Origin of the sequence: Halorubrum tebenquichense DSM 14210, assembly GCF_000337415.1 — an archaeon.
Classification (GTDB): domain Archaea; phylum Halobacteriota; class Halobacteria; order Halobacteriales; family Haloferacaceae; genus Halorubrum; species Halorubrum tebenquichense.
Genome location: NZ_AOJD01000077.1, coordinates 1 through 57,671 on the forward strand (window position 1 = coordinate 1; position 57,671 = coordinate 57,671).

Here is a 57,671-nt window from a genome sequence, read left to right on the forward strand (position 1 = left end):
CTCGACGAACTTACAACAGCGATCGACAGTGCTCTTGATCAGCTCTCGATTCCAAAAGTGAGTAATTATTTCTAGTAACTACTATAGCAGAACGATGGATACGTCATCAAGCACCTGTTCAACACTCCACGGATCCTCCCCTGTTGCTTCCCGTTCGATGAGATCACGAACAACGCGTTGGCTCGCGCTGTGACAGAGAGAGTCAATTTCGTCATCGCGTTCAGCAACCCGATAGCACATCGTAACATCCTCTGTCACGTACGCATCAAGCGAATCGGCGACCAATTCATGAGCCGCTGCTCCGATATCGTAGAGTGCGACGTCCGAGACGGATTCTTGCTTCGCTGAGAGGGCATACCGCCCCAGATTCGTCGCTAAATCTCCAATTCGCTCAATATCGGTGAGGATCTTGAACGAGGCGGCAATAAATCTGAGATCGCTTGCCACGGGTTGCTGGAGGGCAAAGAGATCGATACACGTTGACTCCAGTTCCAGATAGCGCTGATTGATCTCCTCGTCCCCTTCGATAACGCTCTTTGCGGTCTCAGTATCGGTGTGTTCGAGTGCTGAAAGACTCTGATCGAGTCGCTCCAGCACCAGTTCGCCCAGCTGCTGGACATCCTCTCGGAATTCGTTGAGCGACTCCTGGTAGTTCTCGCGGGGCATCTACCCGAATTTGCCGGTGATGTAGTCCTCGACGCGCTGTTCTTCGGGGTCCTCGAAGATCTTCGCCGTGTTGTCGTACTCGACAAGCTCACCGCCGGTGAGGAACACCGCCGTGCGGTCGGAGATCCGCGCCGCCTGCTGCATGTTGTGGGTGACGATGATCACCGTGTACTCTTCGGCGAGGTCGTCGATGAGGTCCTCGATCTTCGAGGCTGCGACGGGGTCTAACGCCGAGGTCGGCTCGTCCATCAGGATGACTTCTGGGTCGGGCGCGATCGCCCGGGCGATACAGAGCCTCTGTTGTTGCCCGCCGGAGAGGTCGAGCCCCGAGGAGCCGAGCTGGTCTTTTACCTCGTCCCACAGCGCCGCGCGCTTCAGCGACTCCTCGACGCGGGCGTCGATGTCGCCGTCGAACCCCTGTATCTTCAGGCCGTACGCGACGTTCTCGCGGATCGACTTCGGGAACGGGTTCGGCTTCTGGAACACGATTCCGATCTTTCGACGCAGGGCGACAGGGTCGACGTCGTCGTCGTACACGTTTTTCCCGTCGAACTCGATGTCGCCCTCGACCCGGCAGACATCGATCATGTCGTTCATTCGGTTGATACACCGGAGGAACGTCGACTTGCCGCAGCCCGACGGACCGATCAGCGCGGTCACGTCGTGTTCGTTTATCTCCATCGAGACGTCGTTGATCGCCTGTTCCTCGCCGTAGTAGACGTCGAGATTTCGCGCCTCGATGACGGTGTCTCGGGCGTTGAGGGGAGCCTCTCCGCGGCCCTCGTCACCTGTCTCGATTGTCGTCTGAATCTTTGGGGAAGTGTCTGATTCGCTCATTGGTTAGTTCTCGCGTCCGTATTTGTTCCGGATAACGATCGCCGTCGCGTTCATCAGCAGCATCAGTATCAGTAACACCACAGCCGCCGCGGGAACGACCCCGTGCCGGAACTCGGGCTTCGCGTTCGCCGACGCAGCGAAGATCTGGAGTGGGAGTGCCGTCCCGCTGGAGAACAGCCCGCTCGGCGGGCTGTACGTCGTCGTGGCTATCGCGATGATGACGAGTGGGGCGGTCTCACCGATCGCCCGTGCCAACGCGAGGATCGTCCCGGTGAGGGTGCCGGGGATCGCCTCCGGCAAGACGACTTCGCGGAGCGTCTGCCACCGACTCGCCCCCATGCCGTACGACCCCTGCCGAAGGTCGTCGGGGACGGACCGCAGTGCCTCCTGCGTCGAGACGATGACGATAGGGAGGATGAGCAGTCCGAGGGTCCCGGACGCTGTGACGACGATCCCAGTTCCGAACCCAAGCGTCCGCCGGAAGAGCGCGAGTCCGAGCAGCCCGTACACGACCGACGGAACACCGGCCAGGTTCGAGATGTTCACCTCCAAGATCGTCGCGAGTCGCCCGCGAAGCCCGGTGTCCGGCGCGTACTCCTCCAAGTAGATGGCTGCGCCGATCCCGACCGGGAACGCGAGAACTGCCATGAAGCCGACGATGATGATAGATCCGACGATCTGTGGATAGACCCCCGCGTTACTCGCAGTCAGCCCGTCCCACGACTGTAAGAGGAGGTTCGGCGTGAGGAAGGAGTCCGGACTCCGGATCCCGAATTGGTCAACGACCGCGGCACCGAGCAGCGTGCCGCCGAGGAGGACGAACGGTCCCGCGACGCCGACACGTCCCTCCGGGTCCGTCCGGACCGACCGCCAGAGGACGTAGCCGGTGGGAACGATGAACGCCGAATAAAGGACGACCAGAAGCGACGCGTTGGCCCCGGTAACGATCGACGCCACGGCGACGGCGAGGCCACCGGCAGCGACAATCCCTCCGGCGAGAGCACCGGAACGGCGACCGCGACGGGATGCGGTCAACGTCCAGACGAGGAGCGCCGCCGGAACGGTGACGAGGCCGAAGTACAGGATCCACTCCGCGGCGACGCCGATCGGCCCCCGGACAAAGTCGTACAGTAGCGCCGCGACGGCGACACCGACGATGATCGACGCGGGGATGGCCGGCCCGGTGTATGTCCGGTCCTCCGTCGTCCGGTCGTACGCTAAGACGAGTGCCGGCGGAAGCGATGCGAAGAAGGCGTAGGTGAACACGTCGTAGGGACTGAGCGAGTCGACGACGGCATAGGTGACGAGAGCCAGAAGGAGCCCGCCGAACACCGCCGCGAACGCCTTCGCGTTCGTCTCCCGGACTGCCGGTCTCCGACGGGCGTACAGCGTGAACGCGGCCGTCGGCCCAACGAGTGTACCGAGGTAGACGAGGAACCACGCGGGCGACGCGGTTTCGGGCTGGAACGCGTCACTCGAGATCTGTACGAACAACGCGAGCACCGCGAGGATGCCGACGAGCGTCGCCGCGACGAGCGCGACCTCGAAGAGCTGTCCCTTCAGCTGCTGGAGCCGGAGTGCCGTGCTTCGTCCGAGTTGGTCGCTGGTAGTTTCTTCCGTTTCCATGTCAGTATTCCTCCCGGAACCGCCGGCGGACCAGTTCTGCGAGGACGTTCATCGTTAGCGTGATCGCGAACAGTGTCATGCCGAGCGCGAACATCGCCTCGTAGGTGGGACCGGTGCCGAGGGAGTCCGCACCGGCGATCTGGACCATCGCTGCCGTGATGGTCTGGCTCGACTCTGCGAGGTTGCGGAGGACGTTCGGGAAGTACGGCATCTGCGGGCTCATGCCCATCGCCATCGTGACGGCCATCGTCTCGCCGATCGCCCGCGAGATCGCGAGCACGTACGACGCGACAATGCCGGAGGTCGCCGACGGAACGACGATCCGCGTCGAGACATCGAACTTCGTCGATCCGAGCCCGTACCCGCCCTGTCGGAGGCTGTCCGGGACCGCACTCAATGCGTCCTCGCTGATAGAGGAGACCATCGGGATGATCATGATCCCGACGACGACGCTCGCCGACAGCGCGTTGAACGTGCCGAGCGACGGCATGACGAACGTGAACTCCGGGAGAACGGGGACGCCCGGCGGAATAATCTGTGCGGAGAACGGGAGAAAGCGGTCGATCATCGGCGTGACGTACACGAGCGCCATGTAGCCGTAAATGACGGTCGGCACGCCGGCAAGGATCTCCAGAGACGGTTTCAGTATCGACCGCGCCTTGTCGCTCGCGTACTCGCTGAGATATATCGCCGCCGCCAGGCCGATCGGCAGCGCGATCACCGCCGAAAAGACGGTGACGATGAGCGTCCCGCTTATCAGCGGAAGCACGCCGTAGTCTTGGGCGATGACAGGACTCCAACTCGTGCCAGTGAAGTACATGATCGGCGATATCTCCGACCAGAACGAGAGGGCACGTCCCGACAGTGCTAGGATAATTCCGACAGTCACGACGATCGTCAAGACGGCACACGCCGCGATCAGGCGGCCGTAGAGCCGCTCCTTACGGACGACGAATCCGCTTCGTTGGAGCGACCCGACCCCGCTCTCCGGTTCGTTGCTCATATGATTGGTGAAATATAACGTGTGTACACAGCGTTCCCCTTCGGGTTCTACGCGCTGTACTCGTAGTCGCCGGCGATCGCCTCTTCGAGGGCGGCGAGGTTGTCCTCGACCATCTGGTCGTTGGCCGGGACGTAGCCGATATCGTTGGCGATGTAGTCCTCGTCGGACTCGTTGATGTAGTACTCGATGAACTCCTGGAGGTGATTCTTCTCCTGGATCTTGCCCATGTGGCCGTAGGTGAACAGCGGGCGAGCGAGCGGGTAGTTCCCGCTCTTCGCGCCTTCGAGGCTCGGTTCGACCGGGTCACTGCCGCCCTCAATGAGGCTGAGCGCCTTGACGGAGTCCGGGTTGTTCACGTAGTACGCGAAGGGGAGGTACCCGAACGCATACTCGTTGCCCTGAACGCCCTGCGCGATCAGGTCGTCCTCCTCGGTGCCCTCGAAGTCCTCGCGGATCGGCTGGTCCGCTTCCGTCTCTCCGATGACCGTCTCGGTGAAGTAATCGTACGTCCCCGACGTGCTCGCCGGTCCGTAGAGGTCGAACGGCTCGTCGGGCCAGTCCGAGTTGACGTCGCTCCACATTTCCGGCGCGGTGTCCGGCGACCAGATGGTCTTGAGGTCCTCCAGCGAGATCGAGTCGATGAAGTCGGCCTCGTTGTTGACGACCACGGTGAGCGCGTCCTGCGCGAGGAAGAACTCGACCGGTTCGATGCCGTTGTCGCGGCACCGCTGGAGCTCGTCGTCTTGGATCGGTCGACTCGCGTTGTTCATGTCGCTGTCACCGGGGATGAAGACGTTCTCGAACCCGCCACCGCTGCCGTCGCGAGTGAGGTTGAAGCCTACGTCCGGGTTCTGCTCGGCGAACTGACGAGTGACCTCTTGGGCGACCGGGTAGACGGTACTGCTCCCGGAGATTCGGATATCGCCGGAGAGCGTCTCGGAGCCGCCGTCAGAGCCGTCAGAGCCGTCAGAGCCGTCGGAGCCGTCAGAGCCGTCAGAGCCGTCGGAGCCGTCGCCGCCGCTGTCAGACGTACAGCCCGCGACCGCTAGCGCCCCCGCACCGGCGAGCGCCGCGAGCGATTTCCGCCGTGTGATACTGTTCGCGTCCGCGTCATGGCTTGGTGCCATTGACTGAATGCGAGCAGAGTACACTTAAGTCATTTAATATGAGTGATATATGCCCGTCATGAGCCACAGATACGGGTCACGTGTCCCACATAGTGATGATATATCTACGTAGTCGTATAGAGGAACATAGTCCACTCTGGATTACTATTTCGGGAAAATTGACATCCTCCTCCGCCTGAAGGCGGAGGAATCCCGGAGCGTTGGGAGTTTCAGGTTCGCAACCATGGACGCCAGTTTCTTCTTCGGGAACCCGTTTAACCCATCACGAAACGGTGGCTGACTAGCCGTGCCAAGCGACTGTTACTCCTATCCTCAGCGTTGTTGACTCTCATCTGTTGTTTTTGCCAGCAGGGAGCCAACACCGCTTCGACAGACTCGGAGTTACCTTTGAGGCTTACTCAACCAACAGGCACAAGACGAACGCTTCTAGCATTCGCGTTCACCGTGTTGGCGTTTCGGATACTGTCTCATTAGTGGCGGATAGACCGCCTCCGAAGGCCGTTCGGAATCGCTCCGTTCCGACCTAACCTTACACCCTATTACGGAGTGGCATTACTTGAAATTACGGATTGGAAACTCGGGAGGCATCGACTAGTGGTTCGTGTCGAGGAGTGTCGGATTCATCCTGCGGCTAAAGCCGCAGGTATTTTGCTTGATTCTGTGTAAACGGATAGCTACACGGCCACAGATAACGAATGGCTACGATTGGCAAGTACACGATTTTATCTCAGGATGGATTTTTCGGATGGGCTGAGACCGGGTTTTCCGGCTGTGAGATGGAAATTAAACGCATAAAACCTACAGACGGTACACTTTGGCTCTACTTCTTGAACGGATCCTGTGAAGCTAGTGTGGTTCTTGAGTCTGCAATGCAGAACTCACAGGAGTGATCAGTAGCAACTGGATCACGTGTACGAAGTGAGTATATCGAGTTTCGAGTGCCCTCTCGTACTAAGAGTATATGCCACTATGTACTCATCAGAACCATATGTTTGTATCATAGCAGCAATTAACACAGAACTCCTGAATTCTGTATATGAATCTCAAACCATCGCTCCATAGAGGGCCACAGAAATATGAACAATTACACGTTAGTTTGATCAACCAGCTATGGAAACACGCAAGGTACAAATTACGGGCGGATCCACATTCACGGTTTCGCTCCCGAAAGAATGGGCAACAGAAATTGATCTTGAGACGGGCGATACGCTTCATCTCTTTCCACGTGATCGAACACTAATTATTGAACCAGATAGGGGCGATGAATTCTGGGACACGGAAGTCGATATTGATGATTTTTCGAAAACGCAAGTTCGACGAACGATCCAAGCACTGTATACGACCGGATTTAATCGTATCACCCTCTCTGCCTCGACAGATCTGAGCAGTAATCGAAGAGTGATTTCTGTGACAGCTCGAAACCTGATCGGTCTCGAAACATTCGAATCAACGGAGACACAAATCACACTTCAGAGTCTCCTCGACTCGACGACTGTCTCCGTTGAACAATCGGCGATTCAACTTCGGCAAATAGCACTCTCTATGCACGAGGATGCAGTTACTGCACTTCTCGAACAGGACGGTAATCTTGCTGAACACATCGTCGAACAAGATAATCAAGTTGACCGGTTGTATGCCATGATTTCTCGACACTTCCAGCGGTCGCTGGTCAGTCTTCAGGAAACCGAGGAGCTTGAGTTAGACCAGTCTGAGCTCTACGACTACCAGACGACAGCCCGACAGTTGGAACGGGTGGCCGATCACGCCGAAAAAATAGCGAACCTTGTGACACAGTTCGAGAACCCACCATCGACTAATTTTGCCGAAGAGATTGAGATAAAAGCTGAAGCGTCCAGGAGGATCGTTGAACAGGCCACGAGTACGATCATCGGAGAGGCTGATATTGAAACTGCTCACAACGCACTTGACCGTCGAGATGATCTCACCACAGAACTCCAAAACCTCGAACGAAAACTCCATAATCAAGATATTCCTGAAAGTCACCTGATCGCGCTCATGCTCGACAGTCTGACGCGAACTGCCGAATACGGCGGGAATATCGCCGAAACAGCACTCCAGACTGCCGCCCGAGAACGCCGCCTCTGATATCAGATCCGCTAAACGATATAAAACGCCGTCAAACTACAGATCCCGGATGCAATATATAGCGTCCAATAGTGGTTTAACCCCGTATATACATCAATTATAATGGGTTAAATCCCCGTAATTATAGATGGCTATTCAGGGATAGTAGTGACAATCACACTCGAAGAGCAGTCACTTGACGAGACGTTTGACTAGATCTACCAAGTACTTCGTAGGGAGCGAAACCGCACGGAAACCGAGTGTGAAGCGTTTGAGGCGTTCGCGAACAGAATCGCTGAATTACAGCCGTCGAACGCGCCGTCAACAGCGAATCCAGTATCCGATGGATTCAACGCAGTAGGTGGTGCTAGAGCACTCGAATCACGCCCGCTGTCTACACCATCTACTACTGATTATCTCGCTACGATCAGGGACGCCTACGAAGAGACAGTTATGAGCGTCCCATTCTACGAGACGGAATACGACGACACGTACGAGAAAAGTGTGTATGAAGAATTCGGTCAAGAAGTTGCAATAGTACTAACACAAGGATCCCAATTCAATCGCACGGTCAAACAAATTCTCCTCGAAAAAGTCGAGAAAGCTCAAGCAGAACGAGAAGCGTTGATCGACACCTGCGACCACGAACACGAATCGGTCACTCAAGCGGCTTCCGTTCTGGAACCGATTTACAATGAACTCCGATCTTACGATTCCATCCCGTTAGACAAGCAAGAATTCGGCGCGCTAGATGCCTATCGGACCCGACTACAGACGATGAAGGATAAATGTGAACAAGCGGCCGCCGCACGTCAAGCCACAATCAACCACCACCGGACAGAATATAACCTGTCTGTTGAGATTCCAGATATCTGTACGTATTTGTACAAAACGTTCGAAACGGACTATCCCGTCTTATTTCTCTGTAGCGAACTCACTCGGAAAATCAAGAATTATCGCCACCAAGTAGAACACGCAATGAGTACTTGCCCGTGAACTACCCCTGCCTACTCCTTGTGGACGAAGAAACCCAAAATAGCCGTCAATAGACCTCTGTATCGGGTTATTTGTATCTTGCACGTATTCACTCGCGTATGCCACGCGCCCTTCTCATCGGGTGTCCAGTCTGTGGTTCGGTTCGAGCGCTTAAGGGCAAGCGAAGCGGGCATTCGAAAAGTACCCTGTGCGCGACCGCTCGAGAACACCTCCGCGACCACAATCTCACCGAAAGCAAGACCGCAATTCGGAAACACCAACTGATTGCGGAATCAGTTGAACTCCTCGTCACAGCGACCGAGTTCGATCAGCTTCCGATCGAGGAGTGGCAGCCCCGTACCGCCACGGAACTTCCGAATAAGGTCTTGACAGGTGGAGACACATCCGCCACCACGAACGCATCACCGGATAAAGCGTCGGCATCTCTGTCCTTCGGCCGAGAGTAAGTATCAACTGAACCACTTCAAATGATCACCGCCTCAAACAGAACATGACAGACAGAGAGAAACAAGGAACATACACTGTCATCTCCGAACAGACCGATCATGGGTGTACTACCGTTCGTGCCCATCCGCGAAACGCGACGTACCACATCGTCGATTACCCCGATGAGGAGGCCCGCGAGCGAGTCGCCAACCTCTCAGCGGGCTCGGTTGTGACGCTCGAACTGTCGCGTGCCGGTCGCCGAAGCAACGTCTGGCGTGCTGAATCGGTGTCGACCACTCAGACCGACGGCGGTATCTCCCGATAACACCCTAACGGCGTCTCGTGTGCTGCTGTAAGAGACAACTCAAATGGGTCGCATGAGGATTCGATCCCCCAAGACACTCAGCCTGCTTCAACCGTGAAGAGCGAATAGATATCGGTTCTCTATAGGTACTACCTGCTATATACCTAAAAATAGGGCTATTAAGCGGGTTATTTGTACAATTCGGGGTGCCTTCTGATCGTGTCTCGAGCAATGCGTTCCCGGAGTCTGATCTGGTGCGTTGTCGGCTCGGCCAACGGAACACAAGCCGACTGTCGGGTGAACCAATGAGCGAGCGTGACCTGACGAGTCCCGAGTACTACCTTAATCGGGAGCTTTCGGAGCTCGCATTTCAGGAGCGCGTCCTCCGCGAGGGGATGGACGATCGAAACCCTCCCCTCGAGCGACTCCGATTTCTCGCGTTCTTCACCAAAAACACCGACGAGTTCTTCATGAAACGAGTCGGCGGGCTCAAACAACAGATCGATGCCGGTGTGACCCAGACAACCCCTGACGGACGAACACCCAAACAACAGTGGCGAGAGGTGTTTGACGCCGCACGCCCTCTCTTTCGTGACCAGTCGGAGCACTGGCAGACGACGCTCAAACCACATCTTGCCGACGTGGGGATCGATATCTGTGATTTTGAGACCCTCTCGAAATCCGATCGCAAGCAATTACGGACGTACTTTGAGGAGTCGATCCTCCCGACGTTGACACCGCTCGCGTTCGACCCTGCTCACCCATTCCCGTTCATCTCAAACCTCTCGCTGTCCCTTGCGGTTCTCTCGTCAGACGAAACCGGTGAATCGACGTTCACCCGCATCAAGATTCCCTCGAACCAGCCCCGACTGATATCGATCCCCGACGAAAGGACCCAGTACGTCCTCATCGAAGATCTCATCGAGGCGAATCTCGATCTGCTGTTGCCGGATCTCGACGTCAGCGATGTCTCGAAGTTTAAGGTAACCCGCAATGCGGAAGTGCGACGTGACGAGGAGGTCGCCGAAGACCTCATCGACATGGTCGAGGAAGTGCTCGAACAGCGTCGCTTCGCGACGGTTGTCCGGCTCGAAGTCGACGCCAACATGCCGGACGAATCCGTCTCGATACTCAAAGAGCAGCTCGATCTGGCTGATCGGGAGGTATTCTACCGACAAGGACCGATCGATTACACAGATTTCTTCGAACTCACAGACCTCGACCGTCCCGATCTCAAACCGTCGCCGTGGATTCCACGCCCCCATCCACGGTTGGCATCACTGACGACCGACTCTCAGGACGGGGCGTCAAACATCTTCGGCGAGATCCAGAAGGACGATATCCTCGTACATCACCCGTATCACTCGTTTGAGGGGACGGTCCAGCAGTTCCTCGATGCGGCAGCAAATGACCCCGACGTACTCGCGGTGAAAGCGGCGATCTATCGGACCGCAAGTGACTCAAAGGTGATCCAGAGTCTCATCGATGCCGCGGACAACGGCAAACAGGTGGCAGTGATGGTTGAGCTTAAGGCCCGCTTCGACGAGAAGAACAACCTTGAGTGGGTCCGCCGCCTTGAGGAGGAGGGAATCCACGTCGCCTACGGGACTGTCGGGCTGAAAACACACACTAAGACTGCACTCGTAGTGCGTCGGGAAGACGATGGCGTCCAGCTATACTCTCACGTGGGCACGGGTAATTACCACTCGGGAACGGCGAAGGGATACTCAGATCTAGGCTTGTTGACCGCCGATCGAGACATCGGTCTCGATCTCACTAAGGTATTTAACTTCTTTACATGACCGACGCTTGACGACCGCTTCCAGAAGCTCCTCATCGCCCCGGTGACGATGCGCGAGCGGTTCACGGAGATGGTCAGACGCGAGGCCGAACACGCTCGATCCGGGGAACGGGCTCGGATCGTCGTGAAAGTAAACGGCCTCGAAGACCCCTCGATGGTCGAGGAACTCTACCGGGCCTCGATAGCCGGGGTCGAGATCGACTTGATCGTCAGGGATATCTGCCGGCTTCGACCCGGTCTCGAAGAGATAAGCGAGAACATCACCGTCCACTCCATCGTCGGTCGCTTCCTCGAACACGCGCGGATCTTCTACTTCGAGAACGGCGGCGATCCCGAGTGGTACATCGGCTCGGCCGACTGGATGACACGCAACCTCGATTACCGTGTTGAGGCGGTCACGCCTGTCGAAAACAGACAACTACGCATCCAGTTACGGTTCATCTTGGAGGCCTCGCTGACCGATAACCGTCGCCGCTGGGTGATGCAACCCGACGGAGAATACGAGCAGGTCACCCCCGATAACGAGCCGATTCGGGACATCCAAGAGATACTGATGTCGGCGACGGAAACCGCCGTCGAACGCGGGTACGGGACGGGGATGGAGGTCGATACGGACCTGATCGAGGAATCCCTTCTCGTTGAGGACCGCGTAGCGAAGGAACCGGACACTACGTCTGAGGAGTTCGATGTCGACGAAGGCGACGAGGCTCACCCGGACGGCGGAGACGCGTCAGTGTTCGAGACACATGCCGAACACTGGTATCACCCTGACAGCGAGACATACGACTGGGCGGTTCGCACGACTGACGGCGACCGCCGGTACTTTAAGACGCGCGACGGCGCAGAAGAACGTCTTCGCTCCGAGTATTCCTGAGCGACGGGGGAAAGTCCGGATTAGCTCGCTTCAGACCGGCGTGACGATCTTCGAATCGGCTCGCTCTTGGTGAGTCGTCGTCGGATCTGTGGCAACAAAATCGTCGTGACAGTAGCGGTACGCGGTGAGCGCCCCGCCGTAGACACACCCGGTATCGAGGCCAACGGCGTACTGGCGGTCGACCGGTGAGTCGTGAACGGTATGGCCGAAAAACATTCGATACGGGCCATCGTAGTTGTCGTACCAGAACGGGCCGTCGTACCCGTCTCCGTGTGGGGACCGCATCGTCAATAGCTCCTCGAGGGTGTGGTCTTCGAGCGGCCGTTCGGGGTCGACACCGCCATGGACCACGAGCGCGTCGTCGAACGAGATGGCAACGGGAAGCGACTCGAAGTACGGCTTGTCGCCATCGCGGAGCCACTCCGGATCTTTGTCTCCGCGGACGATCTTCTGTTCGTTGTTTCCGCGGACGCTGACGAACCGTGAATCGCGACGGACGATGTCGACGACACCGGGGCTGTCCGGTCCCTTCCGTACTAGGTCACCAACGAACACCACGAGGTCGTCGTCAGTCACTCCGAGATCCGCGAGGAGTTCTTCTAATGCTGCCCGACTCCCGTGGACGTCGCCGATGATATAGACCTCATCATATTCGTTGATGTCGATCCGTCGGTGGTATTTTTCGATGTCGTCGCTGAACTGGGGTATCTCGTTCATTAGCGTTGTGTGACGCACCGTTTCGAGTCGTCGCGGGGCGTTCAGCTGTGAATCCGCCGTAGACCGCTTAAGCACTTTATAATTGTGGACAATATGGCTATTGAGTCGCATATAGGAATCTTAGCAGCGAATAATAGACGATCTTTAGAGCGGACACTTGATGTCTCACGTTGGTATCGGATTACCTGAAGAATACGAAACGTTGCACATCGGCATTGCGATGTACGATCCGGAAACAGGAGTGATTTTAGATGCTAACGAACGCCTGGAATCCCTGCTCGGATACGCTACCCGAGAACTCCGAGATCTCCCTGTAGAAACCTACACAGCAAACACGTACTCGTTGTCCGAGACCATGTTTGTTGACCGCCTTCAAGCAAGTGCGCGAGGGTCACCACAACAATTCAATTGGCGAATCAAACAAGCAGATGGTACATTGATCTGGGTACGGATTCATCTTACTAGAACTTCATTTGACGGACAGACATACGTCCTAGCAGAGATACAAGATGTTACTGAAGATTATAACGCGCGCCATCGTGAGGAGTTATTCTGGCGTATCCTGCGACACAATCTGCGACATAAGGCGAATGTCCTCATCGGCTACGGTGAATTCCTTGCGGAAACTGCTGAAAAGGACGAAATAGCCAAACCTGTGAGAAAGATACAATCGAACGCGACAGAGCTCGGTAGACTAACGGAGTCAATTAACCAGATCAAGCACGCGGTGGAACAGGCGAACACACTTCGGATTCCGCAAACAGCAACGAAAGCTGTGAGAAACGTTGTAGATGAAGTGGCGGCAGACTATCCGGACGCCGAGGTCTCACTTGAACAGAGAGAACGGATGTGGATTAGAGTTGACGAGGCGTTTCACTACGCGCTTACTCACGCACTAGAGAACGCGATCATCCATAGCGAAGCGGAGGCCCCTGTGGTGACCGTATCTATCGGCCCATCTCCGAATACCGGTCGCGTGGAAATACGTATAAAAGATAGAAACGCACCGATTGCGGATACTGAGATTGAGAGTATCTTTACCCGCGGTAATGTTACAACCACGTCTCATGGATCTGGCGTCGGTTTGTTCGTGATGAAGTGGTGTATCGAATCACTTGGCGGCGAGCTCACATTCAAGAGAAACGATTTGGGAGGAAATACTGTGTATTTTTATTTACCACCAGGGGATCGACCCAAAAAGTAGGTAACCTTCAACGATCGGCTGTTTCATGTGATACTATGTCTAGAAAAAAGAGTTCACCTATGAAAGCCTGCTAGCGTAGAGGGTGTCATACAACAGTTCACACACTCGTTCTTCACTTCCTCAATTCGTTCAATACAGAGGTTAGATGTGATAATTCGTGTCCTGTACATGGTTTTTACTCGTCAAAATGTACTGTCTCACGTCGGTCTGTGTTATTATTCTGGGATGGCTCTGTTGAAATACTTATCAAATGACATATTCTGACCCAGTCGCGGTCAGTACTGTACCAACCAGAACCCAGCTCAGATATATCACTTTATGACTATGTACTTGAGGACTTAGCAGGTTTTCATCCCATCAGAGCCTACCATACATACCGCTCAATAGCTCACATACCAGCGGCTATCTACGTAGCAGCCTCTTAGGAATGCGTGTTCAACACCCACCCTCATACGGATCCGGCGTGTGAGTCAGCCATCTCGGCACAGACTAACAAACCCACCAGAGCTCTGCGAAGAGACCTAGGTGTGGTAGCTGACGAGCTACCTCACTTCGCCGAGCGGGTTATAAACGAGAGGCTCCTCACAGCCATTGATTCTCGGCGGCGGGCCGTGTTACTGGGGGCTGCGACCGTAGCTGCGGGAGTTGTTGGGGTTACATCTGTCTCACTCCCTCGAACCGATGGTGGAACCGCTACTCCGATCGACCAGGGCTCTCCCGACCCCACAACAGATCCGACGCTGATCGCTCATCGAGGGTTTGCGGGTGAGAACCCGGAAAATACGCGTCTAGCTGCACGGGCAGCGACGCGAGAGAACGGGCCTGGTCGACGGGCTGATCTCGTTGAGATTGATGTCGTCCCGACCGCCGACGGTGATGTGGTGGTGTTTCACGACGACGACCTTGCAGGCCGCGACGGTGAGGGAATGGGGCTTACCGAGACGTCCGGTGTCGTTTGGAAGACGGATACAGAAACGGTCACAAGCGCAGAGGTGCTCCAAAGTGGGGAGACAGTGCCGCGGCTTGAAGAACTACTCTCGTCGATCCCATCGGCTGTCGGCGTGAATATCGAGTTGAAGAATCCTGGGAGTACCTCGCTCCAGTTTGGCGAGAAGCTGTCCGACGAGGCGCTCGACACGCAGAAAGCGGTCTGGCGTCCCTTCGTTGATCGCGTCGTCGATATCGTAGATGCCCACGACCACGAGATTCTCTTTTCATCGTTCCATGAAGCAGCGCTTGCCGTCGTAGCTGAACAATTAACGGCGTCTGTCGCACCGATTCTCTGGGAATCAGTCGACGACGGGATCGCAATTGCCGAGGCGTACGACGCCGATGCGATTCACCCACCCGTAGCGATGATCCGTAACACTCCGTTCTTCGACCATGGACGCTTCGGTGAGACGGATCTGGTGCGAACGGCGCAGAGCCACAGCTGGGATGTCAACGTTTGGACTGTCGACTCGTGGTATCAGGCTGATCGCCTCCTTGACGCGGGGGTCGACGGGCTCATCGCCGACTACTCCACCCTTCTTTCGAAGTGAGTGATCGGCCGATGATAGTCTCGGCTGCTCGTGGTTACCATTGAGTCGCACGGAGAAATATATAGCCCCATTGTTTAATCTTTGTTGACATATACTACTATTAGCAGCAGTTATTACCGAAGTTTGGATGTTCAGACATGTATGGCGCCACATGCCGAGAAGTCGACCGGGATCTCACGTCGCAACACACTCACGACAACTGGTGCCGCGCTCGCGGCGGCGACCGGCCTTGCGGGATGTCTAGGCGGGAGCAGCGGCGACGGCGGCGCGCAGTTCTCACCGATCAACGAGGAACTCACCGTGTGGCACGCGATGGGTGGGACGAACGGCGAGACCCTCAATCAGATTGGGACTGACTTCGAAGAGGAGTTCGGGACCGGCGTGAACATGGAGTTTCAGGACTCCTACGAGAACGTCCTCACGAACACGCTCTCGGCGTTTGACTCCGGGAACGTCTCGGACATGCTGCAGGTCGATTCGCTGTTCGCGCAGCAAGTCCTCGACACCGATCAGGTACGGCCGGTCGAGGAGATTCTCCCTGACGATTTCGACGCCGATATCTTTCTCGACAACGTCGCGGAGTTCTTCACCGTCGACGGCGACCTCGCCTCGCTCCCGTTCAACAACTCGAACGCGATCATGTACATCAACCGGGATGCCTTCGAGGAGGCCGGGCTCGATCCCGATGATCCGCCGCAGACGCTGGCGGAAGTCCGCAGTGCATCGGAACAGCTCGTCGACCAAGGCGTGACGCAGTACGGGATCACGTGGCCGAACCACGTCTGGTTCGTCGAGACGTGGTACGGATTCGAGGGAGAACTGCTGACGGACGCAGAGAACGGCCACGCCGGGGAGCCGTCAGAACTTCGGACCCCTGATGCGGCCTACGACCTCTACGACTGGTGGAAGGGCATGGCCGACGACGACCTCTACACGAACCCGGGGATCGAGGCGTGGGGCGAAGCGACCTCGCTGTTCATCGAGCAGGAGGCGGCGATGGTACTCACGAGCACCGCCTCGGTCGCAGGCCTCATCGCAGACTCCGAGGACTTCACTGTCGATGCTGCGCCGTATCCGAGTATCAGCGAGACTCGTGTCGGCCCAGTGATCGGCGGTGCCTCCTTCTACGTCCCCGACGGGCTCCCCGAGGAGCGATATGAAGAAATCGGACAGTTGCTCGAATACATGGCCCAGCCGGAGGTCCAAACGGAATGGCACAAGGGGTCTGGGTACTACCCGATCACGCAGCCGTCGGTCGACGCGCTCCGTGAGGAGGGCTGGTTCGAAGAGAACCCGATGTACCAGGTTGCGCTCGACCAGCTCCAAAACGGCGACGCGAGCGACCCGGCGACCAAGCGAGCCCTGCTCGGTCCGGCGCGGAACGTCCAAACGGTCATCCAAAACAAGTCGGTGGACATCCTGAACGCCGACAGCATCGACGCCGAGATTGAGGCGCTCAAGACCGAGGTCGACGATGTGCTGACCGAGTACTACAACTGACCGCGGAGTCACACACGCATGTCCACACGCGAGATTTTTGACAGCCGGATCGAGTCCGGGTTGCTGCTGTTGCCGACGCTGCTCGTCTCGATCGTCTTCCTGTACTATCCGACGGCGCTCGCCGTGCGAACCAGCTTCTTCGACTCGAGTTTCGGGCAGGCAGACGAGTTTGTCGGCTTAGAAAACTACGTCACGCTACTGACCGACTCGGGATATCATTCGAGTCTACTTCTCTCAGTGTTGTTTGCTGCCGTCGTGGTGATCGGCGTCATCGCTGTTTCGCTGTACCTCACCTTCCTCATCCACGAGGTCGACACCGGCCAGGGGCTGTACCTGATCTCCGTGATCTGGCCGTACGCCCTTCCGCCTGCGGTGGGTGCGCTCGTCTTCCTGTTCATCGCACATCCGACGCTGGGCGTGTTGACCGGTCCGATTGAGGCGCTCGGCGTCGACGTCGACTGGTTCAACAACGGTCCGCAAGCGTTCGTCGTCGTCGCACTCGCGGCGATATGGAAACAGATCGGCTACAACGTGATCTTCATGATCGCGGCGATGAACAACATCCCGGACACGCTCACAGAGACGGCGGAACTCGACGGTGTGAGTGGGATCCGACGGCTCATGTCCGTGTACGTGCCGATCATGACGCCGACGCTGTTTTTCCTCGTCATCATCAACACCATCTACGCGTTCTTCGGGACGTTCGCGTTCGTGGATCTACTCACGAGCGGTGGGCCGTCGAACGCGACGAACATCCTGATTTTCGACCTGTATCGGGAAGGGTTCTCCTTCTTCAATTTCGGCGTCGCTTCGACGAAGTCTGTCGTGTTGTTCCTCGTCGTTGGCGTGCTGATGTTCGTACAGTTCCGTGTGACTGACAAATACTCCTACTACGGTGGCTAAGATGGTCCAACTACTCCAATACGCCAAGCGACAGGCCAACGCGCTCCGAGGAAACCAAGTAACAGAAACCACCCACGACGCGCGTCCCGGGACGCATCTCCAACTGTGGTTCCTCGTGTTGCTCGTGGTGTTCCCAATCGTTGTCGCAGTGATCGTCAGTACCAAAGAGACAGGTGTAGTGACCAGTCTCGGCGATCTGCTGCCCGGGAGCTACGCGGTCGAGAACTACCGCGAAGCTCTCGTCGATTACCGGTTCGGCCGCTTCATGTGGAACTCACTGGCGATGTCGCTCGTGATCGTCGTCGGCAAGCTCATCGTCTCAGTGTTCGCGGCGATGGCGATCGTCTACTATCGGGTTCCATACAAGGACCTCGTGTTCTTGTTCATCCTATTTACGCTGTTGTTGCCCGTCCCCGTTCGGTTCATCCCGCTGTTCCAACTCATGAACGACCTCGGGTGGAGCAACACGATTCTCGCCATTACCGTTCCGTACATCGCCAGCGCAACGACAGTGTTTATTCTCCGTCAGCATTTCCTGTCGATTCCGACATCGATCGTCGAAACGGCGAAAATCGACGGCGTCGGGCCGCTCCGATTCATGCTGTTCGTGTTGTTGCCAATGTCGAAAGGCGTCCTCGTCGGCGTCTCTATCATCATGTTCGTCTACGCGTGGAACCAGTACCTCTGGCCGCTGATAATCATCGACTCCGAGGCCAATCAGGTCGCCCAAGTCGGGCTCCAACTGCTACAGGGCGACGTTCAGGGCGGACAGCTCTCGTGGTCGCTCGTGATGGCCGGTTCGACGTTGACTCTGCTACCGCCGCTACTGTTGATGATCGTGTTCCGTAAACCACTGTTAGAGACGTTCAGCATCCAACAAAAGTAACAATGACAACCGTAACACTACAGAACCTACAGAAGGCGTTCGGCGATGTCGTCGCCGTCAATGGTATCGACCTCGAAATCGAAGACGGAGAGTTTCTCGTCATCGTCGGCCCGAGCGGATGCGGCAAAAGCACGACGCTGCGGCTGCTTGCCGGTCTTGAGGCGACGACTGACGGTCGGATCGAGATGGGTGGACGGGATGTCACCGGCGTTGAACCCAAAGATCGGAACGTGGCAATGGTGTTTCAAAACTATGCGTTGTACCCACACATGACTGGGCGGCGCAACATCACCTTCGGAATGAAATCGAGCGGCGATTTCAGCGACGCGGAGATCGAGAGTCGGGTCGAAGACGCGGCCGACACTCTCGACATCGAAGACCTCCTCGATCGGAAACCGGAGGCAATGTCCGGCGGTGAACGGCAGCGGGTGGCGCTCGGTCGCGCCATCGTCCGCGATCCGGACGTCTTCCTGATGGATGAGCCGCTGAGCAATCTCGACGCGAAGCTCCGGATCCAAATGCGTGCTGAGCTGGCTCAGCTTCACTCCGCGCTTGAGACGACGACAGTCTATGTCACGCATGACCAGACCGAAGCGATGACGCTCGGAGAGCGGGTTGTCGTCATGAACGACGGACAGATCATGCAGGTTGACGAGCCGCAGGTGCTGTACGACTTTCCGGCGAACCGGTTCGTTGCGGAGTTCATCGGCGACCCGGCGATGAACATGATCCCCGTCGATATCGAGGACGGCCACGCCGTCCACGACGCGTTTACCCTTCCGCTTCCGTCCGTGGACGATTCTCCCTCGGCTGAGCGGAATGGTACAGGGGACACGCGAATCGGAGATACACGGCACGCGATTCTCGGTATTCGCCCGGAAGATTTCCATCTCTCGGATACACAGGCAGTTGACGGGCAACCGACAATCGATGCCGAGGTAAATGTGCGGGAGCCGCTCGGAGACAGTCTGCTCTTACACTGTTCGATCGGATCCACACCGTGTAACATACAGGCGGAGCCGCGAACAGACGTCCGTGCCGGTGAGACGGTGTCTGTGACGTACGACCCTGCGCGGCTTCATCTGTTCGACACTGAGACCGGGGACGCGTTCTATCATTCAGAGTCACATATCTCATCTGATGACCAAGTAGTCTCCCAGGTTTCGAAATAGCGCTCCAAGAGAAAACGAGATCTTACGTAGTGGTAGATCAATCCTTTTGTCTTACGTCCGTACGAGTTGTTATAGACTCCTATGTGACGACAAGGAGAGCTCTGGAGTACTTCTTCCTCGCAAGGAGGTTTCATATAAGTGTTCAAGTATCGCTAAGCGAGACTTTTAGCTGAAACGTCAATGTCTAAAACCGATCAGTGGGAGAGGACCAAGGCTCGTTCCGACAGTTATGAACACGAACACAGATGGCTGTGTCACCAGGTCATCAGCCAACCTAATGGTCCAGACAGGTACACCGTGTCTCCAACTGATGCGACTGAGGAGCAGAACCTAACGAAATGGCTGACAGTCAATGCCAGTTGTGTTGTTAACCTTGAATTGGCCCGATAGCAAGTAGCAAATGATAGGAGACAGCGCTGGAACCGCTGACGCCTCCACCGACACACATCAACAACGGCTGTCCAGTCACCCGATCAGCCTTCGGTTTAGATACATCCATGCGCCGACGAACCTTCCTTAACGAGACGCTTGATCGGATCGGACCGTATCTCATCGCTGCTGTCGCTGTCAATCCGATCTGGATCGCTCGCTCCGCTAGTTCAGCATACTCAGACATGAGAACTGAAACACCGGCTCCACTTCCGAACGAGTCTCCTACAGCCGTCACTCGGACGACAAGCGGTGATGACTACCAAATGAAGTATCACTGGAACGGGAGAAAGACGCCCGGCTGGGAGCTTCAATTCACAGTTCCACAATCTACATACCACCGTGCTGTCCAGCGATCACTCGGCTATGCTACTGCGTTCGATGCTGCCCGCCAGAACTTTACTGCCAGTAGAATCGGGACAAAGCTTGAAAACTCTGAACCAACATCCTCGTTTTCCGCTTCGCACCCGTCTCCAGTTGTCAGATTCGATCGTGCGGTGGAGTTCGTCCGTTCACTGACGTATATGACCGATCACGACTCACGGAATTTCCCTGACTATCATCGAACTGTAGAGGAGACACTCGTCGATGGCGGAGGTGACTGTAAGGATCACACATATCTGATGGCAGGAATTCTCTCCCAACCTCCATTCGAGTATCAGACTGCGATGGTGTTTTCGCCTGGACATATGCTGCTCGGCGTTCACAAAGGCGATTTACCTCCAGAGTACAGTGGATTACCAACGCTTGTAGACACTGATTACCTCGCAGTCGAAACTGTCACGAGCGACCCCATCGGCGTTTTCGATGAGGGGGTTGTCCTCGCGATATACAACGACGGGTTCGAGTATCTCGATCGGACAGCTATCGCGGAAACAACCATTGATTTTCTTCGTGATCCAACCGAATCCCAGATCATTTCGAATATGGATTAGCGGCTCTATTGAAACCTTCAAACAGTGATAAGTTTCAGAGTCTGTGCTGAATAGAGCGCGCGCTTAGCGATCCGTCTACCAAAATTTTGTTGAGTTTACTCGTAACTACGTACTATAATGATATCTACACTTTCCTGCCCAAGATACTCCAAATTTTTAGAGTTTTTTCACTCAAAAACTTCTATTATATAACTGTACGTGTTTACCCCGAGGCCTCGACGGCCGGCACAGCGTGAGCGCGTGAAATCATCTCATTGCTGCTGACGACTCGACGAAGCTCTTCGTAGGGATTGCGTCCCTGCTGGCGCCATGTCGCCAGCAGGGACAAGACCGTCTCGTGAACGAACATTCCTCGATCATTACGGAGCGTTCCGATGTTTTTCCGGAGAACAACAGGTTCACGAAGTGCGTTCTCAGCCGCGTTATTCGTCGGGGAGACCGCTGGCTCACCGACAAAGGTGAGCCAGTGGTCGAGCCCACCTTCGATCTTCCCGAGCAGTGTTGCCACTGGTTCGGCGGTCACTGACCGATCAACGAGCGATTTGAGTCCATCCTGGCATGAGCGATGCATCTGCGCTCGTTCACGAGGGCTTGGGTCGGTCTCCAGCCAGGACTGGAGACCGACGAACATCTGCTTGAGATACCTACAAATCAGTTCTGCTTCCTCGTAGTCACTCGCAACGTCTTCGGCTTCCCGGAGAAGATGTGCCCAGCACCGCTGAAGCTTCTCGCTAAAGGCTGGATATGCCGTCCACCCATCACAGATGACCGTTCCCGCGAAGTCCTCGCCGAGGACTTCCGCGGGAACATCACTCCCACGACTCTCTCTGACCGCGTATAGCGTGTGTTTGCCCGTCCGAAACGTCCAGATCCACGCTTGCTCACCGTCGCGTTTGATGCCTGTTTCGTCGATGTGAACCACGTCAGCAGCTTGAATCGCTTGCCGGAGTTGCTCGTACTCGCAGCGACCGGCGCGCGCAGCGCGCTCGGTCGCGTGCCACGCGGACGCGCCCGAGAGTTCCAGTCCATGGAGTTGCTCGAATCGATCAGCGATCTTCCGGTAGGGAAGGCGGTGATCGTACCGAGACAGTGCTGCTTGGGCGATGACGTTCACCCCGAACTGCCCCTCATCGGGGCAGTTGGGGTGTGTCGCAACTGTCTCTGTTCCACAGGAATGGCAGTGGTAGCAGTGGCGGTTGTACTGGGTGATTTCTGGGGGCTGGGGATCAGGGATCTCCTCGACGAGTCGGGGGCTGACGCCCACCGACTCGTCGAAGTGGTCGCCACACTCGGGACAACAGTCACAGGTGACCTCGATTTCTTTGTCGGGATCGGCTGTCGAACGCCACTCCGGGTCGTGACCGTCCTTCCGACCGGGAGTGCCACCGTCAGTTCGGACATCGTCGTCTTCGTCGTCTTGCTCGGTCGGGGACTCGTCGGTCCCCGACCGTCGCTTGCTGGGTGGAGTGTGTGGATTCTCGTATTTGCGAAGACGTGTTTCGAGTTCTTCGATTCGTTCGTTCTTCTCTTTGAGTTTTTCCTCCAGCTCGTCGACCTGCTCTTCCATTTGTAGAAACCGTGAGAGAAGCTCGTCTTTGCTGAGGTCTTGCCTATCCACTATGACCACCTCAGCGTTACCTCAGCAGGGTCACCGGGATGGTCTCCGCGCGGAGACCATCCCTGAAGTGGATCAACTAGCCCTTGCTGAGGGCACATATCTCTCTGCTTGGCTGCCTGCTACGAGAGAGTGCCGAAATCCACTCGGGCTAAACACGTACATATAACTAATTATATAAGATGTTGTATATACGCTGTCACAGTCGCGAACGGACGCAGACAACGGCGCATCTACCTCCTGAACGGTCAAGGGATGGCGGTGGCCCGAGGAACGGGCACCGGTCGAGTCAGCCGCGACGGTCCAGGGAGCCGTTCCGAGACCAAAGGGACGACTTGATGGCTACCGGGTCGGCGTCACCGACCGCGGCCGTTACCCTTCCCGTTGCCGTTACCAGGGCCCTTCCCGTTACTGCGGTCCTCATTGCCATTTCCGCGGTCGTCATCCTCGCGTTCGTCATCGCCGTCGCCCTCCTCTTCGCTAGTCACGCGGAACACCGCTGTCGTCCCGCTGATCTCGTGGCCGACGAACACGAGCGGGTCGTCGGTAGGACTCTCCTCGACAGTCGCGAAGTCGAGCCCTTCGGGGCCGAGGTCGCCGGCGGCACTCGCCTTGGCGTCGCCGTTGGCGATCTCGCCCTGGATGTCGAAGTCGAAGTCCCGGTTATTGACGTAGTCGACGAACGCGGCTTCCTCGGGGTCGGTGATGTCGTAAACCATGACCCCGCCGACGCGCTCGAGGCCGATGAACGCATAGTGGCGGTCGCCCACCTGGCCGAGCGCGAGCCCTTCGGGTTCGGGACCCTTGTTGTCGCTGCGGCTGTCGCCCGTGTTCTCCGTATTGTCGTTGTTGAAGTCCCCGCCGAACCGCTCGCCCGTGATGTCCTCGAAGTCGCTCCCGCTGTCAAACACCAGCTTGCCGTTCGTGGTGAAGATGCTGAACGACCGCCCGCCGAAGATGTAGAGCTCCTCGTAGAGCCCGTCTCCGTCAATGTCGCCGAGCGTCGTCGTCGCGTTCTTGTTCCCGAGGCTCTCGGGGGCCTGGAGTTCTTCGACGCTGTCGATGCCCTCGATCTCGTCGAATTCGAAGGCGTCGGGGTCGAGTCGTAGCTCCGACACCTCCACCTCCTCGCTGAACGAGTCGTAGTCGCGACTGTCCCCCTCGTTCGCCGTGACGATGTAGGTCTGCCCGTTCGGGCTGTACGCGCCGATCGCGTCGGGCTGGAGGATGCCGTTGATCGGCCAGTTGCGGGTATTCACACCACCGTCCTCGTTGCTGGCATCGAGTTCGTTCCCTGCCAGGCTGAAGTCCTTGAACCCCAGCGGCAGGAGGCGTGTGACCCGCGCCTGCCGGATGTCGATCTCGGCGATGGCGTTGTTCTCCTGGAGTGAGACCCACGCCGTCCGCGAGTCGTCGCTAATCGTGACGTACTCCGGCTCGAAGTCCTGCGAGGCGCTCGCGTTCGGCCCGAAGATGCGGATGCCCTGCTGGCGGAGCTGGTCCTCTCGGCCGTTGAACCGCTGGAATCCCGCGGTGTCGACCGTAGCGTCGTCAACGTCCTCGGAGAGGTCGACGATGCTAACCGAGCCTTGCGGGTCATACGCGTAGTTCTCCGTGGGCTCACCCTCGTTTGCGACGAGAACCCGCTCGCCATCGGGAGTGAAGGTAACCTTGTCCGGGAGCGGGCCGACAGGCGCGGTACCTAGGAAATCGAGCGTCTCAGGGTCGTAGAAGCCGACCAGCCCGGGGTCCTGTGCGACGGTCGCCTCGAGCGCGACGGCGACGAGCTCCTCAGACGTTGCCACGCTGTTCGCAGATCCCACGGCATCGAGAGAGCCCACGGCGTCGATCGGACTGTTCTCCACGGGCGTCGGATCGGACGGGTCCGCGACGTCGAGCACCTCGACGCCGCCAATGTTGGCGTTGATCACGAACAGCCGCTCGGTCGGGGCGTGATAGGCGACGATCTCCGCGCCACCCTCGTCGAAAATATCCTGTCCCTCGTAGCGACCGATCTGTTCCAGCTTGACGGCCTGTGAGCCGTCGAACGCACTCGCCGCGTCGGCACCTGACGCCCCACTCATCACCTCCGACTCGCTCGCACCGGCCGTGCCCGCGAGCAGTCCCAGAACGGTCCCACCAGCCAGACCGAGGACGGTCCGGCGTTTCAAATCGTTCGTCTGTTGTGGTTGCTCCACGGGTGGGGACTCCTAGAGTGACGTATTAATTTTATATAATTTATATGTTTTGAGATATAGAGATAACGGGTTGTCTACTGTCCATATCAAACGCTATATTTCTCTTATAACATCTCAAGTGGGGTGTGGAGACCGGCAGCAAGCGATTTGAAGCTGTCCACGGTTATCCCACCGGACGGCACGCTCGGTCGTCGGAGCGGTAGCCGATGACGCTCACTGTTAGATCAAATAAGTGACCACGGCCATAGCTACGGTCTTGAGGTGTACGTTGGACATGACCCGGATGGGTCATCTGTTTTCCGACTGGACGCGAACTGCCAGTGCGTTACTGTCAAGGCGAGCGACTTAGCGGCGAACGCTCCACACCGTAGCGACCAGAATCTTGGGTACAATCCCTACCGAGGAACGTTAGCTGGCGTGCTGCATCTACGCTCTATATTTTGCACGGATCACTTACCAACTGGTGTATGAGTCACCATTTTACTGGGAGGCTGCTCACGAGTACGACCCTAATCCTTAACATTTCATAATATTGGAAAATAGTCCCGGATATGATATCAGAGTAATATAGCAATAAGGCGAAAACTACGCGAAATCTGATATCAGAACTAATCAATATGATTAATGAGCGACAAATTCTACTCCGGTAACGTTAGAGTGACAATGCGTCCCGGATCGACCCGACAATGCCATTCGAAGAATCTGCAGTGGCTCGCATCTCCTTTGCTTGACGTTCAACATCATCGAACAGTGTTTCTACTCTCGTCTCGATCGCGTCTCGAACTTCTCGTACTGTCTCCATATCCTGACCATCAGGGTTAGCGAGATCCCAGCTCTGCGACTCCACGCCGTACTGTTCGGGGTTGAACGTGCTAATGGAACATCCCATCGTGATCAGATACTGGGTCTCCTTCAAGTACTCAAGGTCGGCGACGTATCGCGGCGTTTGATCCGAGATATCGATTCCGACCTCTGCCATTGCCTCGACGACTTCTTCGTGGACAACGTTAGCTGGGTCTGTTCCTCCAGAATGAATTTCGACGATATCCTCAAGCCCTCGTTCGCTGCGCTCGTGCTCCGCGAACGCCGCAGCCATCTGGCTTCGCCCCGCATTATGAACACAAACGAAATCGATCCGGAGTTTTTCAGTTACTGCCATAGTTAATCTCGGCTGAGGCGGATAAAAATGCTTTATATATGTCAACTATACCCATATTTACCTACATGGGTATCGACCCCGAACTCACAGTACCTGGCTCTGAGGCAGCGCCCTATCTTTACGGTTATAGAGAGCTGTAGGAAACCAAGTCGGAGCTGTCGGACAACCAGACGATCCAACGCTAGCAGGCCAGACAGACCGAGTTCATCGAGCTCTTCCAGCGGACGAACGACGTCATTAGCGAGGAGAGCGGCGAGGAGTTCGCGCGGTCCACCGGAGGTGGATGCTGTTGAGCGTCCCCGAGCACGGTTCCGATGCGGAGGGAGCCACCGACGAGGAGGTCGTCGCCGCCGAGGCGTCCGGCGAGGAACTCGCCGCCGCGAAAGACGAATCGTCGGAGTTCGCATTCACTACGATGGTGATGCAGTGTAACGAGGCGATCGGCGACGAGACGAGGATCGATTACGGCAGCGTCTGCGACGACGACGGCTGCTGGTAGTGGAGATCGACTGCCGGTAGCGGCGTTCGATAGGAGCCGAGTCGGGTCAACTACCCTCCCCGTCTCACTCCGTAGACGGTGTCTCCGATAGGAGTTCGTCGAACAAGGCGACGACGCGCGCTTCGATCTCGTCGCGGATCTCGCGGACCTCCTCAATCGGACGCTCGTGGGGGTCGTCGAGTCCCCAGTCGCGGTTCTCACCGTTCCACGTCGCTGGGCACACGTCCGAGGCCGAACAGCCCATCGTGACGACGAGGTCGACCGCCTGGAGCTCCTCGGGCGTCACCTCTCGGGGCGTCCGGTCGCTAATGTCGATGTCCACTTCTGCCATCGCCTCGATGACGATGTCGTGAACGTGATCGGCGGGCTGTGTCCCGCCGGTGATGATCCCGATCCGATCGGCTGCGTCGCGACGGTCACGCTCTCGCTCGGCGAACGCGGCAGCCATCTGGCTCCGTCCCGCGTTCTGGACACAGACGAACGCGATCTGGTGGCTCGACTGATCGCTGTGTTGAGTCACAACTTCCTATGCGAGAGGTGCCAGTATAGTCGTTACTTCACACCCATATAGAGCCCTATAGAGCGATATACAACGAGAATTTCACCGGCCTAATTTGTTCACAGAAAAACCATCCGATTATAAGGCACGCATCAGATCCATCCTCCGAGGTTGTGGATGTTCACACTTTCGGAGGATAAGCTAGTTTTGGATCGAATCGCCATCAAGTTGTGGTGATTCTCAGCAGCCAGGGACCGATTTTGAATTCTTACTCTCGAACTACCGGACGAGCGTACGAAATTGCGTGGATTTTGGTACTGCTGAATACGGTTGTCACTCTTGAGCGGCGGACCCAGCAAGAGTTCAGCCGATTAGTCGTGCGGGATCAACGCCGAGGCAACGAGCTCAACACACTCGCCCGCAGTAATTACAGGTGCGTAGTGCATCTCGCCGTCGATGTCCGCTTTCAGCAGGAAGTCGGTGAGCCGCCAGATATTGTACAACAGGACCGCGAACACGAAATAGAACAAGCGAACGCGGTAGTCTTTCGAGGAAGTCTTCGCGAGAAAATCACCTTTGATCGATTTGTACTCACTCTCGATCTGCCACCGACGGCTGTAGCGCTGACAGAATGTCTCAGCTTCCTCGGGAGCGACTCGGAGATTCGTCGCGAAGACGGCCGTCCCCTCACCGCTTGTCGACGGCACGTACAGCAGCCGCATTGGATGCGATCCAGATTCTACATGGACAGAAGCCGACTCAACGGCCACCTCTTGGTCGTCTTCCTCCATCTGTTCGAGTACATCCTGTTCGGAGCTGGAGACCCGCTTGGGTATGAGGTAGTTCACATCGAGGTTTGAGAGTGTCTGGAACACTTGTATCGAGTCGAACTCCCGATCACACAGCACTGTCTCGATTGGAACATGCTCTTTCGCTCGTCGAACGAGCTGTCGCACAGTACGATGGATCTGATTCGACGGGTTCTCATCCCACTCAGAGCTCTCTCGAACCGGTTCCACGGCGAGAACGAGTGGGATATTCTGTCCGATGATCGAGAGCGTTGCGAATTTGAAGGCTCGACTGTCTCTGTCTTTGGTCCCGCTGACCATCGGCATCTCCTCGGTATCCCCGTAGTAGGGAATGGCGGTGATATCGATCGCGGCAGTGACTGGCCGGCGGAACGATGCTTCTGAGGCGATCACGGAGAGCAAGCGGTCCGTTGTCTCATTGAAGCTGTTTATGAGCTCGTCAGGTTCGAACTGCTTGACGGTGCGGAGGTGGGTGTCGCCATGCGGTCCGTACTCTTCGCCACGACGATATTGGAAGCGAGTCGCCCCCTGTGCGGTTCCGCACCGAACCATCCCCATGAACGTCTGTAGCTCGAAAAATTGTGTGTCCTCGTACGAGGCGTTCGACGCCCGACCAGAGTCGAAGTGTCCGTAGGCGTGATCACGCGCGAGGCGTGTCGTCTGGATAATCTCGTCCTGTGAGAAGGATTCGTCTTCTACTGGGTCTGTATCTTCTTGCGTGTCGTCGACGATCTCTGCCTTTGGCCGCACCTCCGGCGCTGAGATGTCGCGATCGTGGACTTCTTTGACAACGAAGTGGGCAGCAGCGCGGGCGTATTCGTGGGCTGTGTCGTCGAATCGGTTTTTCCACGCTCGCGAGAACGCTGATTCGTCGGGCACTCGACTGAAGCCGAGGATAGTCGCTGCTTCCGGTTGTCGGGTGAGTCGTCGAGTGAAGTCGGCGTACGAACCCCCAGTGACCTCCATGAACACGAATGAGAGGATTATCGCGCGAAAGGAGAGTGGCGCAGGATGCCACGCTGGATACCCATCTTCGATCGTGTCTATCGAGTGATCGAGGTTTTCGAACGCGGTGACGAGATTGACTTTTTTGAGTTCGTTTCGGATAGTGATCCCCAGCTGGTACGCTTCACACAGGTAACGCATTCGAGGATTCTCATTAGGAGATGAATCGTCAGAGGTACTCATACAATGTGTTGAGAGGAGATTACAAAATCAATACTTTGAGTGGATTAAAGGTGTCAAAATCAGAAGATGACATTATAAGCAGCTACACAGACCTTGATCTAGCAATTTACTGATATCTAGGCAACATCATGGAGGAACCGGCTATAGAAGAGCTTGGTTCGATATTTGAACGAACCGAACTAGGCTTTGAGGTAGTGTTCAGATAAGCTGGTTCCATGCGAAGGCGAGAGCTTGAAGCCAATTTTCGACGGTATCTGCTTCAGCGTGGCTAAAACAGTTTGAGAATTGATTAGTACGGCGTTTTACTTCACGGAAGACACGTTCGACGCTATTCCGATTCCCATGTGTGACGTGTTGGAATCGGAGCCCGTGACGATGACAGGCGGCGTGAAGCCAAGGCGCGCCATCAACGAGAAAGACCGCATTGTCGACCTGATGTTTCTCGCGGAGTTCGGAGAGAAACATCGAAGAGATCGCAGAATTTCTCGTCGGAGAGAGCTTGATGTGTAGCAAGCGGTTCGTTGCGGGATCGACGGCAGCGTACAGCCAGTATCGTCTGTCGTTGAGCTGGATCACAGTTTCATCAACCGCAACGTGATCCGGGTTAGCACCTCTACGCGGCTGTAGATCGGCCTTCTGAACCCAATTATGGACGGTAGTTCGACACCGATCGACACCCAACCTATCAAGAATCGAGACTGTATCCGAAAGTGAGAGTCCAGCTAAATGGAGTCGGATACCGAGCTTCATCGCCGGCTCGGGTGTCGCTTCTCGCTCCACAAAATCTAACTCGAAGCAATCGCTACCTCCGTTGAGGCGGGCGATTTCTGGCATGAACCACTAGAAGATCGTTCCGCCTCATTCTTCATCCTTATCTGAACACCGCCCCGAAAAGGTTTATACCAGCCCTCGAAAAGTCTCAACTGAACGATTTCATTCGTTCGTACACTGGGGAGCATACTGTATCGAGCTTTCTCACCTCAGCGTGGTGGGGAAGTCGCGGAGAGCAGCGATCAGTGAATGTTTCCCACAACTCGAAAATCTATGGCCATGGAGTTCCCTCAGCAGCCGATATCCTCGTCGACAGATGGATATATTTGTAGTATAGCCAATCACTTAGAAAATAAACTCTCGCCCAAATATGAGTACTGACGACAACGTCAATTCACTCGATCGTGTACAGTCTCAGATAGAGGATGAGATTCCGGACGATCTTGATATCTCACGGGTAACCTACGAGGGCCCCGAACTTGTCATCTACACTGAGACACCACGGAAGTTTGCCGAGCAGGATGGATTAATCCGGAAACTCGCGAGTACGGTTCGCAAACGAATCACGGTTAGACCCGCTGCGGGCACGCAGGCGAGCCCGTCAGATGCCAAACCCAGAATTCTCGATCTCATCCCGGAAGATGCCGGTATTACGAATCTAGAGTTCTATCCTGCGACCGGTGAGGTGCTCATCGAAGCCGAAAAGCCGGGGCTCGTGATTGGTCGTCGCGCGAGCACCCTCCGTGAAATCACACAGGAAGTTGGCTGGACGCCCGAAGTGCTCCGAACACCGCCGATGGAATCGTCGACAGTCGATAACGTCCGGAATTTCCTGATGCAGGAGCGCGACGAGCACCGCAAGTTTCTCGAACGGGTGGGGGATCAAATCCACCGCGAACCGATGCACGACACCGAGTGGGTTCGCGTCACGACACTCGGCTGCTGTCGTGAGGTCGGACGAGCGAGTTTTATTCTCAGTACTCCAGAATCGCGAATTCTCGTCGACTGCGGTGATAAACCCGGTGCGGAGGGTGAGGTTCCGTACCTCCAGATTCCGGAGGCAAATCCGATCGCAGATCTCGACGCTGTCGTCTTGACTCATGCCCATCTCGACCACAGTGCGTTGCTCCCGCTCCTATTCAAGTACGGGTACGATGGCCCGGTGTACACGACACAAGCGACCCGCGACTTGATGGGTCTACTCCAACTCGACTACCTCGATGTCGCGGCCAAGGAGGGGCGTACTCCACCGTACGAGAGTGCGATGGTTCGGGAAGAACTCAAACACACGATTACGGTCGACTATGGCAACGTCACCGACATTGCGCCGGATATCAAGCTCACCCTCCACAATGCCGGCCATATTCTCGGCAGCGCAGTCGCACACTTTCACGTCGGCGACGGCTTCCACAACGTGGTCTTCTCGGGAGACATTCACCATACGGATACACGCCTGTTCAACGGGGCATCAAACGACTTTCCTCGCGTCGAGTCACTTATCATGGAGTCGACGTATGGACGGCGCAACGACTACCAGACCGACCAGGAAGACAGCGAGCGAAAAGTTACCGAGCTAATCAACGACACATACGAACAAGACGGGATAGTCGTGATTCCAGCGTTCGCCGTCGGTCGATCACAGGAATTGATGCTCGTTCTAGAGGAAGCAATGCGTGAGGATCGACTCCGAACGATGCCGATCTATCTCGATGGAATGATTCGGGAGGCGACGGCGATCCACACGGCTTATCCGGAGTTCCTCCGCGACGGACTCCGTCAACGAATTCTTCACGATGACGAGAATCCGTTCCTTGCCGACCAGTTCCAACAGGTCGACGGTGGTCAGGAGATGCGGGAAGATATTGCAGGTGGCGAGCCCTGTATCATCCTCTCGACCTCCGGGATGGTGACGGGCGGACCAATAATGTCGTGGCTAGAATTACTTGGAAATGACCCAAAGAATACGCTCATTTTCGTTGGCTACCAAGCCCAAGGTACGTTGGGACGACGTATTCAGAGTGGCCGACGTGAGATCCCGTTCAGTGATCGTGGAAGTCGCAGCGAGCAATTGACACTCCGCTTCGACGTCGAATCGGTGAGTGGATTTTCTGGCCATGCTGACCGGAACGGCCTCGAGGACTTCGTGGGAACGATGAACCCCCGTCCAGAGAGAGTTCTCTGTGTCCACGGCGATGAATCGTCGACAGATCAGTTCTCGTCCGGGCTGTATCAGAAATTCAATATCAGAACCCAATCACCAAAGAATATGGAAACATTCCGATTTGATTGAACTGGAAGCTATACACCCAAGGAACTTGAATAATCTTTTGAGAGATGTACAGTCCATTACAATAGGTGTCCGAAACCTATTTATCCCACACACTACGAGTTTGTGTCGTACTAAGGGCTCCGTCCCGTCCTTTCTTCGCTCGCCCATCGGTTCGCCGCCACTACGGGGGCGTCCCTCGATGGCACTGCTCTGAGATGCGCCGTGCCGGATGCCGACCCGTCTGCGGTGGCCCTGGGTCTCCCTGACGGGACTGGGCACGACCCACGTATCCACCATGAATGAAATAGATATACCCTGTGCGGAGTGTGACACGGAGCTTATCGAACAAACGGTCCACGCACGGGACCTTCCGGTCACGACGAGTTGGCAAGGTCAGGTCCGTATCGCCGAGTGTCCGGCATGTGAAGCTCGATATTACCCTGAACAGACGCTGTCTCAGCTGACGGGTTCAACGAACAATCCGCAGCCTCGTGGTGACAGCTGACCAATGGGAGGAGACTCCGATAGTCCCGTCGAGATAGAGACCTTACAAGTTGAATCAGTTCCAGCCAGCCTCAGCGGTGGGTCGACCGTTCTCGTCGCGACCGCGGGTGACCCATCACAGTACGCCGTGTGTCTCCGTCTTCTCTGTGAGCAAGGGACCGAAGAGGATACAGCTTTTGTCGTCACGACGACAGAGAGTGCCGATCGAACGATTACGGTCTATGACCGTCTGGGGGAGAAGACTAAACAGCCATTGATCGATATCGTCGACACAGTTTCAGAGCACCAATCCGTCTCAGCGCTCTATGGCGAGACACACGTCGTCTTCACACCTTCGCCGAGCGATCTTGAACGGCTGGTTATGGCTCTCTCCGACCTCTCCGACAGTTCGGCACCGAGTAATGGAGCGCAGCACCTCCTCATCCGGTCGCTCACGCCGATTCTCGAGGCGTCGTCTCTCACTCGTGTAAGTGCTGTTTTCGAGCGAGTCACTGGTTTTCGTTCTGAATCTGGCTTCTGTCTCCTCGGAATCGACTACACAGCCCACGATGAGGAGACGATGGCAGCGATTGCTACCCTCGTTGATGGAGTACTCTGGGTCACTCGTCCCTCACCTGATCGTCTCACGTTCGACTATCAGCCGACAAGGGGACGACACAGTCGATCCGTTCTCGACGGTGGTACTGATGACTAATATTGGCATTCCAACAGCGTGGACAAAGAAACGCGAGGAAGGAAGGTATAGCGCTGCTGTCGTCGAGTATCACCACGAAATAGCAGATGAAACGTTGTTTGTTGTCTCGGTGATACCAAAAATAGACGATGGGAAATTTGAGCTCCGCTTATTGGCGATTAATCGAACGTCAACACATGTCCGGCACGATTACCCTATCGACGAATACGACACAGTCGAAGATGCTGTGGAAGGCGCAGAGTCGTTCATCGAAATGCTCTCTCAGCGGCTAGCGGAGGGATCACTCTCGCCTTCTGACCCTCAAATCGAGGCCATACGCGAAACGATTACGACGTTCAGAGGAGATCGATCTCTCCCTACAATCGGGCGATTAATCCGACGATTTAGGTGATGTATTTCTAGATATTCCTGCGTGAGCGCCAATAATTTAATAATCGATTTATTACCGTCTGAGAAGTCATCAACAGAGATAGATCGTGATACGAGCCGAATCTAGAAAGGAAAACTGAATACAGCCGGTCGAAAAGAGATGCTTGAGTGCGGCGATGACGATCCATTTACCCCCGCACTGAGCCCTTTGTGATGACAGCCATAACCGAGCCGCACTTGTTCTCGGAACCCCCAGTGACAGCTGTTGCCAAGTTCTGACGCTTCGGGTGCCTTTTATCGACGATCACTCGTAGGGCCACATATGCCTCGGGAGTTCATTTCTGAGTACGGACTCGACCCAGGAGATTACGTCCAACATCTGGTCGATACCTTCTGTGAGCGCTGTCCGAAATTCACCGAGCAGCCCGTTGAAGAAGCCATCTTCGTCGACGACGGCCCAGTCGATTACCTCGTCTGGTTTGCGCTTAAGGACTACGAGACACACACCTTTTTTTACCACGATGACGCGCCCGATCGGGAGGTACTTCAACGCTTCATTTTCCTCTCTCCATCACGCGAAGAGATATCGAAATTCAAACTTTTCCTCCGGACGCAGTATGGTGTGTACAGAGAACTCGAGATTGCCCGACTTCTCGAACTCCCAGATGTTTATCAGCCACAATTAGGTGAACGTCCACGAGCGAATTTCGGTGTGTGTTACGAGCCAGAAGACGATCAGATCGTCTCAGGAATCAGTGGAACGCCACAGATTCGAGAGCAAGAGATCTTCGAGGACATCGACAAGATCGTCCCGGACAAGACGCTGGAGAAGTTCATCTCGCAAACAGTCCGGACGGTAAACACGCGAATCGAGGAAGATGCTGACCGACACACGATCACAGCGGATATTCGGGAGGAGCTCGAGACAGATCCGGACTTCAGACAGGAGACAACGAACCCTCTTCCTAAGGGAATTCATCCGAAATACACCGGCGAACCGGCTGAGCTCTGGCAGAAACCGGCCTCGAAAGTCGGGTACATGGACGGTGCGCAGGGGTTTCTCCAAATCTGGATTCCAGTCGACGAAGACGACATCGCACTCGTAAGCGCAACTGCAGGAGACTACGATCGAGAGGCGATCGTGGATACGATTCGTGAGGAGTTCCAGAGTACTATCGTGTGACCAGTGTCCCCCAATATTTGTGGCTGAAAATGGCGGAACCAAGCGAGAGGGCTACGTATTATGACTGTAACTGATCCGCGATATCAGTAACTGTCTGATATTCCGGCTCCGAATACGCGATCACACGAACATCGGTGAGCGACGTGGGCTCGTACGACCAGACTTCTTCACAGATCAGCTGTGCGCCCGTCTCGAAGTCGAAGCCGGCAGCTCCGGTCCCGAGTATCGGAATGACGAGTGACTCACAGCCGAGTTCGTCGGCTTTCTCGAGTGTGTTTCGAGTGGCTTCGCGAATGCTTTCGGCGGTCGCTCGACCGTCTCCATAGTGGGGCATCGTCGCTGCGTGAATCACGTAGTCGGCATCGAGGTCGTACGCATCAGTGATGGCCACGCCACCGAGGTCAACGGGACCTTTCGAGACGGCCTCCTCGTTGATCGGTCCGTTTGCACCACGTCGGAGTGCACCAGCGACACCGCTCCCCATCTGTAAGCTCGTTCCGGCGGCGTTCACCAGTGCATCCGCACTCTCGGCTGCGACATCGCCTTGAATGACGGTGAACTCCATACGCAGAGGTACACAGACTAGACAGTAAAATCCACCCGGTAATCTTCATACCACTAATTCAGATATCGAAGCGAAATGCCACTCCGAGAGAGGCGAGTTCGACTTCGAGACGACACTATCAGCAGATAATTATTCTTTATCTTTGCCCTGTCGCTTAATCTCGTGACGCCCGAACCCATACCGGAGACGGTTGGCAAGCCGCCGTGAGAATCGCGTGTCGCGACTACTGAAGCGTTCAGCTAGGGCACCATAGATGAGTGGAACCGGGACTTCCTGTTCGAGCGCTTCTTGGACGGTCCAGGTACCTGTTGAGCCACCCGCGACGTAGTCCGCAACGTCCCCCAAGTCGTTACCTTCCTCACGGAACGCTTCCTCACAGAGTTCGAGTAGCCACGATCGGATGACTGCACCGTTGTTCCACGTCTTCGCGACCGCTTCGAGGTCGAGATCGTAGCGACCGTTCGCGAGCAGTTCGAATCCTTCACCGTACGCCTGCATGAGCGCGTATTCAACGCCGTTGTGAACCATTTTCACGTAGTGACCTGCTCCCGACGGGCCGAACCGGTCGTGGCCGTCTGGGCCGGTTGCGATCGCATCGAAGACCGGTGTGAGTTCGTCGTACGCCCACTGCGGGCCACCGATCATGAGTGAAAATCCGAGTTCAGCACCGGCAGGCCCACCACTCGTTCCGCAGTCGAGATACGCCGCATCAGTGTTCTCAGCACGACGGCTCGAGTCGCGAAAGTTCGAGTTACCACCGTCGACGACGATATCATCAGCAGCGAGCGATGGTTCCAGTTCATCGAGCGCAGCGTCAACCGGATCGCCTGCAGGTACCATGAGCCAGATGCGCTTCTCATCACCGAGTTGGGCGGCAACGTCTGGAATGGAAGTAGCTCCTGTTGCACCCCGTTCGACAGCGGTGGCAACCGCATCGTCGTCAATATCGAAGGCGACGACCTCGTGGTCAGCGGCGAGCACTCGATCGACAACGATCTGTCCCATCCGTCCGAGTCCAATCACTCCGAGTTTCATATTCACTCTACGTACGCGTCGTCACGGTCGGGTCTCGACTGTTTCGATACTGGATTGAGATTTTAGACGCGTTTCATCGTGTATTGACAGACGGGGCACTTGCGCTCGTTTCCATCCACTTCGAAGTCAGACTCGTGTCCGGTCCACCCGCATTCCGGACACTGTGTAATGTTATCAGTCATTCTCTCTCGAGATGGAAAGCGCAGCCCCATCTATCTTGGTATCGTATAGTGAGCCTTACGTAACTGACAGCTAGCACACCGGTTGTTTTTAGTTCACAGCGCCGATATTGTTATATATGGGTTTTGGGAGCTACGATGAATCCGAGCAGCAGAACCAGGACGTCAGCGCCGATGATGACAGTGAAGGCGTAAGTGTTCACGAAAACCAACACGAGGGTGAGATCACGTTCGAAACAGACGCGGATACAGATGACCTCGTTGACCAACTCGCAGAAATCAAAGACGGCGCTGACGAAGAGTAAAATCGACACCAAGCGCTATTCTCCGCTATTACGCACTGGTCAACTGTATTGTGTCCTTGACATCCTCTCAAAGCACTTCGATAAACTGCTCACCGTCGACTTCGAGTAGTTTATGACAATTCAACAAAACTCCGACGACGGTGGCCACCATATTACATTGGCGTCGCAAGAAGCTCCGTCCAATGGCGACGCACTACTCGAACCACTCATCCGTGATGGAGAGATCGTTCGAGATTTCGATCTCGATACCGCTATCGAACACGTACGCGTCGATGTCGATAGAACTGGATTCCCGAAAATCGACGAAGAAAGGACATAGATCCGGGATACCGAATTCATTCGAAGCGGCTCAATCGGTCGTATGAAATCACGTTTCCGGCGAATTTGGTGATTCTGATGCGATGGGTATGTGTATCGGAGAGCGTGTGGGTCTCAAATTCGATTTGCCACTCCGCGTCGCGTTCTTCGATGTCAGTAATATCACCGAGTTGACCGACACACTCATTATCGGCATATTCTTTCGCAAGTTCACTCGCAGTCTCTTGATCTGGGACATCTTCACTCATACAAAGAACTATATCGCGGTGAAGTGGTTACGGGGATCAGATGGACACTTGAATTTAGATTGTATTACTTTGTTAAACGCTCTTGGGGAGAGGATTGTTGGTGAGTTCTCAGCAGTCGCTGGAAGTCACAGCAGGCAGGGGTGACGCGGTCACGTCACCCGACGAACGATGTTCCCTATCAAGACGTTCGTCTCGGAGCGTCGCGCCGCGAACCTGCTTGAACAGGTTCGCTGGCGCGACGGCGTCTATTGCCCGCGCTGCCGTGGCGAATCTATGATTCGGTACGGCAGCTATCGCGTGTTTCAACGATATCTCTGTAAGGATTGCGACCGCACGTTCAACGATCAGACCGGCACGATCTTCGAACACTCAGCGGTCGAACTCAAGAAATGGTTTCTTGCGGTCTACATGTACATCCGCTTCAACACGAGTGTTAGGCTGTTAGACGTAGAGATTGACGTTTCGTACAAGACGTCTACCGACGCGTCCAGCGCTTCCTACGAGCGCTGGACGCGCCTCGACTCCATCTCAAAGGTCCTGTTGAGATCGACGAATTCTACGTGAAAGCGGGGCTCAAAGGCCGCGAGCGCGACCAGCCGTCGCGCTCGTGTGGCCTGTCTACGCGCGGACGTGGAACATAGGCTGAGGACAAGCCCCCTGTATTTGTTCTCGCAGACCGTGGCAGCGGTGAGCGATGCGTGGTCCCGGCTCAAACCGCGACCGAATCGCGGATCCGACTCCAGCTGGCAGTCGGCCAGCAGGAGTCGTTAACCGTCTATACTGACGGCTTTCGAGCGTACAAACCGCTAGAGGAGGCCGACGAATTCACTCGTGAATATGTCGTCCACGGTGACGGTGAGTACGTCGATGGAGACGTTCACGTGAACACCTGCGAGAGCCACGCGTCGCTGGCGCGACGGTGGCTCTCGCCGCATCAAGGCGTCTCTAAAGACAGACTTACACCGTGTCACCGAGCGTTTCAGCTCCGTCGTGACGTGTTCCGAAAACCGGGGAAAGAAGCGCTCAAAACCATCCTCGAAACTGCGCTATGACTCACCAACAATCTCCGCCACAAGAGCGTTAAGATATACTCTTGCGGTGTACCGGTTCGGTCGTCGTGGATTGTTCGCCGAGCATTCGATCGAAGAATCGTCGACCGTCGTCGATTTTCTCCTCTGGGGGCGTGTCCAGTTCGTTCTCGTACACGACCCATTCGACATCGGTATCGTCTGCAATCTCGAGTATCCGTTCCATATCCACGACGCCATCACCGTGTGGGACGCTCTCGTGGTCGTCGAGCCCGGAGCCCGGGGCTACGTCGCGGAGATGGATCATCTCCACTCGACGACCGAGCAACGACAGCGCCTCGCTCGGCGCAACGCCGCCGGCGTGGAGTTCGGCCACCTCGAGTTCGAACCAGATGGCAGCATCCGTCTCTGCGATGAGCTGCCAGAGCGGAGTCCTGCGGGCGACACCGCCGGTGTTTTTGGCCCGAAGTCGCCGGCCGGCCTCTTGGATGTAATCGACCGCTCCGTCCGGTATCGACGTCGCCTCGATGAGCGTTTCGACGCTACCCGGCAGCAACGGGTACAGCCATCGCCGGTCGTTGTGGAGTCCCAGTTCCAGTCCCCGATCGTTTAGTGCCGTCGCCGCGTCGTTCAGGCGCTCTACGAGTGTGCGAACGGACTCTCGGGTCTGAAAGTGCGCCGAGTCGGGGTGCGCGACGACGAGCCGATCACAGCCGACGGTCGCACACCGCTCCAACAGGTCTGTCTTGCCGGCGAGCGAGTCTTCGATGGCCGGGAGGTCAGCGTGTACCGCGGCCGGCTCAATCCCGGTCTCGTCGAGCGCAACGGCGATCTCTTCGGGAGACTCCCGCCGAAATCGGTGAGCGAACTCCACACCCTCGTATCCGGCCGCCGCGACTCGACGAACTATCTCGGGAAGCGAATCGGGATGCGACCGGACACTGTACAACTGAAAAGCGGTGCGCGGCGATGTAGTCATATCTGAAACTCAAACAGAGAAACAAATTAGTATACGGCTCCTACCGCCGATACTTCGACCCGTACAGCCCCATGACATCCGGAACCTATGGGTCGCAGGCCTCGTTTTCGACGACTGTGACGACGTTGAGCGGTCGAAACAGCCCTCAGAGCCCGGACGCTCTAACACGGACACACTTCGGTCGTCCGCGTAGTGCCGAGTAAGAGCCGTTTATCGTCTGATAAGTCCTGAATACCTATACTCACGATGTAATATGTCTCCCACATGAAACGGAACCGTACGAATTTCGTTCGGCTCGGGAGTCTCCGACGGCGATGAGGGATCGATTTCGAGAACTCATCAAGAAGTTGGTCCCGAGGGGCTCTGTCGTCCAGCAGGCCGCAAAAGGGGGCGTCTGGATGACCATGATCCGATTCCTCAGTCAGGGCTCGTATCTCCTGATGCTCCTCGTCCTCGCGCGGTTGCTCTCCCCGCGCGACTTCGGCATACTCGGCGTCGCGTTGTTGACGCTGAGCGCGATGAAGCGGTTCAGCGACGTCGGCATAAACACCGCGCTCGTCCAGCAGAAGGCGGAGGACATCGACGAGTATCTGAACACCGCGTGGATGCTAGCGATCGGTCGGGGGGTACTGATCGCCGTCGTGCTGTTCCTCGCAGCGCCGTACATCGCGCGGTTCTTCGGCGAGGCGAACTCGGAGTTGACGGCCATCATTCGCGTTATCGCTTTCTCGCCGCTTCTGTCTGGATTACAGAATCCCGCCGTCGTCTACTTCCAGAAGGATCTTGAGTTCCACAAGGAGTTCGTCTACCAGACGACCAGCAGCTTCGCCCGCTTCTTCGTTGGTATCGGGTACGCGCTCGTCAGCCCGACCGTGTGGGCGCTTGTCGCCGGATTTGTCAGCGTGAGCGCGTCGAAAGTGGTGCTGTCGTACGTCCTTCACGACTACCGCCCGCGGCCGTCGGTGGACCGCGAGACGCTGTGGGAACTCGTCCACTTCGGGAAATGGATCACGGGGTCGTCCATCACGCAGTTCCTCCACAGCGAGGGTGACGACGTGTTCGTGGGGTGGTTTCTGTCCGCGACCGCGCTCGGATTCTACCAGTACGCCCACCGGATCGCCGACATGCCCGCCTCGCAGTTCACAGCGGTGATCTCGTCAGTCACCTTCCCGGCGTACTCGAAGCTACAGGACGACCCCGCGGCGCTCAGGGACGCACTGCTGGGGACGACCCGACTGGTCGCTGTGGTCGTCTTTCCCGTTTCGGCCGGCATGGCACTCATCGCGCCGTCGTTCGTGCCCGTCGTTCTCGGTGAGCAGTGGACGCCGATGATTCTCCCGCTCCAGCTACTGTCGGTGTTCGGGCTCTTGCACGGGATAACGCGGTACTTCGGCGGCGTGTTCAACGCGCTCGAACGTCCCGACTACAACATGAAACTCGACACGATCCGCATCGCCTGTCTCGCGGTCGTCATCTGGCCGGCGACGGCGCAGTGGGGCGTCGCCGGGACCGCGGGCGCTATCATCGGCGTCTACCTCTTCCCGATGTTCCCGCTCGACGTCTACGCCGTCTCGACGCTCACGCGAGCCCACCCCCTCGAGATCCTCCACGAGTACCTTTACCCGACGGTCGGGTCGGCAGTCATGTTCGGGACTCTCTGGTACGCGCACGGGCTACTCGATGTCACTCCGCTGTTCGAGCTGCTCTTTACCGTACCCGCTGGGGCCGTCGTGTACACCCTCTCGGTGCTGTTGCTCGACGAGCTGTTCAGTTGGGGAATTAAACGGGACCTCCGGTACGTCGTCGCCGAAGTACAGAGCTAACGGCGGCTCCGCGTCCCGCCTGGTCACGCGGAACTCGGAGCCGACGGCGCTCCCGCGTTTCGCCCTAGATCCCCAGTGAATCCACGACCGAACAGATGGGAGGCGAGCCGGTCGGGAGAGTAGTTCGAGGGGAAAACATACTCACACCGCCTCCGAAGGCTCCCTCTTCCGGCGATTCCGAGGCTTCCGACGGTACACTCGGACAGGCCGGCGCGACCATCGGCGAAATAAACTCGGGCGATCGAAGCCGGAACAGCTTTTTTTCCTCCTTCAAATTGTGTTTGTATGCGAGTTACTGATGTGGAGACGTTCGTCGTCGACGCCGACTGGCGGAACTGGTTCTTCGTCCAGGTCAAAACAGACGAAGGCATCACCGGTGTCGGTGAGGCACTAAGTGGTGAGGGCCTGACCCCAGCTCTCGAAGCCACCGCAGAAGCACACAAGCACTACGTGATCGGCGAGGACCCGCTGAATCGGAAACAAATCAATCGAAAGCTCCGGCGCTATCCCTTCGCGTGGCGAGCCGGCAAGCTCATCAACGCGGTCGCTGCGGCGATCGATATCGCACTGTGGGATATCGCGGGCAAGTACTACGGTGAACCAGTCTGGAAGCTCCTCGGCGGGAAGGTACACGACGAGATTCCAGTCTATGCGAATGGCTGGCACATTGGTGAGCGTACACCAGAAAACTACGCACATCATGCTAAGAAGGCAGTTGGCGAACAAGGGTATCCAGCGCTAAAGTGTGACCCGTTCGCTCACTACGAGTACTCGCTGACAGACTCACAGATCGACGAAGTTGCCAACCTCCTCGAAGCCGTTCGAGATGCCGTAGGATGGGATGTCGGTGTCGCTCTCGACTGTCACGGTCGATTCACCCGGCGCGGAGCGATCGAGGTCGCAAACGCACTCGAAGAGTACAACATTATGTTTCTCGAAGAGCCTGTCGAGCTTGAAGACCGTGAGGTAATGGCCAACGTCACTCAGCACGTCAACATGCCGGTCGCAACGGGCGAACGTATCTACAACAATGAAACCATGGAGGACCTCGTCCGAAAGCAGGCTTGTGACATCATCCAGCCGGATGTGACCAACTACGGAAGTCTTCAAGAGGTTCAGCACGCAGCTTCGATGGCGAAATCACGGTATATGACCATTGCACCCCATAACCCGAATGCCGGCGTCAGTACGGCCGCATCGGTCCACCTCTGTGCCGGTCTCGAGAATCTCGAGGTCCTCGAACACATGAGTCGAGACGTGGAGTGGGCCGACGAGATTATCGAACACGATTACACCGTCGAAGATGGAGTTATTGAGGTCCCAGATGATCCGGGACTGGGTGTGACATTCCATCCAGACGCTGCTCGCGAACATCCCGGGGAACCAAAAGATAGTCACAGCCTCTTCGATGAGGAAGGGGCACTCAAACGTCCATAGCTCCGTTCAAACCCCGCTAATAGAGTGAGCATTCAGGACGGTACATATAACACTCCGCACTCTAAGTTCCACAAAATGAAGAACGTTGATGATCTCATCTCAGATGCCGCTTCTTTAGCTAATCGGGGGATGTCAAAAGGGGAAATCGCAGATGAACTGAACGTCTCTCGTGAAACTGCTAGCTGGCTGGTCGCTCGAAATAAATCGACAAACTGGGATTCCAAATCAGTAGAGCAAAAGAAACCACACGATATTCATGTCGATTGGAGTGCCATCGGGCGTGATAGCACGCGATTAACGAACGTTGGGAATGCGATGGCAGATATAATCGCAAACCAACATGAAAACCTATCACTCACAGTCGGTATTGAGAAAGCTGGGACACCGCTTGCAACTACCGTAGCCCAAACACTTGATACCAGCCTCGCTGCGTACACGCCACGAAAACATCAATGGGAGAAGGGTAATATCGAGAGACATGACGGTAGTTTCTCCCGAAATTTTGCTCGTGTCAGTGGACGCGAGTGCTGTATAATTGATGATACGATTACGAGTGGCACGACGATGTATGAAACTATTGAGTCGATTAACGACTCAGGGGGAAATCCAGTTGCTGCAGCTGTACTAATTGATAAGCAGGGAGTGGATAGTATCGATGGAGTTCCAGTATACTCCCTTATTGATGTTCTATCGATTACTGCTTGAATACCCACAGATTATGATATTCTGCCTCTGTTGACTCTATGGAAATGGTGCTATATCCCCTATACTCCTCAATTGTACAACCGAACAGTATCAACAAGCACCGACCAAAACACGAAGTACACACAGAAAGCAAGTGTAGGCGTGGATCTGGTCTTCTGACTCGCTGATTAACCGGAGTCCGGACCCACGAGTATTTACGTGACGCCGTCAGTCATTATATAACCGAAAGACGCGTTGTCCCCGAGAAGGCTGTGTAACCGAGATACCTCGACTGTTCTGGTCGTTCTGACCGGCTGTCGAAGTTCGGTTCACACCGACTCTCCCTCACTAGGCGGGCTCTTACAAGTTCTGGGATCACTCTGATCGGACCCCAACTATGGAAATCGAAATTGCGACTATTGGCGGCTATGAGGAAGTCGGACGACAGATGACAGCTGTCCGTGCCGGCGACGACATCGTTATCTTCGACATGGGCCTCAACCTTTCGAAGGTACTGATTCATGACGACATCCAGACAGAACGGATGCACTCGCTCGATCTTATCGATATGGGCGCGATCCCAGACGACCGGATTATGAGCGAACTCGACGGCGACGTGCGAGCGATCGTCCCGACGCACGGTCACCTCGATCACATCGGCGCGATCGGAAAACTCGCACACAGATACGACGCACCCGTCGTCGCATCCCCCTACACGCTCGAACTCGTCCGTGAGGAGATCGATGACGAGGGGAAGTTCACAGTCGAAAACGAGCTCATCGAAATGGACGCCGGTGGGACGATGGCCGTCGGCGATCGATGCCAGCTCGAGTTCGTCAACGTCACGCACTCTGTTGTCGGTGCGATCAACCCGATCCTCCATACGCCGGAGGGCGCAATCGTCTATGGCCTCGACAAGCGGATCGATCACACGCCAGTCGTTGGCGATCCGATCGATCTGAAACGATTCCGCGAGATCGGCCGGGACGGCGTTCTCTGTTACATCGAAGACTGCACAAATGCCAATCGAAAGGGACGGACACCGAGCGAGTCAGTCGCTCGGAACCAGCTTCAGGATGTCATGCATAGTATGGAGGATTACGACGGGGGTATTGTCGCAACAACGTTCGCCAGTCATATCGCTCGCGTCACGAGCCTCGTCGAATTCGCTGAGGAGATCGGACGCGAACCGATCCTGCTGGGACGGTCGATGGAAAAGTACTCCGGGGCTGCAGAGCGCATTGGTGCGGTGACATTCCCGAACGACCTCGACATGTACGGCCATCGAAAGAGCGTCGATCGTGCGTTCAAACGCATCATGAATGAGGGGAAAGAGAACTTTTTCCCCATCGTAACCGGACATCAGGGCGAACCGCGAGCGATGTTGACCCGGATGGGTCGCGGCGAGACACCGTACGACCTCGATAACGGCGACAAGGTAATCTTCTCCGCGGGGATCATTCCGGAACCAACAAACGAGGGGCAGCGCTATCAGTCCGAACAGCTACTCCGGATGCAGGGTGCGCGCATCTACGACGACGTCCACGTCTCTGGACACCTTCGCCAGGAGGGTCACTACGAGATGCTTGATGCACTCCAACCACAGCACGTAATCCCGTCACACCAAGATATGCAGGGGTACTCCGGCTATATCGATCTCGCAGCAAAGCAGGGCTACAAGCTGGGTCGTGATCTCCACGTGAGTTCGAACGGGAATATCCTCCAGCTGGTCTAACCTCAAGCGAAGAGATCGACTCAGGAAATAATAACTGGTTTCCCGAGTCTGTCGTATCGTAAGAACATGCAAGACGAACGCTTCGATGTCGAACTCGACTTCGGCGAGGATGGACTAATTCCCGCGATTGCACAGGACGCCAAGACAGGTGACGTGCTGATGCTCGCATATGTGTCCCCTGAGGCACTCACAGAAACCCAGAAAACAGGGCTCGCTCACTACTACTCGCGGAGTCGCGACGAGCTCTGGCAGAAAGGCGGCTCCAGTGGACACGTCCAACAGGTAAAAGAAATCCGCGTCGATTGTGATGGTGATGCATTGCTCTATCGAATCGACCAGGAAGGTGGGGCGTGTCACACGGGCTACCGCTCCTGCTTCTATCGAACGGTCGAAGGCGAGACCGTCGGCGAGAAGGTCTTTGATCCCGACGACGTCTACGAATAATCACCGCACCGACCACTTACGAGATTGTCGTGCGAGAATAGCAGGAGGTGGATTTGAACCACCGATCTCCAGGTCATGAGCCTGGTGGAATCTCCGAGCTATCCTATCCCGCTACATACTACTCGACGAAAGTTACGGATAAGCGTTGAGAAATTGTCTCTGTGTGCGAACGATCATCTGATTTGTTGATCGGCTACTTCCTTCGTCACAGCCCGATTCAAATCCCCAGAAAGTGGTACTGACCGGAGTGCGGTCAGTACAGAGGGATCATAAATAGCGTAGTACAACCAGTGTAAGCAGCTACCTAAAATTCACGGCGGATCGAAAGTTAACACATATATCCGACACCCGTGTACTCCTACGTTATATGCAATTCTGTGACGAGTGTGGTTCGATGATGCGCACGGAGGGCGACACGTGGGTGTGCCGCTCCTGTGCGAACGAGGAACCGCGGGACTCGCAAGCAGAAGCAGCGATGACGACCCAGGATGGACAGCAGGACGGCGGGGCACCCGCCGTAGCCGATTCGACCCAGAACTCCACCGAAACGATGCAGGAACCCTGTCCGGCGGACAACTGTGACAGCGACCGGGCCTACTACGAGATGATGCCGAAGCCGGGCGGCTCCTACGAGGTTCGGCTATTCACCTGCGTCGAGTGCGGCCACAAGTGGCGCGAGTCCTGACGGTGCATCAGGCTAACCCCACGGCTTACGATGCACCGGGGTGAATAGCCTCGTATCGTACCTCACTCGCTAGAATCTTGAGTATATAGCTTCCGTCGTCAGACTCAACAGTCACAGTGAATACCGAGCGAAGTATGTCCGGGATGTCGATCATCACCAGAAGTCCAACTCCGACACAGATAGTCATTCCTCACATCGTCAGTCAGGCACGTAGGCGTTCTTTACACAGTCACGAAGATCCTCGGGTGTCGTCCACGAGTACGCACGATCCACGCGCTCCATCGAAAGCAGATAATGTGCGAACATACCGTCGTAGGCCGCGTACTGTACCTCTTCAGTCTCATAGGTCCGGTAAAACACTCGTGTCCGATCCCGATAGATCGGCTGATCGATGTAGCCCGCTTCCCATGCGTGCCCGCCCTGAGAGTGTTCGTACACCCCCACGATATGATCCGCATAGCTGATCAGTAACTTAAATTTCGACGTGAAGAACTCCGAGACATCTAGAATATCGTCCATCAGGAACGCGTCGACCCCGTCATCGGAGTTCGAGACTATGGCATCACTTGCGAGTTGGTCGCGAACAGCTTCCAATCGTGGCCGCTCTTCCTCACCGTAGGAACCGAGAACGAAATAGGACGTGTTGTTGATAAATCGTCCGAGGCCCTCATGCATCGCGGTCTGAATCGACTCGATCCGGTCCGGTGTGAGTGTCTCGCCCGGCTGGCCACCCAATTTGTCGATCACTATACGGGTTGCGTCGTCGTTAGTCATACTGGACATCATTTTCCACCGCCACCTAACGGTACGGAAATACGATCGGAAGGAATACACAAGCACTCTGGCTATCATTTCGAGTTTCACCGAAATGGTTATCCGACCGGGGGGCAAACACCTGTACACAATGTCCCGGCCTGACGCGACCCCGCTCACGCCAGCCGAGAACTCGGCCGGCCTCGATCCGATCGCAGCGTTGAGTGTCCTCGACGACACGACCCGTGCGAATATCATCGGGACTATCGTCGGTCACCCGAAAGGCTCACCCTCGAAGAAGGAACTCGAATACTACAATCCGAGTATCGCAGCGTCGACGCTCACCGATCACCTCATCCGGCTGGAGGAAGTGGGACTGATCGAGGCCATCGAACGAGATCGTGAAGGGCTCGAACGGGGCCAGCCGTACCGGTTCTTTCAGCTGACCGACGCCGCCCGCGAGTTGTTCGATCGGAACAACCTCTTCGAGCCCGGCGCATACCGAGAGCTATTCGCCGAAGTCGAGAAAACAGACAAAATCAAGGCCGCCGAGGACGTCGAGCGGCCGAACGGCCGAAACTGAAACTACCCTCGGAGAGTACGTTTTGTCAGACGGAGAACTCGACCTCCAGGATATTCCAGAAGCGTAACCAGCGCAAAGCCGCCAAAAGAGATCAGTCTCGATTTCTATTCAGAACAGATAAATCGAACAGAAGGCACGCATCAATTCTATCCTCCGAGTTTGTGCGCTGCCACAGTTTCGGAGGATAGGACAGTGTTGGGCCGAATTGTCACCAAGTCGTGGTACTTCTCACCGATCAGATACCGATTTAGGGCCCTCTTGGTCGTATCTATCAGGCGAACGTGCGAAATTGCGTGGATTTTGGCTCTGCTGAGCAGGGTTGTCACTCCCGAACGGCAGACTCAGAGAAGGTTCAGCCGATTAGTCGTGCGGGATCAACGCCGAGGCAACGAGCTCAACACACTCACCCGCAGTCAACACGGGTGCGTAGTCCATCTCACCATCCACGCCCGCTTTCAGCAAGAAGTCGGTGAGCTGCCAGATATTGTACAAAAGTACCGCGAACACGAAGTAGAACAGGCGAACGCGGTAGTCTTTCGAGGAGGTCTTGGCGAGAAAGTCACCTTTGATCGATTTGTACTCACTCTCGATTTGCCACCGGCGGCTGTAGCGCTGACAGAACGACTCGGCCTCCTCCGGACCGACTCGGAGATTCGTCGCAAAGACGGCCGTCCCCTCACCACTCGTCGACGGCACGTACAGGAGCCGCATTGGATGCGATCCGGATTCCACATGGATAGAAGCCGACTCAACGGCCACCTCTTGGTCGTCTTCCTCCATTTGTTCGAGTACATCCCGTTCGGAGCTGGAGATCCGCTTCGGAATGAGATAGTTCACATCGAGGTTTGAGAGTGTCTGGAACACTTGTATCGAGTCAAACTCTCGATCACACAGCACTGTCTCGATTGGAACATGCTCTTTCGCTCGTCGAACGAGCCGCCGCACGGTACGATGAATCTGATTCGACGGATTCTCATCCCACTTGGAGCTCTCTCGGACCGGCTCAACAGCCAAGATCAGTGGGATGTTCTGTCCGATGATCGAGAGCGTCGCAAATTTAAACGCTCGACCGTCTCTGTCCTTCGTTCCACTGACCATCGACATTCCTTCGACCTCTCCGTAATAGGGAATCGTCGTGATGTCGATCGCGGCAGTGACTGGACGCCGGAACGACGCTTCAGAGGCGATCACGGAAATCAAGCGATCCGTTGTCTCGTTGAAGCCGTCGACGAGATCGTCAGGATCGAACTGCTTGACTGCGCGGAGATGAATATCACCGTGGGGACCGTACTCTTCACCACGGCGATATTGGAAGCGAGTCGCTCCCTGCGCGGTGCCACAGCGGACCATCCCCATGAACGTCTGTAACTCGAAGAATTGCGTGTCCTCGTACGAGGCGTTTGTTGCCCGATCAGAGTCGAAGTGTCCAAAGGCGTGATCACGCGCGAGTCGCGTCGTCTGGATAATCTCCTCCTGTGAGAAGAGTTCGTCTTCTACTGGGTCTGTATCATCTTGCTCATCGTCGACGATCTCTGTCTTAGGCCGCACCTCCGGCGCTGAGATGTCGCGATCGTGGACTTCTTTGACAACGAAGTGGGCGGCAGCGTGGGCGTATTCGTGAACAGTGTCGTCGAATCGATTCCGCCACGCCCGCGAGAACGCTGATTCGTCAGGCACTCGACTGAAGCCGAGGATACTGGCTACTTCTGGTTGCCGTGTAAGTCGCCGAGTGAACTCGGCGTAGGAATCACCGGTGATTTCCATGAAGACAGACGAAAAGACCATCGCGCGGAAGGAGAGTGGCGCAGGATGCCACGCTGGATACCCGTCTTCGACCGCGTCAATCGAGTGGTCAAGGTTCTCGAACGCAGTGACAAGGTCTGATCCTTCGAGTTCGTTCCGGATGGCGATCCCGAGTTGGTACGCTTCGCACCGCCTCACGAGTACGTGTTCTCAAGGTATGTGACGATGTCGTCGCTCTCCGCCATTCCTTCGACCCCATGCTCGGAGTCGACAAGAACCGGGACCCCGGATTGACCGCTCACCGATTTCACTTTGAACCGGAGGAACCGGAAAGGGAGGACGTTGTGAGATTTGTAGTCGAGACCGAGCCCCTCCAGCTTCCGTTCGACTTTTGCGCAGTACGGACAGCCGGGGAGTCGATAGAGTTCCAGCATTGAATCTCGATCGAGAGGAGAAAGGGTAACAGTAAAATTCCGTTGCTGATCCGACATTCAGTCGCACGAGCGTGGATGACGGTTCGATAGCAAGACGAAGAGACTGAACGGCCCCGATCTGTTTCCGGACCGAGGCTCGAGAAGGACTGTCCCGAGACACACTCCTTCTGTGAGGGACTGAAAACGGGTTTCAGCCTGTTGAAAAGGCCGAACGGCTCGAAGGCAACATCGACTCTCGTGAGCTGGGTAGCTTCGAGGTCAACCACCGGGTCCTGGAGGACCGAACGGCAACTCACTCGACGCAACAGCTCATCGTTGACGTATCTCGGCGGAACGCCTGACAGGCCTGCTTGAACGCCTCGGAGAATGTCGGGAACGGGTGGACGGTGTCGATGATGTCGTCGATGGTGAGGCCGAACTTCACGGCCAACGTCGCTTCCATGATCATGTCCGCCGCACGGGGGCCGACCATGTGGACGCCGACAATCTCGTCGGTCTCGTGGTGTTTGACGACTTGGACGAGCCCGTCCGTGTTCTTGACTGCCTTCGCTCGGGGGACATCCTCCATCTGAACGGTTCGGCAGGCACAGGTGCCGTGCTCGTCCATGTACTCCAGTTCGGTCGTGCCGACGGCGGCGACCTCGGGACTGGTGAACACGACCGCCGGGACGGCGTCGTAGTCGATGGTGACGCCCTCCTCACCGAAGGCGTTCTTGACGGCGTGATTGCCCTCCTTGGCGGCGACGGTCTCCAGTTCAGGCGCGCCGATCACGTCGCCGGCGGCGTACACGTCGGGATTGGTCGTCTGGAAGTGCTCGTCGACGTGGATCGTCCCGTCGTCGTTCGTCTCGACGCCGACCGCGTCGAGGCCGACGTTCTCGCTGTTCGGTTGTACGCCGGTCGCGACGAACAGCGCATCCGCGGTGAACACCTGCGAGTCGCCATCGACGACAGTTTCGACGGTGGCGCCCTGCGGGACGGCTTCGGCGCTGCCGTCGGTCGCCGGCGACCGAACTCGCTCGAACTCGTTGCCGGTCACCACATCGATGCCCTCCTCGCGGAAGGCCTGTTGTATCTCCCGGCCGAGCTGGCCCTCCATCCCGGAGAGCACGCGCTCGGAGCGCTGGAGGATCGTCACGTCGACGCCGACGCGGTGGAGGATCTGGCCCCATTCGAGCGCGATGTACCCGCCACCGATCATAATAATGCTCTCAGGGAGGTTGCGCTCTTCGAGAATGGTCTCGCTCGTGTAGTAGTCGACGGCATCGAGGCCGTCGATGGGCGGCGCCCAAGGAGAACTGCCGGTCGCGACGAGCGCCGTCTTCCCGGTGATGCGCGTGCCTTCGTCGGGGCCGTCGACGATTTCGATGGTCGTGTCCTCGACCAACTCGCCGTATCCTTCGTAGATATCGGTCTCGAAGTGCTCGGCGACGTCGACGTAGTTCTCCCGTCGGAACCGTCCGACGAGGTCGTCGGTGCCGTCGAGTGCCTCGCCCCAGTCGACGGTCGGTTCCTCGGAATACGTGACGGCGTCGAACGGATTCTCCGACGCTGCGGCCCCGCTTTCGGCGAGGGCGAGCAGATGCTTGCTCGGGACGCAGCCGACGTTGACGCAGGTACCGCCGATCGGCAGCCCGGTGTTCACAATCGCCGTCGAGAGGTCCCGCCGGCTGGCTTCGGTGATCGCCGCGAACGCTGCGGCACCCCCACCGAGAATTACGAGATCGTAGCCTGTCGTGCTGGTCATTCGTGTTTCCACTTTATAATGGGAAGTTCTTATACTTCGAAGTCCAAAGCTATGGAGTACGTTGGAGGCTCCAAAGCTATGGCAGATTCCACCCCACAGGCGCCCGTCTGCGACGTCGACGGTACGTGCTACTGTCCTCTCACGGGCGTTATCGACACGTTGAGTCAAAAATACGCGATGCAACTGGTCAGTATCATCGGCGCGCACGATTCGCTCCGATTCGCGGAGATAGAGGACCACCTGCCGACGGCGAGCACTTCGACCATCTCGAAACGGCTCGACGAGTTCGAGGAAGCCGGACTAATCGACCGAACCCAGTACAACGAGATACCGCCTCGCGTCGAGTACTCGCTGACCGAAAACGGGGCCGAGTTACGGACGCGGCTCGAACCGCTCCTGGAGTGGGCCGCATTGAGCGAGTGACCGCTCCCGGCGAGTGCCCCCCGACGCGCGGCGAACGATAGCTCGCGCCCGACGAGCCCGTATGAGACTTTCTACCGGCCACGGCTTCGGCCGTGCGATAGATTCACACAACCACTCGGCAACTAAGCCGATCGCGCCGCTACGTTCACGTATCGTGACGGACGAAACCACACTCTCGGGCCAGTCAGCGCCGGATGTACTCCGTGATCTCTCGCCCAGCGCGAAACTGATCGCGAAGACTCTCGAATACGAAGGTGAGGGCACGCAGTCGGATCTTGCCGAGTCGACGCTCCTTCCTTCGCGGACCGTTCGGTACGCGCTCGATCAGCTCGAGGAGGCCGAGATCGTCTCGTCGCGGATCTCCTTCGCTGACGCTCGAAAGCGGATCTACACGCTCGAACCGGAGAGTTGACCGCCGTAGTCTCTCACTGACCTGTTATTTACAGTTCGTCTCGCAGTCGTAGGTCTTGCTGTACACCCAGTATCCCTCGTCGCTCGGCGGCGTCAGCGTTGCGAGATCGAGCGAGACCCGCAGATCGGCCTCGGCGTCGTGCGTCTCGACGAACCGCCAGCTTCCGTCCGGATCGCGGACATCGACGCGGTACTGCCACACGTCGACGCCTTGGTCGTTCACGTAGATCGCGTACGAGTCGGGTATTGCGTTACTACGCTCCGGAGCGGGGCTCGGTTGAGTGACGTTTTCGGCCATACTCGACAGTAGTTCATCAAAAATTAATATGTACTGCGCGTCGTCGTCGGGTGGACACGCGTGAGATACATTTATATTGTTCAAATTCCGCCGCCGCGATTCGCGACACCCGACGCGACCCGACCGGCCCGAAGTGCCGCTCGAAGCGACGGCTCACTCGCTCGTCCGAACGCCGGCGACCTCGAACCGTGCCCCGCCGTCCGCCGACTCTTTGAGACCGATCTCCCACCCGTGTGCGTCCGCAATCTCGTCGACGATCGCCAGCCCAAACCCGGTTCCGTCTCCCGTCGTCGTGTGACCCCATTCGAAGACGGTCTCCCGGTCCTCCGGCGGGACTCCCGTCCCGTTGTCCTCGACGTAAAATCCACGCTGTCCTTCCTCGTCCAGTGTGCCGACGCGGACCGTCACGTCGGAGCCACCGTGGTTGCGAGCGTTTTCGAAGAGGTTCACGAGCAGTTCGTGGAGCCGATCTCGGTCCGCTCGGAGCGTCGTCGTCGACTCGACGTCGAGAATCGCCGGGTCCATCTCGCAGTCGGCCCACACGTCTCGCGCGATCGTCGCCAGGTCGATTTCGGTCCGCTCGCCGACCAAATCGCCCTCGCGGGTGAGCCGAAGGAGGTCCGACAGCATCTCCTCCATGCGAGCGGCAGCGTCCTCGACGGCGTCGAAGTGCTTGGAGTCGCCCGTCTCGCGGGCGAGTTCCGCGTGACCCTGGATGATGGACAGCGGGTTCCGGAGATCGTGGGAGACAATGCCGGCGAATCGGTCGAGTCGTTCGACCTTCTCCTCGAGCCGCTGCCGGTTCCGGGCGCGACCGGAGATATCGCGGAGCATCGCGACCATTCGGGTGGGCTCGGCATCCGTCGCGGTCTCCCCTCTCGCTGGGTCCAGTGTCGCCCCGGAGATCTCCGTCGGGATTTCGTCCCCGCCCTTCGTCAGACACATCAGGTCGTCGGTGAAGCCGGATCCCTCTGCTCTGACCTGTGAGACGAACTCCTCCCGTACCCGATCGAAGTCGTCCGGATGGATGTCTTCCGGGTTCATCGAGAGGAGCTCCTCCCGAGAGTATCCCAGTAGCTCACACGCCGTCGGGTTGACATCGACGAACGACTCGGTCTCGAAGTCGACGACCATGACGGCGTCGTTGCTGTGCTCGAAGACCTTCCGGTACCGTTCCTCGACGGGCGGTCGCCGGTCGTCCGCTGCCGACTCACGAGCGCCTCGGTCGTCGGCCGGTTCGTTACTCATGTGTCGGGTCCCCCCCTGGAGCGCTCGGCCGGTCGCGGTCCTCCGAGCCGAACGACGAAGTGACCACCACCGGACGGTATAGCGACCGAGTTCGTTCTCTATTGATAAAATACCCGTCGGTCACTGTCGGCCCGTCCCTTCGACCGAGCGTCGTTCCCGGACGGCACGGTCCGCACCGGCTGACCACTCCGGAGCCCGGCTCGACCGATCCGCCGCGGCTCCGGCTCACTCCGGCTTCCGGGCGTCCTCGTCGATGAACTCTCCGCAGGTGAGACAGTACTCGCGCTCTTCTTTCAGTTCCGAGGGTTCGATTATCGCGAGCCGGCTCTCCGTCTCGTCGCCGCAGGTCGGGCACGTGGCGTCTCCGCTCATCGTTCAGTGCGTCGATCCTCCGTCACTCCTCGTCTCCGAACTTCTCCTCGTACGCGTCGGGGTGGTTCTCCTTGGCGTGGTCTTTCAGCTCGTCGAGCGTGTCGAACGTCGCGCCGCAGTTACAGGCGTGAACGTCGCCCTCGTCATGGTCTGACATCGCATCTGATAATGTGCGGACTATAATTAAATACCCTCGGCGGAAGTGTGTCTCAACCGCGCTCCTGGGAAAGCTAATCACAGCTCCGGGGTCACGACCGACTATGTCTCAGAGATCACGCAACTCCGACGAACAGGTCGACCGGGGGGTACAGACCGATCGAGAGAGCCAGACCGAGTCGGACGGTCGCGATGATCCGGACGACGACCCACCGCTCTCGACGTTGACGACGGAGCACGCGAAGCTCCTGTCGGAGATCGGGACGGAACTGAGCGAGTCCGGCGACGCGATCGACTCGTTGTCTCGCGGCGCTGCGGAGGCGAACGCGTCCAGTTCCGACACGGCCTCGTTGGCAGAGACGGCGCGGGGGTCGGCCCGCGACGCGACCGACGACGTCGACGAGGCCCAAGTCGCGGCCGCCGCGGCCGAAAAGAAGTTGGAGGCGCTCCGTGAGACCGTCACGGAGATCGACGACATCGTCGAGATGTTGAACGAGATCGCCGACCAGACGAATATGCTCGCGCTCAACGCGTCGATCGAGGCTGCCCGCGTCGGCGAGGCGGGGTCGGGCTTCGCCGTCGTCGCCGACGAGGTCAAGGACCTCGCCGAGCAGGCCCAAGAGCGGGCGACCGAGATCGAGGCGACCGTCGAAGAGGTCCGGTCGACCGCAGACGAGACGATAGATCAGATCGAGACCGTCGACACGCGGACCGACACCGCGGCGGCGTCGATCACGGATGCCGTGGACGACTTGGACGGGATCGCCGACAGCGCAGTTCGAACCTCGGAGAACGTCGACGATGTGACCGAAACAACGCAGGCGTACGCGGACGACCTCGACGGGATCGCCAGAGACGTGATCGACGCGATCAGTCAGGCGAACGAGATCGACGAGCGGACGGACGGGTAGGTCGCGTGTGGTAGTGCGCACGTATCGACGGAACTCGTCCTAACGGATCCACCGACTGCCGTCTCAGGCTTCCGGTTTCCCGTCCATCGTCACTCGGACGTTCCGTCCGGTGCGAGCCCGAACGCCTCGTCGCGGACGTGGTTCTCGACGAGCAGGAGGTACGTCGCTTGGCTCCACTGGAGGTTCGAGTTCCACCGGACCCGCCCGCTTCCGTCGACGCGCTCGGGCAGCAGGCCGGCGGTCGTCGTCCACTCGCGGGCGTCCTCGAACACGTGGTCGGCGACCGCGTCGGGGTCGTGTCCGCCGAGCCGGCGCGCGACATCGGCGTACGCCTCACAGAGCGGCCACCCGCCGTCCTCGACGGTCCCGGTTGGGGTGTAGCGGTCGCCGGGATAGCGACCGAGACAGGGGGTATCGCCCGCGACCCACGCCTCGTCGTCGGTAGCGGCGAGGGTCGCGGCGACGGCGTCGCCCTCCGCGTCGACGACGTTCCACGGCCAGACGCTCATGAACGCGGCCGCGTCGGGCCGGGCGTCGGCCGGCGGGTCAGACGGGGTCTCCGGGCTGTCCGCGGTGACGAGCGCGTCGCCGTACGGCGTGGATTTGAAACAGTACTTTTCGAAGTTGCTCGCCCACACGGCCGCCCGCTCGCGGCACTCCTCCGCGAACGTATCATCGCCGTGCGCGTCGGCGAGCTCGCCCATCGCGCGCAGTCCCGCGATCGCCGCGGCCGTGCCCTCGGTGCTGTGCCCCCAGATCTCTTCCCACGGATCTTGGTGCTTCTCCGGGAAGCCGTAGCCGTTGTCGTACGAAAGCAGGAACTCGGCCGCCCGTCGAGACATGTCGTAGTGCTCGTCCAGCAGGTCGTCGTCGCCGGTCTCACGCCAGACGAGCCAGTGGGCGTATATCGGCCCGCCAACCTGATCCAGTTGGAGCGCTCGCCAGTGGGGTTCTCCGGTGACGAAGTAGTTCTGCCACCACGTTCCGTGCCGGTCGATCCCGCGGTCGTCGACGACGTCACCGGTGATCTGGTTCTCGTCGAACCACCGGAGCGCGAGCCGCGCCTCCCGTTCGGCTCCCGCCGCGATCAGCGCCTGTGTGATGATCACCTGATCGCGCGGCCAAATGAACTTGTACGTCATGTCGCTCGGCTTGAACGCGCCCGCGATGACGCCGCAGCAGCCGTCCTGCGCGCACTTCATCGCCGTCAGAGACCGCTCGTACAGGTCGTTGACGGCGGGGTCGTCGGTCGGGCCGTCCGAGACCGTCTCGTGCCACTCCTCCCACGCCGCCGCGAACGACTCTCGCTCCGACTCGTACCCTCTGTCGAGGAGTTCCAGCGCGTGTTCGACCGCCGAATCCTCGCCGTAGCCGAAGCCGACAGCCGTGAGCCACGACGCCGCGTCGGTCTCGCCGACGTACAGCCCGACGCCCACGTCGAGGTTCCCCTCGGCCCGTTCGTTGTCGTCGACGAACCCGTCGTTCCCCTCGTAGATGTCCGCCCACGCGCTCCGGTCCGGCCCGGCCGCGACGCCGGTGTGACCGATCCGTCGGCCGTCGAATCTCCGGCCCTCGTCGCGCTCCTGCGCGAGCGCCAGCCACCGGTCACCGTCGGTCGCAACGATCAGCTCCGCGCCGTCCCGCTCCGTGACGAACGCCTCCTGGACCGCGTTGGGATCCTCGTGGTCGTGCCCGTGAATGCCGAGGTCGGCGACGGTGTAGAACGTCCGCTCCGCGACCGTCTCGAACTCCGCGTCGGTCCGGATCAGGAGTCCGCAGGTGTCGACGCTCCCGACGACTCGCTGCGTGATCGTCCCCGTCGACCCCGGCTCCTCGAAGCGGTTCTCAAGGGTTATCTCCGGGACGCGGCTCGACGCGTACGACACGTCGCCCTCGACGGCGTCGTCTCTGGCGTCTAAGGTGTGCTCTTCGTCGGCGTTCCACGCGAGCGCGTGGAGGTCGTAGAACAGCTCGACGTCCGACCGGAACGCCGACGTCTCCTCGATGATCGCCCCGTGACGGTCGCGCTCGGAGTCGTCGTAGCTGTTCGCCGTCAACAAGACGTTCGCGCCCTCCTCGCGCGGCGCGCTGAGGATTGCGTCCTTGTCGCTCGGGACCGACGGCGCGTTGGATTCAACGGGCATGGTCGATAGACGACGAAGGAGCGGATAAAGACGTGGCGAGCGTGTATCTGCGTTACCATTCGGCACGGAGAGACGAGTTCGGTTCGTCGCTCGGTGACCCGTCGGTAACCCGCTTACCGTCCGGTTCGGGAAGAGGTATGTCCTCGCAGGGCGTACTCCCGTCTATGTCATCTGACGCGGCTTCTGGAAACGAC

The 57,671-nt window shown here is 57.3% G+C and carries 53 protein-coding genes, 1 tRNA gene and 3 pseudogenes (1 of these 57 running past the window's edge); 31 read left to right on the forward strand and 26 right to left on the reverse strand.

All coding sequences use genetic code 11. From position 1 onward, the window contains the following. Positions 1–81: 81 nt before the first annotated feature. From phoU to C472_RS14150, 5 genes are read right to left on the reverse strand one after another with little or no spacing between them, the layout of a single operon-like run. Entirely contained in the window at positions 82–666 is a 585-nt protein-coding gene (phoU, locus tag C472_RS14130; RefSeq protein WP_006630530.1) for a phosphate signaling complex protein PhoU, read from the reverse strand. After that, positions 667–1,503, reverse strand: a complete 837-nt coding sequence (gene pstB / locus C472_RS14135) for a phosphate ABC transporter ATP-binding protein PstB (RefSeq protein ID WP_006630531.1) — start codon at positions 1,501–1,503, stop codon at positions 667–669. 3 nt (positions 1,504–1,506) lie between these two features. Beyond that, positions 1,507–3,129, reverse strand: coding sequence for a phosphate ABC transporter permease PstA (gene pstA / locus C472_RS14140; RefSeq protein WP_006630532.1), 1,623 nt, complete (start codon positions 3,127–3,129; stop codon positions 1,507–1,509). 1 nt (position 3,130) lies between these two features. Continuing rightward, complete coding sequence (gene pstC / locus C472_RS14145) at positions 3,131–4,132, reverse strand: phosphate ABC transporter permease subunit PstC (protein WP_006630533.1); 1,002 nt, start codon at positions 4,130–4,132, stop codon at positions 3,131–3,133. Between the two features lie 47 nt (positions 4,133–4,179). Next, positions 4,180–5,259, reverse strand: a complete 1,080-nt coding sequence (locus C472_RS14150) for a PstS family phosphate ABC transporter substrate-binding protein (protein ID WP_006630534.1) — start codon at positions 5,257–5,259, stop codon at positions 4,180–4,182. Positions 5,260–6,369: 1,110 nt separating this feature from the next. Between C472_RS14150 and C472_RS16430 the strand changes: the two genes are divergently transcribed. The 4 genes and pseudogenes from C472_RS16430 (at position 6,370) to ppk1 (ending at position 11,745) form a co-directional block, all read left to right on the forward strand. Then, the gene (locus C472_RS16430) at positions 6,370–7,365 is read left to right on the forward strand and encodes a phosphate signaling complex PhoU family protein (protein WP_006630535.1); all 996 of its coding nucleotides are present in this window, start codon (positions 6,370–6,372) and stop codon (positions 7,363–7,365) included. Positions 7,366–7,560: 195 nt separating this feature from the next. Further along, positions 7,561–8,340, forward strand: a complete 780-nt coding sequence (locus C472_RS17090; RefSeq protein WP_449271990.1) for a DUF7260 family protein — start codon at positions 7,561–7,563, stop codon at positions 8,338–8,340. A gap of 490 nt (positions 8,341–8,830) precedes the next feature. Continuing rightward, positions 8,831–9,091, forward strand: coding sequence for a hypothetical protein (locus tag C472_RS16435; protein WP_082238264.1), 261 nt, complete (start codon positions 8,831–8,833; stop codon positions 9,089–9,091). Between the two features lie 284 nt (positions 9,092–9,375). Beyond that, positions 9,376–11,745: pseudogene (gene ppk1 / locus C472_RS14160) on the forward strand (polyphosphate kinase 1). 30 nt (positions 11,746–11,775) lie between these two features. On the opposite strand, the gene C472_RS14165 reads toward ppk1, so the two are convergent. Then, positions 11,776–12,462, reverse strand: a complete 687-nt coding sequence (locus C472_RS14165) for a metallophosphoesterase family protein (protein ID WP_006630536.1) — start codon at positions 12,460–12,462, stop codon at positions 11,776–11,778. Between the two features lie 160 nt (positions 12,463–12,622). Here C472_RS14165 and C472_RS16440 point away from each other — a divergent pair, with 160 nt between their 5' ends. The 8 genes from C472_RS16440 to C472_RS17095 all read left to right on the forward strand — a co-directional run bounded on the left by C472_RS16440 (position 12,623) and on the right by C472_RS17095 (position 21,032). Then, complete coding sequence (locus C472_RS16440) at positions 12,623–13,666, forward strand: PAS domain-containing sensor histidine kinase (protein ID WP_152420649.1); 1,044 nt, start codon at positions 12,623–12,625, stop codon at positions 13,664–13,666. 527 nt (positions 13,667–14,193) lie between these two features. Next, positions 14,194–15,207 (forward strand): glycerophosphodiester phosphodiesterase, encoded by a 1,014-nt coding sequence (locus C472_RS14170; protein ID WP_241432982.1) that lies wholly within the window; start codon positions 14,194–14,196, stop codon positions 15,205–15,207. A 312-nt stretch (positions 15,208–15,519) separates the two neighbouring features. Further along, positions 15,520–16,707, forward strand: a complete 1,188-nt coding sequence (locus C472_RS14175) for an ABC transporter substrate-binding protein (protein ID WP_049906758.1) — start codon at positions 15,520–15,522, stop codon at positions 16,705–16,707. 18 nt (positions 16,708–16,725) lie between these two features. After that, a complete protein-coding gene (locus C472_RS14180; protein WP_006630540.1) occupies positions 16,726–17,610 on the forward strand; it encodes a carbohydrate ABC transporter permease in 885 nt (294 codons plus the stop codon). 1 nt (position 17,611) lies between these two features. Further along, positions 17,612–18,496 carry a carbohydrate ABC transporter permease gene (locus C472_RS14185; protein WP_006630541.1) on the forward strand — a complete coding sequence of 295 codons (885 nt, stop codon included), beginning with the start codon at positions 17,612–17,614 and terminating at the stop codon, positions 18,494–18,496. 2 nt (positions 18,497–18,498) lie between these two features. Further along, the gene (locus C472_RS14190) at positions 18,499–19,668 is read left to right on the forward strand and encodes an ABC transporter ATP-binding protein (RefSeq protein WP_006630542.1); all 1,170 of its coding nucleotides are present in this window, start codon (positions 18,499–18,501) and stop codon (positions 19,666–19,668) included. Between the two features lie 180 nt (positions 19,669–19,848). Next, entirely contained in the window at positions 19,849–20,058 is a 210-nt protein-coding gene (locus C472_RS18185; RefSeq protein ID WP_449271988.1) for a DUF7511 domain-containing protein, read from the forward strand. Positions 20,059–20,363: 305 nt separating this feature from the next. Next, on the forward strand, positions 20,364–21,032 hold the full coding sequence (locus tag C472_RS17095) for a hypothetical protein (RefSeq protein WP_152420650.1): 669 nt from the start codon (positions 20,364–20,366) through the stop codon (positions 21,030–21,032). A gap of 202 nt (positions 21,033–21,234) precedes the next feature. On the opposite strand, the gene tnpC is transcribed toward C472_RS17095, so the two are convergent. The 3 genes from tnpC to C472_RS14210 form a co-directional block, all read right to left on the reverse strand. After that, positions 21,235–22,599, reverse strand: coding sequence for an IS66 family transposase (gene tnpC, locus C472_RS16450; RefSeq protein WP_082238265.1), 1,365 nt, complete (start codon positions 22,597–22,599; stop codon positions 21,235–21,237). A 404-nt stretch (positions 22,600–23,003) separates the two neighbouring features. Continuing rightward, complete coding sequence (locus C472_RS14205) at positions 23,004–24,845, reverse strand: choice-of-anchor I family protein (RefSeq protein WP_241432983.1); 1,842 nt, start codon at positions 24,843–24,845, stop codon at positions 23,004–23,006. Positions 24,846–25,497: 652 nt separating this feature from the next. Continuing rightward, entirely contained in the window at positions 25,498–26,004 is a 507-nt protein-coding gene (locus C472_RS14210) for an arsenate-mycothiol transferase ArsC (protein WP_082238266.1), read from the reverse strand. Positions 26,005–26,156: 152 nt separating this feature from the next. Between C472_RS14210 and C472_RS17855 the strand changes: the two are divergent. Further along, positions 26,157–26,297 (forward strand): annotated as a pseudogene (locus tag C472_RS17855) (halo-CC-star protein HcsL); the annotation flags it as partial. After that, positions 26,288–26,503: a halo-CC-star protein HcsS gene (hcsS, locus tag C472_RS14215; protein WP_006630547.1), complete on the forward strand. Its 216-nt coding sequence runs from the start codon at positions 26,288–26,290 to the stop codon at positions 26,501–26,503. The pseudogene C472_RS17855 and the gene hcsS, both read left to right, overlap by 10 nt. 64 nt (positions 26,504–26,567) lie before the next feature. Here hcsS and C472_RS14220 read toward each other — a convergent pair whose 3' ends face one another. From C472_RS14220 to C472_RS16460, 3 genes are all read right to left on the reverse strand, one after another. Then, the gene (locus C472_RS14220; RefSeq protein WP_275039757.1) at positions 26,568–26,990 is read right to left on the reverse strand and encodes an arsenate reductase/protein-tyrosine-phosphatase family protein; all 423 of its coding nucleotides are present in this window, start codon (positions 26,988–26,990) and stop codon (positions 26,568–26,570) included. Positions 26,991–27,373: 383 nt separating this feature from the next. Then, the gene (locus C472_RS14225) at positions 27,374–28,957 is read right to left on the reverse strand and encodes a transposase (protein ID WP_006630549.1); all 1,584 of its coding nucleotides are present in this window, start codon (positions 28,955–28,957) and stop codon (positions 27,374–27,376) included. Between the two features lie 240 nt (positions 28,958–29,197). Beyond that, positions 29,198–29,833 carry an IS6 family transposase gene (locus tag C472_RS16460; RefSeq protein ID WP_006630550.1) on the reverse strand — a complete coding sequence of 212 codons (636 nt, stop codon included), beginning with the start codon at positions 29,831–29,833 and terminating at the stop codon, positions 29,198–29,200. Between the two features lie 307 nt (positions 29,834–30,140). On the opposite strand from C472_RS16460, the gene C472_RS14230 reads away from it, so the two are divergent. The 4 genes from C472_RS14230 to C472_RS14235 all read left to right on the forward strand — a co-directional run bounded on the left by C472_RS14230 (position 30,141) and on the right by C472_RS14235 (position 34,789). After that, complete coding sequence (locus tag C472_RS14230) at positions 30,141–32,060, forward strand: beta-CASP ribonuclease aCPSF1 (protein ID WP_049906695.1); 1,920 nt, start codon at positions 30,141–30,143, stop codon at positions 32,058–32,060. Positions 32,061–32,547: 487 nt separating this feature from the next. Continuing rightward, a complete protein-coding gene (locus C472_RS17100) occupies positions 32,548–33,237 on the forward strand; it encodes a DUF7504 family protein (protein WP_152420652.1) in 690 nt (229 codons plus the stop codon). Then, entirely contained in the window at positions 33,230–33,628 is a 399-nt protein-coding gene (locus C472_RS17105) for a hypothetical protein (protein ID WP_152420653.1), read from the forward strand. The genes C472_RS17100 and C472_RS17105 overlap by 8 nt, the downstream gene beginning before the upstream one ends. Before the next feature lie 300 nt (positions 33,629–33,928). Next, complete coding sequence (locus C472_RS14235) at positions 33,929–34,789, forward strand: hypothetical protein (protein ID WP_006630552.1); 861 nt, start codon at positions 33,929–33,931, stop codon at positions 34,787–34,789. Positions 34,790–34,847: 58 nt separating this feature from the next. On the opposite strand, the gene C472_RS14240 is transcribed toward C472_RS14235, so the two are convergent. Further along, entirely contained in the window at positions 34,848–35,354 is a 507-nt protein-coding gene (locus tag C472_RS14240; RefSeq protein ID WP_006630553.1) for a macro domain-containing protein, read from the reverse strand. Between the two features lie 129 nt (positions 35,355–35,483). Then, positions 35,484–36,389 (reverse strand): phosphogluconate dehydrogenase (NAD(+)-dependent, decarboxylating), encoded by a 906-nt coding sequence (gnd, locus tag C472_RS14245; RefSeq protein WP_049906697.1) that lies wholly within the window; start codon positions 36,387–36,389, stop codon positions 35,484–35,486. 298 nt (positions 36,390–36,687) lie between these two features. On the opposite strand from gnd, the gene C472_RS14250 reads away from it, so the two are divergent. Beyond that, complete coding sequence (locus C472_RS14250) at positions 36,688–36,873, forward strand: DUF5786 family protein (RefSeq protein ID WP_049906699.1); 186 nt, start codon at positions 36,688–36,690, stop codon at positions 36,871–36,873. Between the two features lie 335 nt (positions 36,874–37,208). Here C472_RS14250 and C472_RS17110 read toward each other — a convergent pair whose 3' ends face one another. Beyond that, entirely contained in the window at positions 37,209–37,439 is a 231-nt protein-coding gene (locus C472_RS17110; RefSeq protein ID WP_152420654.1) for a hypothetical protein, read from the reverse strand. Between the two features lie 168 nt (positions 37,440–37,607). Between C472_RS17110 and C472_RS14260 the strand changes: the two are divergent. Continuing rightward, positions 37,608–38,491 (forward strand): annotated as a pseudogene (locus tag C472_RS14260) (IS1595 family transposase). Positions 38,492–38,519: 28 nt separating this feature from the next. On the opposite strand, the gene C472_RS14265 reads toward C472_RS14260, so the two are convergent. Continuing rightward, entirely contained in the window at positions 38,520–39,446 is a 927-nt protein-coding gene (locus C472_RS14265; protein ID WP_049906702.1) for a sugar phosphate isomerase/epimerase family protein, read from the reverse strand. A 314-nt stretch (positions 39,447–39,760) separates the two neighbouring features. Between C472_RS14265 and C472_RS14270 the strand changes: the two genes are divergently transcribed. From C472_RS14270 to hisI, 5 genes are all read left to right on the forward strand, one after another. Next, positions 39,761–41,269 carry a lipopolysaccharide biosynthesis protein gene (locus tag C472_RS14270; protein ID WP_006630557.1) on the forward strand — a complete coding sequence of 503 codons (1,509 nt, stop codon included), beginning with the start codon at positions 39,761–39,763 and terminating at the stop codon, positions 41,267–41,269. Between the two features lie 300 nt (positions 41,270–41,569). Continuing rightward, complete coding sequence (locus C472_RS16465) at positions 41,570–42,706, forward strand: mandelate racemase/muconate lactonizing enzyme family protein (protein WP_241432985.1); 1,137 nt, start codon at positions 41,570–41,572, stop codon at positions 42,704–42,706. A gap of 75 nt (positions 42,707–42,781) precedes the next feature. Then, complete coding sequence (gfcR, locus tag C472_RS16470) at positions 42,782–43,411, forward strand: transcriptional regulator GfcR (protein ID WP_006630559.1); 630 nt, start codon at positions 42,782–42,784, stop codon at positions 43,409–43,411. Positions 43,412–43,787: 376 nt separating this feature from the next. Next, a complete protein-coding gene (locus tag C472_RS14290) occupies positions 43,788–45,125 on the forward strand; it encodes a ribonuclease J (protein WP_006630560.1) in 1,338 nt (445 codons plus the stop codon). Positions 45,126–45,191: 66 nt separating this feature from the next. Beyond that, on the forward strand, positions 45,192–45,569 hold the full coding sequence (gene hisI / locus C472_RS14295; protein ID WP_006630561.1) for a phosphoribosyl-AMP cyclohydrolase: 378 nt from the start codon (positions 45,192–45,194) through the stop codon (positions 45,567–45,569). A gap of 38 nt (positions 45,570–45,607) precedes the next feature. Here the strand turns inward: hisI and C472_RS14300 are convergent. Next, positions 45,608–45,682 (reverse strand) — tRNA-Met (locus C472_RS14300). Between the two features lie 254 nt (positions 45,683–45,936). Between C472_RS14300 and C472_RS14305 the strand changes: the two genes are divergently transcribed. Beyond that, positions 45,937–46,254 (forward strand): RPA12/RPB9/RPC11 RNA polymerase family protein, encoded by a 318-nt coding sequence (locus C472_RS14305; RefSeq protein ID WP_006630562.1) that lies wholly within the window; start codon positions 45,937–45,939, stop codon positions 46,252–46,254. A 198-nt stretch (positions 46,255–46,452) separates the two neighbouring features. Here the strand turns inward: C472_RS14305 and C472_RS14310 are convergent, their stop codons facing one another. After that, positions 46,453–47,028 (reverse strand): hypothetical protein, encoded by a 576-nt coding sequence (locus C472_RS14310; RefSeq protein WP_049906762.1) that lies wholly within the window; start codon positions 47,026–47,028, stop codon positions 46,453–46,455. Between the two features lie 130 nt (positions 47,029–47,158). Between C472_RS14310 and C472_RS14315 the strand changes: the two genes are divergently transcribed. Beyond that, positions 47,159–47,590: a hypothetical protein gene (locus tag C472_RS14315; RefSeq protein ID WP_006630564.1), complete on the forward strand. Its 432-nt coding sequence runs from the start codon at positions 47,159–47,161 to the stop codon at positions 47,588–47,590. 360 nt (positions 47,591–47,950) lie between these two features. Here the strand turns inward: C472_RS14315 and C472_RS14320 are convergent, their stop codons facing one another. The 3 genes from C472_RS14320 to merA all read right to left on the reverse strand — a co-directional run bounded on the left by C472_RS14320 (position 47,951) and on the right by merA (position 51,514). Then, a complete protein-coding gene (locus tag C472_RS14320) occupies positions 47,951–49,531 on the reverse strand; it encodes a transposase (RefSeq protein ID WP_006630565.1) in 1,581 nt (526 codons plus the stop codon). After that, positions 49,528–49,767 (reverse strand): glutathione S-transferase N-terminal domain-containing protein, encoded by a 240-nt coding sequence (locus tag C472_RS14325; RefSeq protein ID WP_006630567.1) that lies wholly within the window; start codon positions 49,765–49,767, stop codon positions 49,528–49,530. The genes C472_RS14320 and C472_RS14325 overlap by 4 nt, the downstream gene beginning before the upstream one ends. A gap of 292 nt (positions 49,768–50,059) precedes the next feature. Further along, the gene (gene merA, locus C472_RS14330; RefSeq protein ID WP_006630568.1) at positions 50,060–51,514 is read right to left on the reverse strand and encodes a mercury(II) reductase; all 1,455 of its coding nucleotides are present in this window, start codon (positions 51,512–51,514) and stop codon (positions 50,060–50,062) included. 78 nt (positions 51,515–51,592) lie between these two features. Between merA and C472_RS14335 the strand changes: the two genes are divergently transcribed. Both C472_RS14335 and C472_RS14340 read left to right on the forward strand, forming a co-directional pair. After that, positions 51,593–51,937 carry a winged helix-turn-helix transcriptional regulator gene (locus C472_RS14335; RefSeq protein ID WP_049906764.1) on the forward strand — a complete coding sequence of 115 codons (345 nt, stop codon included), beginning with the start codon at positions 51,593–51,595 and terminating at the stop codon, positions 51,935–51,937. A gap of 154 nt (positions 51,938–52,091) precedes the next feature. After that, the gene (locus tag C472_RS14340) at positions 52,092–52,349 is read left to right on the forward strand and encodes a helix-turn-helix domain-containing protein (RefSeq protein WP_006630570.1); all 258 of its coding nucleotides are present in this window, start codon (positions 52,092–52,094) and stop codon (positions 52,347–52,349) included. Between the two features lie 24 nt (positions 52,350–52,373). Here C472_RS14340 and C472_RS14345 read toward each other — a convergent pair whose 3' ends face one another. The 4 genes from C472_RS14345 to C472_RS18045 all read right to left on the reverse strand — a co-directional run bounded on the left by C472_RS14345 (position 52,374) and on the right by C472_RS18045 (position 54,423). Continuing rightward, positions 52,374–52,571, reverse strand: coding sequence for a hypothetical protein (locus C472_RS14345; protein ID WP_152420655.1), 198 nt, complete (start codon positions 52,569–52,571; stop codon positions 52,374–52,376). Positions 52,572–52,799: 228 nt separating this feature from the next. Then, a complete protein-coding gene (locus tag C472_RS14350) occupies positions 52,800–53,894 on the reverse strand; it encodes a sensor histidine kinase (RefSeq protein WP_006630572.1) in 1,095 nt (364 codons plus the stop codon). Positions 53,895–54,119: 225 nt separating this feature from the next. Continuing rightward, the gene (locus C472_RS17335; protein WP_161612654.1) at positions 54,120–54,266 is read right to left on the reverse strand and encodes a hypothetical protein; all 147 of its coding nucleotides are present in this window, start codon (positions 54,264–54,266) and stop codon (positions 54,120–54,122) included. Between the two features lie 22 nt (positions 54,267–54,288). Next, positions 54,289–54,423 (reverse strand): hypothetical protein, encoded by a 135-nt coding sequence (locus C472_RS18045; RefSeq protein WP_275039755.1) that lies wholly within the window; start codon positions 54,421–54,423, stop codon positions 54,289–54,291. Positions 54,424–54,526: 103 nt separating this feature from the next. On the opposite strand from C472_RS18045, the gene C472_RS14355 reads away from it, so the two are divergent. Beyond that, positions 54,527–55,333: a methyl-accepting chemotaxis protein gene (locus tag C472_RS14355; protein WP_006630573.1), complete on the forward strand. Its 807-nt coding sequence runs from the start codon at positions 54,527–54,529 to the stop codon at positions 55,331–55,333. Between the two features lie 89 nt (positions 55,334–55,422). Here the strand turns inward: C472_RS14355 and C472_RS14360 are convergent, their stop codons facing one another. Further along, positions 55,423–57,477 carry a glycoside hydrolase family 15 protein gene (locus tag C472_RS14360; protein WP_006630574.1) on the reverse strand — a complete coding sequence of 685 codons (2,055 nt, stop codon included), beginning with the start codon at positions 57,475–57,477 and terminating at the stop codon, positions 55,423–55,425. Positions 57,478–57,641: 164 nt separating this feature from the next. Here C472_RS14360 and C472_RS14365 point away from each other — a divergent pair, with 164 nt between their 5' ends. Further along, a protein-coding gene (locus C472_RS14365; RefSeq protein WP_241432986.1) for a thioredoxin family protein crosses the window boundary here: on the forward strand, positions 57,642–57,671 show its start. Its footprint extends 315 nt past the window's final position; the window shows 30 of its 345 coding nt (coding positions 1–30); its start codon is at positions 57,642–57,644; its stop codon lies beyond the right edge, outside the window.

Excerpts from the sequence above, each read along its gene's own strand:
- phoU (WP_006630530.1), bottom strand. The coding sequence starts at position 666 with ATGCCCCGCGAGAACTACCAGGAGTCGCTCAACGAATTCCGAGAGGAT.
- pstB (WP_006630531.1), bottom strand. The coding sequence starts at position 1,503 with ATGAGCGAATCAGACACTTCCCCAAAGATTCAGACGACAATCGAGACA.
- pstA (WP_006630532.1), bottom strand. The coding sequence starts at position 3,129 with ATGGAAACGGAAGAAACTACCAGCGACCAACTCGGACGAAGCACGGCA.
- pstC (WP_006630533.1), bottom strand. The coding sequence starts at position 4,132 with ATGAGCAACGAACCGGAGAGCGGGGTCGGGTCGCTCCAACGAAGCGGA.
- C472_RS14150 (WP_006630534.1), bottom strand. The coding sequence starts at position 5,259 with ATGGCACCAAGCCATGACGCGGACGCGAACAGTATCACACGGCGGAAA.
- C472_RS16430 (WP_006630535.1), top strand. The coding sequence starts at position 6,370 with ATGGAAACACGCAAGGTACAAATTACGGGCGGATCCACATTCACGGTT.
- C472_RS16435 (WP_082238264.1), top strand. The coding sequence starts at position 8,831 with ATGACAGACAGAGAGAAACAAGGAACATACACTGTCATCTCCGAACAG.
- C472_RS14165 (WP_006630536.1), bottom strand. The coding sequence starts at position 12,462 with ATGAACGAGATACCCCAGTTCAGCGACGACATCGAAAAATACCACCGA.
- C472_RS16440 (WP_152420649.1), top strand. The coding sequence starts at position 12,623 with ATGTCTCACGTTGGTATCGGATTACCTGAAGAATACGAAACGTTGCAC.
- C472_RS14175 (WP_049906758.1), top strand. The coding sequence starts at position 15,520 with ATGGGTGGGACGAACGGCGAGACCCTCAATCAGATTGGGACTGACTTC.
- C472_RS14180 (WP_006630540.1), top strand. The coding sequence starts at position 16,726 with ATGTCCACACGCGAGATTTTTGACAGCCGGATCGAGTCCGGGTTGCTG.
- C472_RS14185 (WP_006630541.1), top strand. The coding sequence starts at position 17,612 with ATGGTCCAACTACTCCAATACGCCAAGCGACAGGCCAACGCGCTCCGA.
- C472_RS14190 (WP_006630542.1), top strand. The coding sequence starts at position 18,499 with ATGACAACCGTAACACTACAGAACCTACAGAAGGCGTTCGGCGATGTC.
- C472_RS18185 (WP_449271988.1), top strand. The coding sequence starts at position 19,849 with ATGTCTAAAACCGATCAGTGGGAGAGGACCAAGGCTCGTTCCGACAGT.
- C472_RS17095 (WP_152420650.1), top strand. The coding sequence starts at position 20,364 with ATGAAGTATCACTGGAACGGGAGAAAGACGCCCGGCTGGGAGCTTCAA.
- tnpC (WP_082238265.1), bottom strand. The coding sequence starts at position 22,599 with ATGGAAGAGCAGGTCGACGAGCTGGAGGAAAAACTCAAAGAGAAGAAC.
- C472_RS14210 (WP_082238266.1), bottom strand. The coding sequence starts at position 26,004 with ATGGCAGTAACTGAAAAACTCCGGATCGATTTCGTTTGTGTTCATAAT.
- hcsS (WP_006630547.1), top strand. The coding sequence starts at position 26,288 with ATGCTGTTGAGCGTCCCCGAGCACGGTTCCGATGCGGAGGGAGCCACC.
- C472_RS14225 (WP_006630549.1), bottom strand. The coding sequence starts at position 28,957 with ATGCGTTACCTGTGTGAAGCGTACCAGCTGGGGATCACTATCCGAAAC.
- C472_RS16460 (WP_006630550.1), bottom strand. The coding sequence starts at position 29,833 with ATGCCAGAAATCGCCCGCCTCAACGGAGGTAGCGATTGCTTCGAGTTA.
- C472_RS14230 (WP_049906695.1), top strand. The coding sequence starts at position 30,141 with ATGAGTACTGACGACAACGTCAATTCACTCGATCGTGTACAGTCTCAG.
- C472_RS17100 (WP_152420652.1), top strand. The coding sequence starts at position 32,548 with ATGGGAGGAGACTCCGATAGTCCCGTCGAGATAGAGACCTTACAAGTT.
- C472_RS17105 (WP_152420653.1), top strand. The coding sequence starts at position 33,230 with ATGACTAATATTGGCATTCCAACAGCGTGGACAAAGAAACGCGAGGAA.
- C472_RS14235 (WP_006630552.1), top strand. The coding sequence starts at position 33,929 with ATGCCTCGGGAGTTCATTTCTGAGTACGGACTCGACCCAGGAGATTAC.
- C472_RS14240 (WP_006630553.1), bottom strand. The coding sequence starts at position 35,354 with ATGGAGTTCACCGTCATTCAAGGCGATGTCGCAGCCGAGAGTGCGGAT.
- gnd (WP_049906697.1), bottom strand. The coding sequence starts at position 36,389 with ATGAAACTCGGAGTGATTGGACTCGGACGGATGGGACAGATCGTTGTC.
- C472_RS14250 (WP_049906699.1), top strand. The coding sequence starts at position 36,688 with ATGGGTTTTGGGAGCTACGATGAATCCGAGCAGCAGAACCAGGACGTC.
- C472_RS17110 (WP_152420654.1), bottom strand. The coding sequence starts at position 37,439 with ATGAGTGAAGATGTCCCAGATCAAGAGACTGCGAGTGAACTTGCGAAA.
- C472_RS14265 (WP_049906702.1), bottom strand. The coding sequence starts at position 39,446 with ATGACTACATCGCCGCGCACCGCTTTTCAGTTGTACAGTGTCCGGTCG.
- C472_RS14270 (WP_006630557.1), top strand. The coding sequence starts at position 39,761 with ATGAGGGATCGATTTCGAGAACTCATCAAGAAGTTGGTCCCGAGGGGC.
- gfcR (WP_006630559.1), top strand. The coding sequence starts at position 42,782 with ATGAAGAACGTTGATGATCTCATCTCAGATGCCGCTTCTTTAGCTAAT.
- C472_RS14290 (WP_006630560.1), top strand. The coding sequence starts at position 43,788 with ATGGAAATCGAAATTGCGACTATTGGCGGCTATGAGGAAGTCGGACGA.
- hisI (WP_006630561.1), top strand. The coding sequence starts at position 45,192 with ATGCAAGACGAACGCTTCGATGTCGAACTCGACTTCGGCGAGGATGGA.
- C472_RS14305 (WP_006630562.1), top strand. The coding sequence starts at position 45,937 with ATGCAATTCTGTGACGAGTGTGGTTCGATGATGCGCACGGAGGGCGAC.
- C472_RS14310 (WP_049906762.1), bottom strand. The coding sequence starts at position 47,028 with ATGACTAACGACGACGCAACCCGTATAGTGATCGACAAATTGGGTGGC.
- C472_RS14315 (WP_006630564.1), top strand. The coding sequence starts at position 47,159 with ATGTCCCGGCCTGACGCGACCCCGCTCACGCCAGCCGAGAACTCGGCC.
- C472_RS14325 (WP_006630567.1), bottom strand. The coding sequence starts at position 49,767 with ATGCTGGAACTCTATCGACTCCCCGGCTGTCCGTACTGCGCAAAAGTC.
- merA (WP_006630568.1), bottom strand. The coding sequence starts at position 51,514 with ATGACCAGCACGACAGGCTACGATCTCGTAATTCTCGGTGGGGGTGCC.
- C472_RS14335 (WP_049906764.1), top strand. The coding sequence starts at position 51,593 with ATGGCAGATTCCACCCCACAGGCGCCCGTCTGCGACGTCGACGGTACG.
- C472_RS14350 (WP_006630572.1), bottom strand. The coding sequence starts at position 53,894 with ATGAGTAACGAACCGGCCGACGACCGAGGCGCTCGTGAGTCGGCAGCG.
- C472_RS17335 (WP_161612654.1), bottom strand. The coding sequence starts at position 54,266 with ATGAGCGGAGACGCCACGTGCCCGACCTGCGGCGACGAGACGGAGAGC.
- C472_RS18045 (WP_275039755.1), bottom strand. The coding sequence starts at position 54,423 with ATGTCAGACCATGACGAGGGCGACGTTCACGCCTGTAACTGCGGCGCG.
- C472_RS14355 (WP_006630573.1), top strand. The coding sequence starts at position 54,527 with ATGTCTCAGAGATCACGCAACTCCGACGAACAGGTCGACCGGGGGGTA.
- C472_RS14360 (WP_006630574.1), bottom strand. The coding sequence starts at position 57,477 with ATGCCCGTTGAATCCAACGCGCCGTCGGTCCCGAGCGACAAGGACGCA.